The organism is Bradyrhizobium sp. USDA 4353 (genome assembly GCF_054063215.1).
In genome coordinates, this window is the sequence record NZ_JBSSGB010000001.1 from 5,029,021 (window position 1) to 5,086,691 (window position 57,671).

At 65.6% G+C, this 57,671-nt stretch carries 47 protein-coding genes and 1 pseudogene (2 of these 48 only partly in view); 37 read left to right on the forward strand and 11 right to left on the reverse strand.

Annotated features, from left to right (window positions below):
- From ACVILH_RS22700 to ACVILH_RS22715, 4 genes are all read right to left on the reverse strand, one after another.
- Positions 1 to 1,021 carry the 5' portion of an NAD-dependent succinate-semialdehyde dehydrogenase gene (locus tag ACVILH_RS22700; RefSeq protein WP_456714867.1) on the reverse strand. It extends 443 nt beyond the left edge of the window, so only the first 1,021 of its 1,464 coding nucleotides appear in the window; its start codon is at positions 1,019 to 1,021; the stop codon falls past the left edge of the window.
- Positions 1,022 to 1,036: 15 nt separating this feature from the next.
- Positions 1,037 to 2,080, reverse strand: a complete 1,044-nt coding sequence (locus tag ACVILH_RS22705) for a tartrate dehydrogenase (protein WP_456714868.1) — start codon at positions 2,078 to 2,080, stop codon at positions 1,037 to 1,039.
- 74 nt (positions 2,081 to 2,154) lie between these two features.
- On the reverse strand, positions 2,155 to 2,511 hold the full coding sequence (locus ACVILH_RS22710) for a cupin domain-containing protein (protein WP_456714869.1): 357 nt from the start codon (positions 2,509 to 2,511) through the stop codon (positions 2,155 to 2,157).
- 30 nt (positions 2,512 to 2,541) lie between these two features.
- A complete protein-coding gene (locus ACVILH_RS22715) occupies positions 2,542 to 3,477 on the reverse strand; it encodes a 2-hydroxyacid dehydrogenase (protein ID WP_456714870.1) in 936 nt (311 codons plus the stop codon).
- Between the two features lie 376 nt (positions 3,478 to 3,853).
- Between ACVILH_RS22715 and ACVILH_RS22720 the strand changes: the two genes are divergently transcribed.
- The 4 genes from ACVILH_RS22720 to ACVILH_RS22735 are packed head-to-tail and all read left to right on the forward strand — an operon-like array spanning position 3,854 to position 8,669.
- Positions 3,854 to 4,723, forward strand: coding sequence for a GNAT family N-acetyltransferase (locus ACVILH_RS22720; protein ID WP_456714871.1), 870 nt, complete (start codon positions 3,854 to 3,856; stop codon positions 4,721 to 4,723).
- A 10-nt stretch (positions 4,724 to 4,733) separates the two neighbouring features.
- Positions 4,734 to 5,885, forward strand: coding sequence for an alanine racemase (locus ACVILH_RS22725; RefSeq protein ID WP_456714872.1), 1,152 nt, complete (start codon positions 4,734 to 4,736; stop codon positions 5,883 to 5,885).
- 52 nt (positions 5,886 to 5,937) lie between these two features.
- Positions 5,938 to 7,215, forward strand: coding sequence for an NAD(P)/FAD-dependent oxidoreductase (locus ACVILH_RS22730; protein ID WP_456714873.1), 1,278 nt, complete (start codon positions 5,938 to 5,940; stop codon positions 7,213 to 7,215).
- Entirely contained in the window at positions 7,212 to 8,669 is a 1,458-nt protein-coding gene (locus tag ACVILH_RS22735; protein WP_456714874.1) for an aldehyde dehydrogenase family protein, read from the forward strand. Before ACVILH_RS22730 ends, ACVILH_RS22735 begins: the two co-directional genes overlap by 4 nt.
- 52 nt (positions 8,670 to 8,721) lie before the next feature.
- On the opposite strand, the gene ACVILH_RS22740 is transcribed toward ACVILH_RS22735, so the two are convergent.
- Positions 8,722 to 9,831, reverse strand: a complete 1,110-nt coding sequence (locus ACVILH_RS22740; RefSeq protein WP_456714875.1) for a phosphatase PAP2 family protein — start codon at positions 9,829 to 9,831, stop codon at positions 8,722 to 8,724.
- Positions 9,832 to 10,487: 656 nt separating this feature from the next.
- Between ACVILH_RS22740 and ACVILH_RS22745 the strand changes: the two genes are divergently transcribed.
- Together ACVILH_RS22745 and ACVILH_RS22750 are read left to right on the forward strand one after the other, a co-directional pair.
- Positions 10,488 to 12,719: a spermidine synthase gene (locus ACVILH_RS22745; RefSeq protein ID WP_456714876.1), complete on the forward strand. Its 2,232-nt coding sequence runs from the start codon at positions 10,488 to 10,490 to the stop codon at positions 12,717 to 12,719.
- 556 nt (positions 12,720 to 13,275) lie between these two features.
- Positions 13,276 to 15,078 carry a hypothetical protein gene (locus tag ACVILH_RS22750; protein WP_456714877.1) on the forward strand — a complete coding sequence of 601 codons (1,803 nt, stop codon included), beginning with the start codon at positions 13,276 to 13,278 and terminating at the stop codon, positions 15,076 to 15,078.
- A 54-nt stretch (positions 15,079 to 15,132) separates the two neighbouring features.
- On the opposite strand, the gene ACVILH_RS22755 is transcribed toward ACVILH_RS22750, so the two are convergent.
- The 3 genes and pseudogenes from ACVILH_RS22755 to ACVILH_RS22765 form a co-directional block, all read right to left on the reverse strand.
- Entirely contained in the window at positions 15,133 to 16,170 is a 1,038-nt protein-coding gene (locus ACVILH_RS22755) for an ABC transporter permease (protein ID WP_456714878.1), read from the reverse strand.
- Between the two features lie 10 nt (positions 16,171 to 16,180).
- Entirely contained in the window at positions 16,181 to 17,686 is a 1,506-nt protein-coding gene (locus ACVILH_RS22760; RefSeq protein WP_456714879.1) for a sugar ABC transporter ATP-binding protein, read from the reverse strand.
- 10 nt (positions 17,687 to 17,696) lie between these two features.
- Positions 17,697 to 18,732: pseudogene (locus tag ACVILH_RS22765) on the reverse strand (sugar ABC transporter substrate-binding protein).
- 217 nt (positions 18,733 to 18,949) lie between these two features.
- On the opposite strand from ACVILH_RS22765, the gene ACVILH_RS22770 reads away from it, so the two are divergent.
- The 10 genes from ACVILH_RS22770 (at position 18,950) to ACVILH_RS22815 (ending at position 29,724) form a co-directional block, all read left to right on the forward strand.
- The gene (locus ACVILH_RS22770; RefSeq protein WP_456714880.1) at positions 18,950 to 19,795 is read left to right on the forward strand and encodes a metallophosphoesterase family protein; all 846 of its coding nucleotides are present in this window, start codon (positions 18,950 to 18,952) and stop codon (positions 19,793 to 19,795) included.
- 515 nt (positions 19,796 to 20,310) lie between these two features.
- Complete coding sequence (locus ACVILH_RS22775) at positions 20,311 to 20,676, forward strand: DUF2946 family protein (protein WP_456714881.1); 366 nt, start codon at positions 20,311 to 20,313, stop codon at positions 20,674 to 20,676.
- Positions 20,677 to 20,807: 131 nt separating this feature from the next.
- Entirely contained in the window at positions 20,808 to 21,314 is a 507-nt protein-coding gene (locus ACVILH_RS22780) for a copper chaperone PCu(A)C (protein ID WP_456714882.1), read from the forward strand.
- Between the two features lie 106 nt (positions 21,315 to 21,420).
- Positions 21,421 to 21,864, forward strand: coding sequence for a DUF2946 family protein (locus ACVILH_RS22785; RefSeq protein WP_456714883.1), 444 nt, complete (start codon positions 21,421 to 21,423; stop codon positions 21,862 to 21,864).
- 93 nt (positions 21,865 to 21,957) lie between these two features.
- Positions 21,958 to 24,360, forward strand: a complete 2,403-nt coding sequence (locus ACVILH_RS22790) for a TonB-dependent receptor family protein (protein WP_456714884.1) — start codon at positions 21,958 to 21,960, stop codon at positions 24,358 to 24,360.
- An 8-nt stretch (positions 24,361 to 24,368) separates the two neighbouring features.
- The gene (locus tag ACVILH_RS22795) at positions 24,369 to 25,598 is read left to right on the forward strand and encodes a sialidase family protein (protein WP_456714885.1); all 1,230 of its coding nucleotides are present in this window, start codon (positions 24,369 to 24,371) and stop codon (positions 25,596 to 25,598) included.
- Entirely contained in the window at positions 25,595 to 26,095 is a 501-nt protein-coding gene (locus tag ACVILH_RS22800) for a TlpA family protein disulfide reductase (RefSeq protein WP_456714886.1), read from the forward strand. Before ACVILH_RS22795 ends, ACVILH_RS22800 begins: the two co-directional genes overlap by 4 nt.
- Before the next feature lie 210 nt (positions 26,096 to 26,305).
- Positions 26,306 to 27,637: a proline--tRNA ligase gene (proS, locus tag ACVILH_RS22805; RefSeq protein WP_456714887.1), complete on the forward strand. Its 1,332-nt coding sequence runs from the start codon at positions 26,306 to 26,308 to the stop codon at positions 27,635 to 27,637.
- A gap of 97 nt (positions 27,638 to 27,734) precedes the next feature.
- Entirely contained in the window at positions 27,735 to 29,015 is a 1,281-nt protein-coding gene (locus ACVILH_RS22810; RefSeq protein WP_456714888.1) for a lipoprotein-releasing ABC transporter permease subunit, read from the forward strand.
- Positions 29,016 to 29,022: 7 nt separating this feature from the next.
- Positions 29,023 to 29,724 (forward strand): ABC transporter ATP-binding protein, encoded by a 702-nt coding sequence (locus ACVILH_RS22815; protein WP_006611121.1) that lies wholly within the window; start codon positions 29,023 to 29,025, stop codon positions 29,722 to 29,724.
- 12 nt (positions 29,725 to 29,736) lie between these two features.
- Here the strand turns inward: ACVILH_RS22815 and ACVILH_RS22820 are convergent, their stop codons facing one another.
- Complete coding sequence (locus ACVILH_RS22820; protein WP_456714889.1) at positions 29,737 to 30,816, reverse strand: alcohol dehydrogenase catalytic domain-containing protein; 1,080 nt, start codon at positions 30,814 to 30,816, stop codon at positions 29,737 to 29,739.
- A 126-nt stretch (positions 30,817 to 30,942) separates the two neighbouring features.
- On the opposite strand from ACVILH_RS22820, the gene ACVILH_RS22825 reads away from it, so the two are divergent.
- Positions 30,943 to 31,713 (forward strand): helix-turn-helix transcriptional regulator, encoded by a 771-nt coding sequence (locus ACVILH_RS22825; RefSeq protein WP_456714890.1) that lies wholly within the window; start codon positions 30,943 to 30,945, stop codon positions 31,711 to 31,713.
- Between the two features lie 277 nt (positions 31,714 to 31,990).
- On the opposite strand, the gene ACVILH_RS22830 is transcribed toward ACVILH_RS22825, so the two are convergent.
- On the reverse strand, positions 31,991 to 32,128 hold the full coding sequence (locus tag ACVILH_RS22830) for a hypothetical protein (RefSeq protein ID WP_456714891.1): 138 nt from the start codon (positions 32,126 to 32,128) through the stop codon (positions 31,991 to 31,993).
- A gap of 58 nt (positions 32,129 to 32,186) precedes the next feature.
- On the opposite strand from ACVILH_RS22830, the gene ACVILH_RS22835 reads away from it, so the two are divergent.
- Positions 32,187 to 32,960 carry an outer membrane protein gene (locus tag ACVILH_RS22835; RefSeq protein ID WP_456714892.1) on the forward strand — a complete coding sequence of 258 codons (774 nt, stop codon included), beginning with the start codon at positions 32,187 to 32,189 and terminating at the stop codon, positions 32,958 to 32,960.
- Positions 32,961 to 33,066: 106 nt separating this feature from the next.
- On the opposite strand, the gene ACVILH_RS22840 is transcribed toward ACVILH_RS22835, so the two are convergent.
- Positions 33,067 to 33,402 carry a DUF3551 domain-containing protein gene (locus tag ACVILH_RS22840; protein ID WP_257165062.1) on the reverse strand — a complete coding sequence of 112 codons (336 nt, stop codon included), beginning with the start codon at positions 33,400 to 33,402 and terminating at the stop codon, positions 33,067 to 33,069.
- A gap of 268 nt (positions 33,403 to 33,670) precedes the next feature.
- Between ACVILH_RS22840 and ACVILH_RS22845 the strand changes: the two genes are divergently transcribed.
- The 19 genes from ACVILH_RS22845 to ACVILH_RS22935 all read left to right on the forward strand — a co-directional run.
- The gene (locus ACVILH_RS22845; protein ID WP_456714893.1) at positions 33,671 to 34,384 is read left to right on the forward strand and encodes an outer membrane protein; all 714 of its coding nucleotides are present in this window, start codon (positions 33,671 to 33,673) and stop codon (positions 34,382 to 34,384) included.
- A 461-nt stretch (positions 34,385 to 34,845) separates the two neighbouring features.
- On the forward strand, positions 34,846 to 38,376 hold the full coding sequence (gene dnaE / locus ACVILH_RS22850; protein ID WP_456714894.1) for a DNA polymerase III subunit alpha: 3,531 nt from the start codon (positions 34,846 to 34,848) through the stop codon (positions 38,374 to 38,376).
- 175 nt (positions 38,377 to 38,551) lie between these two features.
- On the forward strand, positions 38,552 to 40,924 hold the full coding sequence (locus tag ACVILH_RS22855; protein ID WP_456714895.1) for a caspase family protein: 2,373 nt from the start codon (positions 38,552 to 38,554) through the stop codon (positions 40,922 to 40,924).
- Positions 40,925 to 41,053: 129 nt separating this feature from the next.
- A complete protein-coding gene (locus ACVILH_RS22860) occupies positions 41,054 to 42,400 on the forward strand; it encodes a S1C family serine protease (protein WP_456714896.1) in 1,347 nt (448 codons plus the stop codon).
- Positions 42,397 to 43,359, forward strand: a complete 963-nt coding sequence (locus tag ACVILH_RS22865) for an FHA domain-containing protein (protein WP_456714897.1) — start codon at positions 42,397 to 42,399, stop codon at positions 43,357 to 43,359. Before ACVILH_RS22860 ends, ACVILH_RS22865 begins: the two co-directional genes overlap by 4 nt.
- A gap of 87 nt (positions 43,360 to 43,446) precedes the next feature.
- Positions 43,447 to 43,968 carry a DUF2846 domain-containing protein gene (locus ACVILH_RS22870; protein WP_456714898.1) on the forward strand — a complete coding sequence of 174 codons (522 nt, stop codon included), beginning with the start codon at positions 43,447 to 43,449 and terminating at the stop codon, positions 43,966 to 43,968.
- 154 nt (positions 43,969 to 44,122) lie between these two features.
- Positions 44,123 to 45,112 (forward strand): 30S ribosomal protein S2, encoded by a 990-nt coding sequence (locus ACVILH_RS22875; RefSeq protein ID WP_456714899.1) that lies wholly within the window; start codon positions 44,123 to 44,125, stop codon positions 45,110 to 45,112.
- Positions 45,113 to 45,241: 129 nt separating this feature from the next.
- The gene (tsf, locus tag ACVILH_RS22880; protein WP_456714900.1) at positions 45,242 to 46,195 is read left to right on the forward strand and encodes a translation elongation factor Ts; all 954 of its coding nucleotides are present in this window, start codon (positions 45,242 to 45,244) and stop codon (positions 46,193 to 46,195) included.
- Positions 46,196 to 46,214: 19 nt separating this feature from the next.
- Positions 46,215 to 46,931: a UMP kinase gene (gene pyrH, locus ACVILH_RS22885; RefSeq protein WP_456714901.1), complete on the forward strand. Its 717-nt coding sequence runs from the start codon at positions 46,215 to 46,217 to the stop codon at positions 46,929 to 46,931.
- A 162-nt stretch (positions 46,932 to 47,093) separates the two neighbouring features.
- Entirely contained in the window at positions 47,094 to 47,657 is a 564-nt protein-coding gene (frr, locus tag ACVILH_RS22890; protein ID WP_011927017.1) for a ribosome recycling factor, read from the forward strand.
- A 12-nt stretch (positions 47,658 to 47,669) separates the two neighbouring features.
- Entirely contained in the window at positions 47,670 to 48,428 is a 759-nt protein-coding gene (locus ACVILH_RS22895) for an isoprenyl transferase (protein ID WP_456714902.1), read from the forward strand.
- Positions 48,425 to 49,327: a phosphatidate cytidylyltransferase gene (locus ACVILH_RS22900; protein WP_456714903.1), complete on the forward strand. Its 903-nt coding sequence runs from the start codon at positions 48,425 to 48,427 to the stop codon at positions 49,325 to 49,327. The genes ACVILH_RS22895 and ACVILH_RS22900 overlap by 4 nt, the downstream gene beginning before the upstream one ends.
- A 37-nt stretch (positions 49,328 to 49,364) precedes the next feature.
- On the forward strand, positions 49,365 to 50,588 hold the full coding sequence (gene dxr, locus ACVILH_RS22905) for a 1-deoxy-D-xylulose-5-phosphate reductoisomerase (protein WP_456714904.1): 1,224 nt from the start codon (positions 49,365 to 49,367) through the stop codon (positions 50,586 to 50,588).
- Between the two features lie 39 nt (positions 50,589 to 50,627).
- Positions 50,628 to 51,779 carry an RIP metalloprotease RseP gene (rseP, locus tag ACVILH_RS22910; RefSeq protein WP_456714905.1) on the forward strand — a complete coding sequence of 384 codons (1,152 nt, stop codon included), beginning with the start codon at positions 50,628 to 50,630 and terminating at the stop codon, positions 51,777 to 51,779.
- 172 nt (positions 51,780 to 51,951) lie between these two features.
- Complete coding sequence (gene bamA, locus ACVILH_RS22915; protein ID WP_456714906.1) at positions 51,952 to 54,510, forward strand: outer membrane protein assembly factor BamA; 2,559 nt, start codon at positions 51,952 to 51,954, stop codon at positions 54,508 to 54,510.
- A 112-nt stretch (positions 54,511 to 54,622) separates the two neighbouring features.
- On the forward strand, positions 54,623 to 55,690 hold the full coding sequence (lpxD, locus tag ACVILH_RS22920; RefSeq protein ID WP_456714907.1) for a UDP-3-O-(3-hydroxymyristoyl)glucosamine N-acyltransferase: 1,068 nt from the start codon (positions 54,623 to 54,625) through the stop codon (positions 55,688 to 55,690).
- Positions 55,690 to 56,148 (forward strand): 3-hydroxyacyl-ACP dehydratase FabZ, encoded by a 459-nt coding sequence (fabZ, locus tag ACVILH_RS22925; protein WP_456714908.1) that lies wholly within the window; start codon positions 55,690 to 55,692, stop codon positions 56,146 to 56,148. Before lpxD ends, fabZ begins: the two co-directional genes overlap by 1 nt.
- Before the next feature lie 37 nt (positions 56,149 to 56,185).
- The gene (gene lpxA, locus ACVILH_RS22930; RefSeq protein ID WP_456714909.1) at positions 56,186 to 57,001 is read left to right on the forward strand and encodes an acyl-ACP--UDP-N-acetylglucosamine O-acyltransferase; all 816 of its coding nucleotides are present in this window, start codon (positions 56,186 to 56,188) and stop codon (positions 56,999 to 57,001) included.
- Between the two features lie 5 nt (positions 57,002 to 57,006).
- On the forward strand, positions 57,007 to 57,671 hold the 5' portion of the coding sequence (locus tag ACVILH_RS22935) for an LpxI family protein (protein WP_456714910.1). The gene runs 193 nt beyond the window's last position; 665 of the gene's 858 nt are visible here — the first part of the coding sequence; the start codon lies at positions 57,007 to 57,009; the stop codon falls past the right edge of the window.

Here is a 57,671-nt window from a genome sequence, read left to right on the forward strand (position 1 = left end):
CGATCTTCGCGATGGCTGCGGGATTGATCATCGGGCCGATGGTCACGCCGTCCTCGGTGCCGGGGCCGACCTTCATGGCCTTCACACGGCTCGCGAGCCGTTCGGCGAAGGCGTCGTACACGCCTGCCTGGACCAGGATGCGATTGGCGCACACGCAGGTCTGGCCGCCGTTGCGGAATTTCGAGGCGACGACCCCTTCCACGGCAAGGTCGAGGTCGGCATCGTCGAACACGATGAAGGGCGCGTTGCCGCCGAGCTCGAGGCTCAGCCGCTTGATGCTGTCGGCCGCGCCGCGCATCAGGAGCGCGCCGATCCGTGTCGATCCGGTGAAGGAGATCTTGCGCACCGTCTCGCTCGCCAGGAGCGCCTTGCCGATGTCGGTCGGCATGCCCGTCACGATGTTGATGACGCCGGCCGGAATGCCGGCACGTTCGGCCAACACGCCCAGCGCGAGAGCCGAGTAGGGCGTGAACTCCGACGGCTTGATCACCACGGTGCAGCCTGCCGCGAGCGCAGGCGCGACCTTGCGGGTGATCATCGCGTTCGGAAAATTCCACGGCGTGATGATGCCGCAGACTCCGACAGCCTCCTTCAGAACGATGATGCGGCGGTCAGGCGTGGGCGAGGGGATCGTCGTGCCGCCGATGCGTCGCGCCTCCTCGGCGAACCATTTCACGAAGCTCGCGCCGTAACGGATCTCGGCCCGTGATTCCGCCAGCGGCTTTCCCTGCTCGGCGGTGAGGATGCGCGCGAGGTCGTCCTCGTGCTCAAGCATCAGCGCGTGCCACGCCTCGAGGAGGGCGGCGCGCTCGGCGTGCGTCTTCTGTTTCCAGGGCGCGAAGGCGCGGCGAGCGGCATCGATGGCGGCGCGCGTCTCGGCCTCGCCCATGTCCGGCACGGTCCCGACCGCGGCCTGCGTGGCAGGATCCAGCACCTCCAAGGTCGCCCCCGAGGCCGCGTCCTGCCAGCGGCCGTCGATCAGGCCCTGGAAGCGCAGCAGGCCGGTGTCGTTCAATTGCATGGTCCCATGTCCTTGCTAGCCGAGAGCCGTCAGAACGGCGTTGGCGATGGCATCTGTCTTGTCCTTGCCGGGCTCTGCGCCAATGCCGCGGGCCGTGGTGGCCTCGATCGCCCGCATGACGTCGGCAGCGGCCTCTCGCTCGCCGAGGTGCTCCAGCATCATCGCCCCGGACCAGATGGTGGCGATCGGATTGGCGATGCCAAGATGCGCGATGTCAGGCGCCGAGCCGTGCACCGGCTCGAACATCGAAGGCGCGGTGCGCTCGGGATTGATGTTGGCGGCGGCCGCAAAGCCGAGCCCGCCCTGGATGGCGGCGCCGAGATCGGTGAGGATATCTCCAAAGAGATTGGAGGCCACGACCACGTCGAGCGTATCAGGCGCAATCACCATGCGCGCCGCCATCGCGTCGATGTGGTAGGGCGTGACCTCGACGTCCGGGTACTCCGCTGCGATCGCGCGTGTGACCTCGTCCCAGAACACCATCGAATGCTTCTGGGCGTTGGACTTGGTGACCGAGGCGAGCCGTCCGCCTCTCGCCCTGGCCTGCTCGAAGCCGAAGCGCAGGATGCGCTCGACGCCGCGCCGGGTGAAGATCCCGGTCTCCACCGCCACCTCGTCGGCCGTGCCGACATGCACCCGGCCTCCGGCGCCGGCATATTCGCCTTCCGTGTTCTCGCGGATGCAAAGGATGTCGAAGCTCGTAGCGTGCAGCGGGCCCTTCACGCCCGGCAGCAGCCGGTGCGGGCGGATGTTGGCATATTGGGTGAAGGCCTTGCGGATCGGCAGCAGCAGCCCGTGCAGGGACACGGCGTCGGGCACCTCGGCGGGCCATCCCACCGCGCCAAGCAGGATGGCGTCGAAGCGGCGCAGTGTCTCGATGCCATCAAGAGGCATCATCGCGCCTGTCTCCCGATAGAAGGCGCACGACCAGGGGAAGCGCGTGGCCGTGAGCGCAAAGCCGCGCAGCGACGCCGCGCGCTGAAGCACGCTCCAGGCTGCGTCGATGACGGCCGGGCCGATGCCGTCGCCGGGGACGAGGGCGATGGTGTAGGACTTCATGGGCGTCTCAGGGACCTATAGTTGGAGGCGTGCTCGGGACGACGGAGCGGATGACGCCGCTCGCGGGCGAACCGTCACTCGTAGACGCAGACATAGATCTTGCGGACGGTCTCGATCGTGCGCCAGATGCCGACGAAGCCCGGCTTCATCACGAAGCTGTCGCCGGCCCGGAAGGTGAAGGTGTCGCCGCCGGTCTCCTGGATCTCGATCAGCCCCGACAGGATGTGACAGAACTCGAACGTGGTCCCCTTGATCGAGTGGGTTTCGCCGGGCGTAGCTTCCCAGATCCCGGTCTTGATCATCTCGCCGCGCGAGTCATCCTGGGCCCAGGTCTTGAACTTGGGCGAGCCGGAGATCAGTCGCTCGGGCAGCGGGAGCGCGTCTTTGGGCGTGAACGTCGGATTGGGATCGATCGGGATGAGAAGCGACATGCGTGACTCCGCGTGCGATGGATGAGGGCTTCAGTAGCCGCGCGCGCGATCGACCAGGCCGATCATCGGCTGGCCGGCGCGATGGCGGCGGATGTTGTCGATCACGGCGCGGGCCGCCGTATGAGGCTGGGTGACGCTCGCGACATGCGGCGTGATCGTCACCTTGGGATGGCGCCAGAGCGGGTGATCCGAAGGCAGCGGTTCGGGATCGGTGACGTCGAGCACAGCGGCTGTGAGGTGTCCTGCATCAAGCGCTGCTAGCAGCGCGGACGTGTCGAGCTGCGGACCGCGCCCCACCTGCACCAGGGCCGACCCTCGGGGCAGGCCGGCGAACAGGTCGGCATTGAGAAACCCGCGCGTCTCGTCCGTCAGCGGCAGCAGGCACACGAGGATATCCGTCCGTGCAAGAAAGCCCGGCAATTGTGCCGCGCCGTGAAAGCACTCGACGCCCTCGATCGTCCGTGGCGAGCGGCTCCAGCCGGCCAAGGCAAAGCTGAACGGCTTGAGGCGCTCCATCGCCGCCTGCGCCAGGATGCCGAGGCCCAGGAAGCCGACGCGCCGCTCGCTCGCCTGGCAGGCCGGCAAGGCGCACCAAATCCCTTGGCTCTGCTGCGCGGCATAGGCCGGCCAGTCGCGATGCAGCGCCAGCACCGACAGCGCGACGTATTCCTGCATCATGCTGATGATGCCGTCCTCGACCATGCGCACCACGGAGATGCCGGCCGCAAGACCCGCTCCGTCGAACTGATCGACGCCCGCGCCGATGGAGAACACGACCTCCAATCGCCGGTAGCGGTCGAGATCTGCCGGAATCTTCCACGTGATGATGTAGCGCACGTCGTCGGGATCGACCGTTGCCGCATCGTCCGCGAAGATGATGTCCGGGAGATCGCGTGCGAAGGCTTGGCGGAACACCGCGGCGCGTTCGGCGGTCGAGTTGAACAGGAAGACCGGCCGACCGCTCATGCGCAGAGACTTTCACCGGGCGCGAGGATCATCGTGAGGCACGCGCTGCCGAGCGCACGCGGCACGCCGGCGACGGACGGGCACGTGACCAGTCTCGTCGGGATCTCCTCCATCATCGCGCCTCCGTTTGGGATGGCGCTCAAGGTAGAGAAACGGCCCGGCTATTCGCGCCGTAGACTGAGGACTTTCGGAAGATAATATCGAAAACGGTCCGGTCTGCAGTCGATCCTTCTGCAGGTCCCGGATCACTCTACTCGCCGTGACGCACCGCCAGTTCGATCCTGGATGGGTAGGCCGAACGGATCTCCCATCACCATCAGACCGATGGGACGTCCTCCGAGTTGTTCGAGATCTCATTGAGACGCCTGACAGCAGCATGACAACCGCAGACTTCCGGAAGCGAGCGACCGCGGCAAACGACGTCGCGCTCGTGCCGTTCTCCAACCGCCATCTTCCCGGCGCCCTGAAATTGTCCCAGGACATGCGCTGGCCTTACCGGATCGAGGACTGGGCGTTCGCCCTGCAGCTCGGCGAGGGATTCGTTCTGGAGCGTGACGGCGAGGTCATTGCCACCGCCGCGTGGTTTCCCTATGGCAAGGACTGCGCCACCATGGGCATGATCATCGTCGCAGGCGCAGCCCAGGGGCGCGGTTATGGCGGCATGCTGATGGACAGGATGTTGGCGGCGTCAGGCTCTCGCACCGTCCTCCTGAACTCCACGCCGGAAGGCCAGCTTCTCTATGCCCGGCGCGGCTTCCGGCCGGCGGGCACGGTCCACCAGCATCAGGGCACTCCCGTCGGCCGCTTTGAAACGCGTCCTCCTGATGTCGTGCGCCCGTTGTCGTCGTCCGATCTGGAGGCCGTTGCGCGTCTCGACGCCGAGGCGACAGGCTTCCAGCGGCGTCCGCTGCTCGCGCGGCTCCTGGAGGTCGGTGAGGCACACGTCCTGCTGCGGCAGGGCGACATCGCCGGTTATGCCGTCTCGCGCCTGTTCGGCCGTGGGCACGTGGTCGGCCCCGTCATCGCGCCGACAGACGGTGACGCCCGCCGTCTGATCGAGGCGGCGCTGTCGCGGCTTGAAGGCCGATTTGTGCGGATCGATACGGCGGCTGATAGCGGCCTGTCTTCCTGGCTCGAGTCGATCGGCCTGCCGCAGGTCAGCTATGCGCTCACCATGGTGCGGGGCACGATGCCGCCGAGCGGGCCGTCTCGGGTCTTCGCGCTGTCGAACCAGTCGCTCAATTAGGAGAACCGGCATGCTGCACGCCGCGCCTGCGAGCCTCGAAGGCCTCGCTACTCCGGCCGCCATTCTCGATCGGACCCGGCTGGACCGCAATCTCGCGCGTCTCGCAGCGCGCATGACGGATCTCGGCGTCACGCTGCGTCCGCACATGAAGACCGCCAAGTCGATCGACGTCGCCCGGCGCGCCTTCCCGAACGGGCCGGGACCCGTGACAGTCTCCACCTTGGCGGAGGCGGACTACTTCGCGGGCCACGGCTGCCGCGACATGACTTATGCGGTCGGGATCGCGCCTCACACCGCCAGTCGCGCGATGAGCCTGCGTAAGGCGGGCTTGGATATCAAGGTGCTGCTGGACACGGTGGAGCAGGCGGCCTTCCTGGCTGAGGCGGGACGGGCGGTGGGCGTCACGCCGGCTGCTTTCATCGAGATCGACTGTGATGGCCATCGTGGCGGGCTGCGAGTCGATGACCCCGCGCTGCTCGACGTCGCGGCGGCGCTGGCGGACAGCGGCTCGTCGCTGGCGGGCGTGCTCACTCACGCCGGCGAATCCTACGCGCTCCATGCGCAAGACGCACTCGTCGCCGCAGCCGAGAATGAGCGGACCGTCGCGGTCGAGGCGGCCGAGCGACTGCGCGCAGCCGGACACCGATGCCCGATCGTCAGCGTCGGCTCGACTCCCACGGCGCATTTCGCCGCCGCGCTCCACGGCGTGACCGAAGTGCGGGCGGGCGTCTACATGTTCTTTGATCTGGTGATGCACGGCGTCGGCGTCTGCTCGACCGATGATATAGCCCTCTCCGTTCTGTCCACCGTCATCGGGGCAAAGCCCGAGAAGGGCTGGATCATGATCGACGCCGGCTGGATGGCGCTCTCGCGCGATCGTGGCACGGCAAGCCAGCGCGTGGACCAGGGCTATGGCCTGGTCTGCGATCTCCAGGGCCGGATCTATCCCGACCTGATCGTGGCCCATGCCAGCCAGGAGCATGGGACGCTCGCGATCCGCTCCGGTTCATCCGAGCCGCTGCCGGATCTGCCTGTGGGCAGCAAGGTCCGCATCCTTCCCAACCATGCCTGCGCCACGGCCTCACAGCACGAGCGCTACCATGTCGTCGCCGGCCAGAGCGGCGCGATCGAAGCCCAGTGGCCGCGCATCCGCGGCTGGTAGTTGATTGGCACACAGCAAATCCTCTCTCGTCCTTCTTCGAGCCCGGTGACAGATGAAGCTCACATCCTACTGGCTGGACACCTCCGCACCGTTCGCAGGCGGTGCAAAGGGTCCGATCGAAGGCACATATGATGTGGCGGTGATCGGTGGCGGCCTTACGGGCTCGTCGGCGGCACTGGCGCTCGCGAAAAAGGGCGCCCGCGTCATCATGCTCGAGGTAGAGACGATCGGCCACGCCGCCTCGGGTCGCAACGGTGGCATGTGCAACAACGGCTTCGCCCAGGATTATGGGGTGATGTCCGACAAGCTCGGGCGTGAGACCGCCGACAGGCTCTATCGCGCCTTCGACGCCGGCGTGGACATGGTCGAGCGCCTCGTCGCCGAAGAGGGCATCGACTGCAGCTTCGTCCGTGTCGGCAAGATCAAGCTCGCGGCCAAGCCCGAGCATTACGACAAGCTGGCGCGCGGACAGGAATTGCTCGCCGCTCACGTCGATCCCGACACCCACATGGTGCGCCGCGAGGATCTCGCCTCGGAGATCGAGTCCGATCGCTACTATGGCGGCCTCGTCTATCGCAAAAGCGCGGCGATGCATGTCGGGCGCTTCGTTCGAGGCCTTGCGGAAGCGGCCGCGAAGCGCGGCGTCGCCATTCATGAGCGCACGCCGATGACCGGTCTGACGGCCGCGCCCGGCAGCGGCCACCTCGTTGATACCCCTAAGGGCCGTTTCACGGCCAAGCAGGTTCTCCTTGCCAGTGGGATCTCGCAGGTGGGTCCACTCGGCTGGATCCGTCGCCGCGTCGTGCCGGTCGGCGCCTTCCTGATCGTCACCGAGCCGTTGCCCCCAGATGTTCTCGACAGGTTGCTGCCGCGCCGGCGCAATGCGGTCGACACCAAGAACCTCGTCAACTACTTCCGCACGACGCCCGACAATCGCCTGCTGTTCGGCGGCCGGGCGCGGTTTGCGGTGTCTAATCCTGCCTCTGACGCGAAGAGCGGCGGGATCCTGCGCGCCGCGCTTCACGATGTCTATCCGGAGCTGCATAACGCGCGCATCGACTATTGCTGGGGCGGCATGGTCGACATGACGCGCGACCGCCTGCCGCGCGCCGGCGAACGCAACGGCATCTACTACTCCATCGGCTACAGCGGCCACGGCACGCAGATGTCGACGCTGATGGGGACGATCATGGCCGAGGTCATGGACGGCCGGGCCGCCTTGAATCCCTGGAAAGACTTCGCCTGGCCCGCCATTCCCGGCCATCTCGGCAAGCCATGGTTCTTGCCTCTCGTCGGCGCCTACTACCGCATCAAGGATCGCTTTCAATGAGCAACCCCATCCGGCATCTGACAAGGGCGCGCCATCTTGGCTCGTTCTTCATCGACGGCGACTGGTGCAAGCCGGATGGCATGGAGCATGCTCCCATCGTTAATCCCGCGACGGAAGAGGTGGTGGCCGCCCTGCCGCTGGGCAGCGAGGCGGATGTCGAGGACGCCGTGGGCGCCGCGCGTCGCGCCTTTCCCGGCTGGGCACGCACGCGCCCCGAGGAGCGGGCCGCACTCCTCACGCGTATCCTCGCTTTGATTCTCGAACGACAGGAGCTGTTCGCGCAGGCACTGACGTGCGAGATGGGAGCTGCGATCGGCTATGCGCGTCAAGCGCAGGTCCCGCTGGCCGCCGAGCATGTCCGTGCCGCGCGTGACAATCTCGCGACCTTTCCGTTCATCACCGCACGCGGCAGCACCGCGATCATGCGCGAGGCCATCGGCGTCTGCGCGCTCATCACGCCGTGGAACTGGCCGCTCTATCAGATCACCGCCAAGGTCGCTCCGGCGCTCGCCGCGGGCTGCACGATGGTGTTGAAGCCGAGCGAGTTGTCGCCGCTGAGTGCTGCGTTGTTCGCCGAGGTGATCCAGGATGCCGGCGTGCTGCCCGGCGTCTTCAATCTCGTCCACGGGACAGGTCCGACCGTCGGCGCCGCGCTGGCCGCGCATCCCGAGGTCGACATGATCTCGATCACCGGCTCGACCCGGGCGGGCGTTCTCGTCGCTCAGGCGGCCGCGCCCACCGTGAAGCGCGTGGCTCAGGAGCTTGGCGGCAAATCGCCCAACATCATCTTGCCGGATGCCGATCTGCGCCGGGCCGTTTCGCTCGGCGTCGGCGCGGCCTTCCGCAACCTCGGCCAATCCTGTAGCGCGCCGACGCGCATGCTCGTCTTGCGCTCACAATTGGAGGAGGTCGAGAGGCTGGCAGCGGCCGCCGCGTCCGAGCTGGTGGTCGGCGATCCTCTCGCGGTCAGCACGACCCACGGTCCGATCGCCAACCGGCCGCAGTTCGATCGCGTCCAGACCATGATCGGCGTCGGCCTCGATGAGGGCGCCAAGCTCGTCATCGGCGGGCCGGGGCGGCCGGATGGACTCTCGGTCGGGCTCTTCGCGCGACCGACGGTGTTCTCGAACGTCCGTCGCGACATGCGTATTGCGCAGGAGGAGATCTTCGGCCCGGTGCTGTCGATCATTCCCTACGATACACTGGAGGAGGCGGTGGAGATCGCAAACGACACTGTCTATGGCCTCGGCGCCCATGTCCAAGGCGGGGATCGGCAGACGATGCAGATGGTTGCCGCGCAGATCCGGTCCGGCCAGGTCCATCTCAACTATCCCGATTGGGACCCCAACGCACCATTCGGCGGCTACAAGCGTTCCGGCAATGGCCGGGAATACGGCCCCGAGGGGATCGAAGAATATCTCGAGACCAAAGCCGTGCTCGGCTTCTATCGCTGATGACCGGTGGCAACACATCAGTCGCCATGCAGAAGCAGAGCTGCGGCTGAGATCAGTTGCGGCCCAGCGCATAGCACTCATCGTGCTCTGCGGAGGTCATGGCTGCCGCGACGCCGAAGCGCTGCCGCTCATGGTGTGGGCCCAGCCCCACCGGATCACGCGCAGCCACCCGCGTGGCAACAGCTCGTGCGACCAGGATTGATCCGATGGCGATCGCAGCGCCGGCGATCATGTCGGCCAGAAAGTGCCCGCCGCCGATCGGCGTCGAAAGCAGCATCGTTCCGTTGACCAGGATGTTGAAGGGGCGAAGCCAACGGAAGGACCAGAGTGCCCAACCGTAGAGGATGGCTGCTGCCGCGTGGAAGCTCGGAAAGGTCACGATGCCGACGAGCTGGTTGATATCCAGAAGGCGCAACGTGCCCTCGCGAACCAGAGGCATCTGCCGCGCCGTGTCATAATAGGCTTCCGGAACGAGATTCGCGTAGTCGGACGGCGTCAGTCCCAGCGCGTGATAAACGCCGATCGCCGGAACGACCATGGTCAGGCCGCAAGTCAGGATCGCTGTCAGGCTCATGGCGAGGTTGAATTCGGCGAACCTGCGACAATGGCCCAGCAGCGGAAGGGCGACAACGACCGCCACGGCGGACCATGCAATCGAGCGATAGGCAAGGCTGAGGATGATGATCAGCCACGGGCGCATGTTGACGAAGGCAAGGTAGGCTCGAAAGTCAAAGCCCAGGCCTTGGTCGAAGGCGAGCAGATTTGCGTCCTGAAGCGGCAGGCATGCGGCGGTGACGATATGGGCGAGAGACGCAAGCCCGCTGAGCGCGAGAATGATCTGCGCCAGTCCCGTGAGAAACGAGAACAGCCACGGCTCGGCGCGCGCACCCGAGCGTGCAACCGAGTAGCCAATGTAGCCGTAGAACATCGTGACGGAGAGCACGATGAGATAGCCGAGCGGCCGAGCCCGAAAATCCGTTAGCGCCAGGCACAACGCAAAGCTCGCCCAGAGGCCCGCCAGCACTAGCCAATTCAAGCGAAACACGCTCCAGGCGATCCTGGCTTCGACGCTATCGTACGCATGACTGCGACCGATGCTGGTGAGGATCGACCTGAGACGGTCGGAATGAGGCAATAGCCGGCCGTATGCGGTGTCCGACATTGTCGTCCGCTCTCACATGTCAAAGAGTTTCAAAATATGTCCCGTCGGTGTTCTGTTACGCCGGCTGCGATCGCAAAATCAACCTCAACGAGTAAGATACGCTGATACCGTGGCAGGATGCTTAATCGAATATGACTCGGAGCGATCAGGAGCGTGGTCTCCGTCACGCGCGAAGCTCGAGCCTGCGTTGTTGTCCGATCGCGTCAAGGTTGCATGTTGGAAGGATCGCGTATTCAGCTATCTGAAGGCCTCCGGATCGGCCGAGAGATGCGTTGCCGCGTCGTGCTCTGTCCAATGGCTCACCGGTGCGAAGCAATCCGGAACGTCACAAAAGGGAACCGAAACGTCTGCTTTGGGCCTGTCTCCCGCGCGTATGGAATGGATGCAACTGAAAGTTGTTCTGAACAATGGGCACCGAGCAAGGGGATGCGGAGCTGGACGGCCGGCAGTGCGATCGCAACTGAGGGCGCCTGCCGTCAGTCAAACACGAATGACAAGTCAGGGATTCCTCTGGCGGACACCCCAAGCCGTCGGATGGCTCGCGCGAGGTCCGAAGTCTGACGCGGATGTGGATGATCGATCCATCAATGTTTGATTGAGAGTTTCTGCGTAGGCTGCCGCTCCGGCAACAGGCCGGAGATGGAGATGCACGTCGTATGAATTCCCTCGCGCTGACATCGGCCGCCCTGCGGGCATCCAGCCCGGCGATGCGACTCCGTCTTCTCCACGCGTTGTTCTTCTTGTCGGGAATCCCGGCTCTCATCTATCAGCTCACATGGCAACGCAGCCTGTTTCGCATCTTTGGCGTCAATACGGAGTCGGTGACGATCGTCGTCACGGCCTTCATGCTGGGCTTGGGACTCGGAAGTCTCTTCGGTGGATGGTTGACGCGACGCCGAACGGTCGACGCCTTGCTGGTTCTCGGCCTAATCGAGCTCTCGACAGCCATCTTCGGGGTGGGGTCTCTGTCCCTGTTTGAGGTGGTCGGGCATCTTGTCCTGAACTGGTCTTTGCCTGCCGTTGCAGCCGTCAATCTTCTTCTGGTCCTGATACCAACTCTTCTCATGGGAGCGACCCTCCCGGTCCTGGTTTCGTATCTGGCCAGGACCTCCGGCAATGTCGGCAGCTCAGTCGGCACGCTGTATTACGTCAACACACTCGGCGCGAGCCTCGCGTGCTTGATATGCGCCGCCGTGCTCTTCCCATTTTTTGGGATGCACGCCGCCGTGTGGGTCGCCGCCGCAATCAATGCGGCGGTCGGCGCCGGCGCACTCCTGGCTCGCGGCAATCGTATGTCATCAGTTGTCGAGCCGGTGCCGAGCTCTGCTGACCGGGTCGTCAGCGTCCCCGTGCTGGGGGTGCTCTTGGCCTCGGCGCTGGCGGCGCTTGGCGGCTTTGTCTCGTTATCCTACGAAATCTTCCTGTTCCGGGTCGTTTCCTTTGCGTCGGGTTCGACATCCATTGCGTTCGCCCTCACGCTTTGTGCATTTCTCGCTGGAATCGCGGGAGGTGCCAAGAAAGCTGCTGAGACCTGCGACAAGCGTCCGCCTGTTGAAGTCAGGTCCCGCGCTGTCGTCGACTTGATCTGGGCAAACGTTTTCGGTGCGTTGTTTCTGCCCTTGATCGCTCAAGCCAGCTGGATCGGCGCAGGCGTGACCGGCGTCGCCATCGCGATGGTGTACGTCATCGCCCGGCAATGGGGAGCCTTGCTGCCTTATCTCGCGCATCTCGGTTTTGCGGCCGATGGTGCAGTCGGAATGCGGGCTGCGCTTCTGTATTGCTCAAACATCGTTGGCTGCGCCGCGGGCTCGGTGCTGACCGGTTTCATTCTGACTGATCTTCTGGGACTGACGCAGATCTCCGCACTGCTGTTGTTGCTCGGTTGCCTCTGCACGTTGATATTGGCCGTTGCCGTGAACCTGGCGCCATCAACGCGCCTGAGATACGGGAGTTATGCCATTCTGACGCTGGCGGTCGGCCTTGCTCTTCTTCCGCTTCTTGCGGACCGAGTCCTTGAGAACCTTCAGACCAAGAAGATCTCGGACCACGCGTTTGCCGCGGTCGTTCAAAACCGGAGCGGGATCATTACTGTCGATGCCGACGGAACGGTGTTCGGCACGGGAATGTATGACGGACGCTTCAATACAGATCTCAAGATGGATTGGAATGGAATCGTCAGGCCCTACGCCCTGAGCTTGTTTCATCCGATGCCGCGAGATGTCCTCATGATCGGACTGTCGTCAGGGTCGTGGGCTCAAGTCATCGCCAACAATCCGGCGGTGGAGTCGCTGACCATCGTCGAAATCAACAAGGGCTATGTCGAACTGATTGCTCAGCGGTCCGAGGTCAAGTCACTTCTGAACAATCCGAAGGTCAGGATCATCCAGGACGATGGACGCCGTTGGATGGTCCGCAACCCTGAGCGGCGCTTCGATGCGATCGTCTCAAACACCACGTGGCATTTTCGGGCAAATGCCACAAACCTGCTCTCGACCGAGTTTCTGGGGCTGGCTAAGCAACATCTCAATCCGCAAGGAGTTCTCTTTTTCAATACAACGGATTCGAGGCGCGCGCAGAGGACGGCATGCCTTGTCTTCCCGTACGGCGCGCGCTTTACCAATCATATGGTCGTGTCCCAGGCTCCCATCGCGTTCGATTATGAGCGGTGGCGACATGTCCTGCAGAATTACTCGATCGATGGAGAGCCTCTGTTCAATGTCTCGAAGGCGGAAGAGACATCGAAGCTGGATGATCTGATGGACAATTACGGTCCTGAAAGCTCATCGGTCGAGCATTGTCCGAAATTGCTGCAGCAGACCGCTGGCAAGGCGGCTATGACGGACGACAACATGGGCACCGAATGGCGCTACTATTTTGCCTTGGAGTGACCGTGGCCCAGGACTGCCGAGTGACGCCAGCTTTGTAACGACCGGTCAGCAAAGGCCCTTTCGCGCAGATCGGGACGTCGCGCTTGCTCATTCATACTACGTTAGGCGTTTGTTCGTAGCGTTGCGAGCAGAGTGTGTTTCGGATTGGGATCGGGAGCAGGCCGGTCGATGAGGCTTGGATCGGCCGTTCCGATAAGGGATGGCTTCCTCGTGGTCGGGCGTGAGGGATAGCCGGTTACGAGCACCACAGGCGCTGGCAGGGGATGACTTCAGCTTGCTGGCCATGGGAGTGACGAAGCGAGGTCGCGCGCCCATCCGCCTCAAATGGCCAGCCCGTGTCCGCCGCGCGCACTGCTGCTCGCCGCCTCGGGCCGTCATTGATCGGCGGGAGGGCAGGGCGGTCCTTGCAGGGCTCGAGCGGGGATGGGCAGGTTGAGTGGCGGAGGCGATCGTGGAGCCGTCTTCTTGAAGCAGACACGATCCGGCGGCCGTGTCGTTGATCCTCCGGCTGGGATTGGCCGTGATTCTCGTACGTCTTGATCCTTGAGTGCAGGCCATGTCAGACCTCGTTTCAGCTTCAAGTCTCCTCCCCAGAGAGCGGCGCAAGGAAAGTGCCATCGTGTTGATGGCCGTGCTGGGATTGACGCTGGTGCTGTCGGCCGGGATTCTGTCGATCAAGACCGGCGTGTTCGACGCGATGTCGACCGACGATCTCATGCGGCTGGTCGAAGTTCGCGATTGGATGAACGGCCAGGCCTGGTCTGATCTCCATCAGTACCGGCTGGGCTCGTCCGGCATCCTGATGCATTGGTCGCGGCTCGTCGATCTCCCTGTCGCCGCATGCATATGGCTGCTCAAGCCTCTGATCGGAACGTCCGCCGCCGAGATGGTGACGCTGTATGTCTGGCCGCTGCTGCTGCTCGCCATCGCGGTCGCCGTGGCCGCGGCGATTGCACGGCAGATGACCGATGGCGCTGTCGCGCCGATGATCGCCGCAGCCGTTCTGGCTCTGCTGGCGACCCCGGCCCTGGTTCATTTTCGTCCTGGCGCCATCGACCATCATAACGCGCAGATCGTCCTGGTGCTGGCGATGCTTCTTTTCGCCGTCCAGCTCGAACGCAGCGCGGCCAAAGCGGCTACTGCGGGGATTGCGGCGTCAGTCTCGCTCGCCATCGGCGTCGAGATGTTGCCGGCAATTGCGGCGACGGGAATTGCTGTGGCCGGGCTCTTCATCTGGCGGGGCGCGCCCGTCGCCCGTCAGGTCTCGGCGTTCGCGTTGGCGTTCGCTGCATCGTCGTTGGGTCTTGCCCTCGTTCTGCTTCCTCCGGGAGGGCTGGCCTTGCCGGTGTTGGACGCGCTCGGTGGGCCACTGCTGGTTTTGACCGTCGGCGGGGGTGCCGGCTTGCTGCTGATGGTCGGAATTGATCGCTACTGCTCCGGTCTGTGGCTGCGCATCGCCGTCGCGATCGGAATGGGCGCGGTCCTGGTCGGAGCCTTCGTCTCGTTGTTTCCGGAGGCGTTGGCAGCGCCCTACGCGACGCTCGATCCGCTCGTCACATCATTATGGCTGGAGAGGGTGCAGGAGACGGTCTCGCTCTGGACGATGCTCCGGATCGGGCCGGAGGATGTGCCGGGTTTCTACGCCCTTCCGGCGATTGCGTGGATCGTCGCGGTGGTCGCGCTCGTTCGGTCGAAGCCGAGCGAGCGATTCCGTTGGGTGCTTTCGATCGTGACGCTCGCGTCGTTGATCGCGGTCAGCGCCTGGGAGATGCGTGGCGCGGCGGCGGCGGCGATGGTCGCGGCACCGATCTTTGCTGCGGCCGCGCCCGTCGTCTGGCGGTCGCTCGCCGTCGGAAGCAACCTCGTGCTGCTGTCGTTCGTTGTCTCACCCGCGATGTTCGGCATTCTGGGCAACTCGGCAAAGCCGCTGATCGACCGGCTCGTCGCGCCGTCCCCTGTCGCGTTCACCTCGGAGGCGTCGAGTTGTCGGAGCGTCTCGGACGCTGCTCCCATGAAGCAGCTTCCGAGGGGGCGCGTCATGGCGCTGGTCGATCTCGGTCCGGCCATCCTGGTCGACACCGACCATAGCGTCTTCGCGGGGCCGTATCATCGCAACAACGACGGCAACCTCGCCATGCTCAGGCTGATGCTTGCGTCAGCTCCCACCGCCCGTCAGATGCTTAGGGAGAAACATGTCGACTACGTCGTGATCTGCCGGACAGCGCCAAACCGCGACATCATCGAACGCGCTCCGGAGGGGCTGGAAGCCAAATTGGTTCGGGGGGACGCGCCCGACTTCTTGGAGCCGGTCGCGCTTGGGTCCGGGTCCAAGATCGCGGTGTGGCGCGTGTGCGGGTGACGCTGCATCCGGGCGCATGCGGCCGCTCGCGTCCGGGCCCATCCGCGCTGCGCGTCAGTCCGCCGCCTTCGCGCGCAGCCTCTGTGCGTAGACGTTGATCACCAAAGCGGCGAGCAGGATGAGGCCGCGGATCAGGATCTTCAGGAAGCTGTCGATGTTGACGTGGTCGAGGCCGTTGTTGAGCACGCCGAGCACGAACAGGCCGACGATGGTGTTGCCGATGCCGCCGCGGCCGCCGAACAGGCTGGTGCCGCCGACCACGACGGCGGCGATCGAGTCGAGCAGATAGGTGTCGAACTCGTTCTGCTGCGCGCTGCCGAAATGCGCCACGCCGAGCATGCCGCCGATCCCAGAGCACACGGCCGAGATCACCATCACGCTGCCGAGGATCAGCTTGACGTTCAGGCCGGAATATTCGGCCGCCTCGCGGTTGCCGCCGACCATGTAGACGTAGCGGCCGAACCGCGTGTAGGTCAGCACGAGATGGCCGAGCAGCAGCATCAGCGCGGCAACGATCACGATCCAGGGAATGCCGGCGATCGAGCCGGAGCCGAGCGTCGTGATCACAGGCGGGACCTTGTAGGCGATCTGGCCGCGCACCAGCATCGCCGAGATGCCGGCGGCGATCTGCATCATCGCCAAGGTCATGATGAAGGAGGGGATGCCGATCACGGTCAGGCCGAAGGCGTTGACCACGCCGAGCAGCGCACACAGCGCGAGCGCGAGCAGGATGGCGGCAAAGCCCGGCATCGGGACGTTGGCGATGTTGACGTAGGACTCCTGCAGGGTGAAGTAGGCCACCGCAATGCCCGTGACGTTGGCGATGGCGGCGATCGACAGGTCGATCTCGGCGCAAAGAATGACGAATGTCAGGCCGACAGCGATGATGCCGGTGACCGAGACCTGGGTGAGGATGTTGCCGACATTGTCGATCGTGGCGAAGGACGGCGAGGCGATCGCGAAGAACGCCGTGAGGAAGATCAAGGTCAGGAACGGCGCGATGTTGCGCATCTGCGACCGCAGCAGCGAGGCGATGCCGCCAGCGCGGCGCGCCTGCGCCTCCGGCATCGGAACGGTGTCGCCATGCGCCATGGAAGTCTCCTTACGCCGCCTCGAGCAGACGGTCTTTGCTGATGGTTTCGCCGGCGAATTCGCGCACGACCTCGCCGCGCTTGAGCACGATGACGCGGTCGGCCAGCGACAGCACGGTCTCAGGCTCGGTCGAGAGCACGATCACGGCGATGCCCTGATCACGCAGCTGTCGCACGATCTGGATGACGTCGCTCTTGGCGCCGACATCCATGCCGCGGGTCGGCTCGCACAGCACCAGCAGCCGCGGCGGATGGCTGAGCCATTTCGCCAGTGCCACCTTCTGCTGGTTGCCGCCGGAGAGCAGGCCGAGCTCGATCTCGACATCGGCCGGGCGGATCTGCAATTGCTCGACTTGGCGCTGCGCCAGCGCACGCTCGCGCGCGGGCTTGAGCAGCAGCGCATTGATGCGATCGAGGATGCTGATCGAGACGTTCTTGTAGACCGGCTCCTGCAGGAACAGCATGTCGCGCCGGCTCTCGGGCACGAAAGCGATGCCGGCGCGGCGTGCATCGGCCGTGCTTCTGAAGCGATTGCGCTCTCCGGACACGCGCAGCTCGCCGGCATCCGGCGCGAGCTTGCCGAACAGGATGCGCGCCAGCTCGAGCTGGCCGCAGCCCATGAAGCCGTAGACGCCGAGCACCTCGCCGGCATGGACGGAGAACGAGACCTGCTTGAGATTGCGCGCCAGCGACAGGCCGTCGGCTTCGACCACAATCGGCTTGTCGACGGGAGGCGCGGGCAGGGTGATGTCGTGGGTGTAGCTATCCTCCAGCGCGTCGCGGCCCTTGCCGATCATGGCCTCGATCAGCGCCGCCTTGCTGGTGTCCGCGGCTGATGTCTCCATGATCTTGCGGCCGTTGCGGAACACCGTGACCTCGTCGGAAATCAGCAGGATGTCCTCGATGAAATGCGAGATGAAGATGATCCCGGTGCCTTGCTCACGCAACCTGCGCAATGCGGCGAACAGCCGCTCGACCTCGGGCGGCGACAGCGCCGAGGTTGGCTCGTCCAGGATGATGATGCGCGCGCCGGAGAACAGCACGCGTGCGATCTCGATCAACTGCTGCACGCCGATCGGCAAGTCGCCGAGCCGGCTCATCGGATCGGCGTCGATGCCGAGCCGCTTGAGCTGCTCGGCGGCCTCGCGCGCCATGCGCCGCCATTGTACGAGACCGAGTGCATTGGTCGGCTGGTTGCCGAGAAAGACGTTCTCGGCCACCGTGAGATCAGGGGCGACGCTGAGCTCCTGATGCACCATCGCGATGCCGGCGGCGCGGGCATCCCGCGCGGAGTTGAAATGCACCTCGCTGCCGTCGAGCAGGAAACGGCCGGAGAATCCGGTGTGCACGCCGGCGATGATCTTCATCAGCGTGCTCTTGCCGGCGCCGTTCTCCCCGACGAGACCATGGATCTCGCCGGGGCGAAGCGTGAAATCGACGCCGCGCAAAGCGGTGACGCCGCCGAACGACTTGGTGATGTCCTGCAGTTGCAGAAGAGGTGGGCGGCTGTCCAGCATGGGGACGACTTCAGATCAGGAAGTGATCCTCCATCCATTGCATGCCCGGCGCATTGGCCTTGGTCACGACGGGGCCGTCGGTGATGACCTGCTTCGGGATGCCCTGGCCGCTCTTCTCGCCGGCCGTCACGGCCGCGACGCCAGCCACGATCGCGCCGCCATGGATGCGGCAGGACGGATTGCGCACGGTCGCGAACATGCGGCCATCGGAGACGGCCTGGATCGCCGGCGGCATGGCGTCGACGCCGCCGATCAGGATGTTGGTGCGGTTGCGCGCCTTCATGATGTTGTAGGCCGCGAGCGCCATGTCGTCATTGTGGAAGAACGCTGCGTCGATCTGCGGATACTTCGTGAGATAGGTCTCCCACAGGCGCGCCGCCTTCGAGACGTCCCAGTCGGCCGGCTGCGTGTCGAGCACCTCGATGTTCGGGAACTGCTTGATCACCGAGTTGAAGCCCTTGGCGCGGCCCTGCGCACCGGTGTGGCCGAGCGCGCCCTGGGTCATGATGATCTTGCCCTTGCCGCCCATCGCGGTCGCGAGCGCCTGCGTGACCGAAGCGCCCATGAACTCGTTGTCGGGGGCGAGGAACGAGTGGACGTTGATCTGATCGAGCGGGCGCGATCAGCGTGTCCATGTCGATGACCGGGATGCCGGCGTCGATCATCTTCTGCACCGGCTGCGTCAACGTGCCGATGCCGAACGCCTGGATGGCGACGAAGTCCCACTTCTGCGAGGCCATGTTGTCGATCGCAGCGCGCTGCTTCACCGCATCGAGCTGGCCGTCGAACCAGGTGACCTCGACGTTGAGCAGCTTGCCCCACCATTCGGCGGCCTGCTTGCCCTGGGCGCACCAGGTCGCCTGCAAACCTGCGTTGGAGAAGGCCGCCTTGAGCGGCTTTTCGGAGCGGCCCATCTCGGCGGCGAGCGCCGGATTGATGCCGAAGCCGGCGAGCAGCGCCGCCGCAGAGCCCGCGGCGGTGGCCGCCTGGAGAATATCGCGCCGGTTCTTGATGATCTTGTTGGACGTTTCGTCAGTGCCGGACATGCCGTGCTCCCTGTCCCATTGTTGTCCGGCGGCGTCATTGATCGCGCCGCCAAGAGCTGCACTGTTTCACAACCGAATTGATCTCGCTACAGCCGGATGTTGTGCGCTGCACCGCGCGACTTTTGCGCCGCACGCCCGCTGTCAGAAAACCGTGATGCGCGCATGCTACCGGGCGCGTGACATCTTCTCGCGCCATGCATTTGTCGGAGACACGGTTTTGGCAACGACGCGCATTGCCGTGATCGGCGACATCCATCACGGGCAGGATACGCAGACGAAGCGCGGCTCGATGGCGCTGCCGCTGCTGGAGCGATTTGTCGCAGAGATCAACGGCGGAAGCGTCGATGCGGTGATCGATCTCGGCGACCGGATTTCCGATGAGGATCCCGAGCGCGACCGCCTGCTTCAGAGCGACGTCGCGATGTGTTTCGCAACGCTCACGGCGAAGCACCATCACGTCAGCGGTAATCACGACGTCGCATGTCTCACCCTGGCCGACAATGAAGCGATCTTCGATCTGCCGAGCGGGTCACGCGCGCTGATGACCGGTGATGTCCGATGCGTGTTCTGGCAGCCCGATGTGCGGCTCACTCGGACGCGCGGCCTGCATTTGTCAGACGGCGATCTCGATGGGCTCGAGCAACTGCTCGGACAGGACGAGCGGCCGACCTTGCTCGTCAGCCATGTGCCGCTGTCAGGACATGCGCAGGCCGGCAACTACTATTTCGAAGCCAATCCCGGGCATGCGGCCTATGCCGAGGTCGCCGAGATCAGAAAGGTCATCGCCGAAGCGCCGTGTCCGGTCATCGCGCTGGCGGGTCATGTGCATTGGAATACGCTGACCACCGTCGACGGCACGCCGCACATCACGCTGCAATCGCTGACCGAGACCTTCATCTCCGGCGAGCCGGCCGAGTCGTTCGGGATTTTGGAGATCGAGGACGACGAGCTGCGCTGGGTGGTGCGAGGACGAGAGCCAGTCTCCATCACGCTGCCGTGGCCGCGGGCGAAATCGCGCTGGCGTGCGCCGCTGCCGCCGTTCGCGGCCATGCAGGCCACCTGAAGCGGGCAATTGGCTATGTTCAGTCAGCGTTCATGCAGAGACGGTTACGGTGCTGGGGTGAGGGTGCGCCCGCTCAAAAAAATAGAGCAGGGCAGCGGGCCCTGCTCGGAAATTGTGTCGACCCTTTGATATCCCGCAAGTTCAGATTTGATCTTGTTAAGCGGGGTGACGCTGCTTTTGCGCGCCAGGGCTCCTCCCGAGACTTGGACCACCAGACTTCCGCGAGCGTTAGCCTGAGGCCCAAATTCGTAGACGATCTTTTTGCGTTTGTCATCCTTTTCGGCAACGATTGTTCAAATTTCGCGCAGTTCATGAAATGATCGATAAGTGCTTGCAATTGGCGGGTTTTGTTTTCGCTTTTTCCCGCATAAGGTGCTGAGATACCTCAATTGCGATCCCCTCCGACGTTGTCCTTGATCAACGATCGCCGGCCAAATGTGCTCACTGTGCTCCTGATGACCTCGACTCGGGACGTGGGCTCGGGCACAACAGATCAGTTCATTCGGCGAGCATTCATGCGGCAGCGGCTGCAAGCGTTTCTTCCGGTCATGCTGATCGCACTGATGGTGCAGATCCTGGCGCCGATCGGGCTCGCCTGGGCGGCTGCGGCCGCTGCATCGGATCCGCTGCGCGGGGTCGAGATCTGCCACAGCCTGCCGGGTTCCCAACCCGCGGATGATGAGTCGCGGAGCAAGCCGGGCCGGGAGGCCTGCGCGCTGTGCTGCGCCACGCAGCCGGCTGCCCTTGAGGGTCCGAATCAGACGGCCGTCGACGTTCTGCAACGGGCATCGCTCGACGTGGTCTGGGAGGCGAAAGCGCCGGCTGTCTCGATGGCGCACGCCGGTTCCCACGCGCAGGCCAGGGCTCCGCCTGCGGCGTGAGCGGTCGGCCGCTGCTGCGGCCATTGTCTTCATGACATGCTGAACTCTCCGCCTGGCCTTTGCGGCCAGCGGACCCGCGCCAACGGCTGAAGCCGGCGCATTGTGACGACCATCGAACAAGGATGATAGACATGACGGTCTTCGGACGCTCCCTGCTTGCACTTGCTTTTCTGCTGTCCATGGCCTCCGGCGTTTTCGCCGCTGATATCAAGGCGGGCGACCTCGTGATCGCGCAGCCCTGGAGCCGCGCCACGCCCGGCGGCGCCAAGACCGGCGCGGGCTATCTGACGATCGAGAACAAGGGCGCCGCACCGGATCGCCTCGTGGCCGCGTCCGCGGACGTCGCCGGCAAGGTCGAAGTCCATGAGATGGCCGTGACCAACGGCGTCATGACGATGCGGCCGCTCGACAAGGGCCTGGTCATCGAACCCGGCAAGACCGTCGCGCTCGCGCCCGGCGGCTATCATCTGATGATGATGGACCTGAAGAGCCCGCTGAAGCAGGGCGACAAGCTGCCGCTGACGCTCGAGTTCGAAAAGGCCGGCAAGGTGGCGGTGACGCTCGACGTTCAGGCCGTCGGCGCGAAGGGGCCGGGCGGCGAGGGCGGCAGCATGATGAAGCACGAGCACAAGATGTAGCGCATCGCTCGGAGCAGGTGCATCCGATGGATCTCCGGGTCTTCGCTTCGTGGGTTATCGCAGGCTCGCTTCGCGGCCCGCGATTTTGCCCGCGCGGTCTCGTTCCATGACCGCTCGTCGCGCGATCACAATTGGCGTGCGCAAGGGAGCGGGCCGCGAACGCGGCAGCGCCCGGCGCCGCTGGATTGCGCGCATTCTGCCGCTCGCGCTGCTGGCCCTGATGATACAGGTGCTGGCGCCGGTCGCGGCGTCGGCGATGACGGCTGCGACCATCGCGACCGTCGATCTGCTCGGCGAGGCCGTGATCTGTCACGCCGAAGCGGATGCGCCGCCGTCCGACCACGGCGGCGACCGTAGCGATTGTGGCCTCGACTGCGTCATGTGCTGCGTGCTCCAAGCCGCCAGCGCGCTCGATGCTCCGCCTGTTCCCGCTCACGCGGCACCGCCGCGGGCCTGGGCTCGGATCGCCTGGGCCGGGCGCGAGCTCGGGCTGATCCATCGCGTGGCAGCCTCTCAGGCCCAGCCGCGCGGGCCTCCCTTCCTCTCCTGATGACAGACGTCGTCATCGGCGCGCATCGCTCGCGCCGATGATTTTGTGATCAGCAAGACCGGCCCTGGGAGCCGGCAATGGGGAAGTTCAAACATGTTTCGTCGTCACGCCCTCGGGGGCGCAAGCGTGATCGCCATGCAGCTCATGCTGGTGCAGTCGGTCACGATCGCGCATGCGCAACCCGAGCAGGAATTGCCGTCCGTCACCGTCGATGCGCCGCGCGCGGCGGCCCAGAGACCCACCCGCAAGCCGGCCGCGCCGCAGGCTGCTCGCGCCACGAGCCGTGCGCCGAAGCCTACCGGCGGATCCGTTGCCGCCGCATCCGGCCAGGGCGGCGGCGCGTCCGGCCAGGCCGATGGCGCATCCGTCGCGCGCGATCAGCTCAGCCAGGCGCCGGCCGGCCAGACTGCAACCACCATCGACCGCAGCCGCTACGACGACCGGCCCGCGTTCACGGTGGGCGACATCCTGCGCGAAAGTCCCGGCGTGTCGCTCAAGCAGGGCAACGGCCCGCGCGATCTCGGCATCTCGATCCGCGGCTCCAATGCCCGCAACGGCTTCGGCATCCGCAACATCGCGCTGTTCGAGGACGGCTTTCCGGTGACGCAGCCGGACGGATTGTCGCGCAGCGACCTGATCGATCCGCATGCCTATGGCGCAGTCGACGTGATCCGCGGGCCGTCCTCGGCTCTGTATGGCAACTACGCCACCGGCGGCGCGATCAACTTCCGCACGCGTCCGGGCGGCAGCATCGATGGCGCGGAGATCGGCAGCGAAGGCGGCAGCTTCGGCTATCTCAGCAACTATCTCACCTACGGCAAGAAGGTCGGCAATTTTGAGGGCTCGCTGTTCACCAGCGATGTGCGCGGCGACGGCTATCTCGGCAACAGCTGGTTCAACACCCAGACCGTCAACTTCCTCGGCACGTTGAAGGCGACGCCGGATGATCGCTTCACGGTCAAGATCATCAACAACGACCTGTTCACACGGCTGCCGCTTCGATACACGCTGAGCCAGTACACTCAAAACCCCTATCAGCAGGGCTGCACCACCGGGACGTCGCTGGCGGCCGGCTGCGCGACGGTCGGGCTCAACAAGAACGGCTTCAACACGGCTGGCGGTGTCGACCAGGAGACCGCGCTGCAGGCCGGGCTAGGCCGCAACGACCGCCGCACCATCGTCGGCGGCCGCTGGGAGCATGATTTCGACAACAATACGACCTGGCGCAACCAGTTCGTGTTCGACGATCGCAACATCAGCCAGCCCACGGGATCGACCAGCGCGATCGGCGACTATCCGTCCTACAACTACATGAGCGACATCACCAAGCGCGGCGAGATCTTCGGCCTGGAATCCACGGCGTTCTTTGGCGCCTTCTACAACACGCTGACTGCCTCGGGGGATACGCGCTTCGTCATGCCCGGCGGCAATGCAGCGCTCGGGCGTCTGTCCGGGAACACGTGGAGCGAGACGACCAATTATGGCCTGCGGGCGCGCGAGGAGCTGAAGCTGACGGCCGCACTCACGGCGGTGGCCGGGCTCGGCTGGGAGCGCACGCATCTGCGCGGCGTGAATACGGCCTATAGCTATACGGGACTTGCCGGCACCACGACCACGTCGCTCACCACGGCGGACCGGCAGTTCGACAATCTCGCCCCCGAGCTGGCGCTGCTCTACAAGGTGAACAGCGACTGGCTGCTGCGCGCCCGCGTCGCCACCGGCTATGGCGCGCCGCAGGCCTCCAACCTGTTCGTTCTGCCGACCGGCGCCTTCGGCAACAACACCCAGCTGCAGTCCCAGACCAATCTCGGCTACGACATTGGTGTCGACTGGACGCCGAACCGGGCGGTGACCGTGAGCGCGACCGGCTTCTACGAGTTTTTCCGCAACGAGATCGTCACCCAGGCGGTCACGGGAGGGCCGAACACGTCCTACACCTTCAATGCGCCGCGTTCGGAGCACAAGGGCGTCGAGCTCGCCGCCGACTGGAGGTTCCTGCCGGGCTGGCGGTTCACGGCGGCCTACACCTATCTCGACCAGGTCTACACCGAATACACGGAGAACCTCGTCGGCAGCTCGAAGCTGTTCAGCTTCAACCGCGCCGGCAACAAGATCCCCGGCATCTCGCCGAACGAGCTGACGGCGCGGATCGGCTACGATCACGACAGCGGGAGGTTGGCCGGGCTCGGGGCGTTCGTCGAGGTCCAATGGAAGGATTCCTTCTATATGGACAATGCGAACCTGCAGAAGGCGCCGGGTTACGAGCTGGTCAATCTGAACGTTCACTACAAGACCGAGTTAGCCTCGGAGACGTTCAAGTCGATGAACCTGTTCTTCGAGGTCCGTAACGTCTTCGACCGCACCTACATCGCGTCGGCGAACAATCTGCAGAACACGGTGACGGGGGCCGGCGTGCAGGGCCTGGCGACCACCGGAACGATCTACGCCGGCTCGCCGCGCGCGTTCATGGCGGGCATGAAGGTGGCATTCCGATGAGGATCGACATGACAAGGACGTCGCGGCTTCGAAGAGGACTTGCTGGACTTGCCATCGCGTTGCTCTGTCCACTCGCCGCCCAGGCCCAGATGGCAGCGCATCAGCACGGCTCGGACGCCGCCTGCGAGGGCACCGAGCTCAGATGCGCGACCAAGGTGACGCCGTTCTTCGCGGCCGATGGCAAGCTCTGGCTGGCCTGGATGGCCGGCGGGCGTGTGTCTGTCGCCAGCTCGACGGACAACGGCAAGACGTACTCCGCGCCCGTGCCGGTGACGGAGCAGCCGCTCAATCTGGACTGGGGGCCTGATGCCCGGCCTAAGCTGGTGGTCGACGGCAAGGGCACGGTCGCGGTGGCGTTCTCGATCTTCCGCGATCAGGCCTTCAACGGTCAGGTGCTCACGACGCGCTCCAGCGATGGCGGGCAGAGCTTTGCGGCGGTGCGTCCGATCACCGCCAGCAATGAGAGCCAGCGCTTCGAGGCGATGGCGCTCGACCAGGACGGCACGGTGTTCGTCGCCTGGCTCGACAAGCGCAACCGCGCGCCGGCGAAGGCCGCGGGGCGCAGCTATGAAGGGGCAGGGCTGTTTGTCGCCTCGTCACGCGACGGCGGCGCCACCTACGCCGAGGCGGCTCTCGTCCAGGACAACACCTGCGAATGTTGCCGGCTCGGCCTCGCCTTCGCAGGCCCTGGACGCCCGGTCGTGGTGTTCCGCAACATCTATGAGGGCAGCGTCCGCGACCACGCGGTGGTCACGTTCAGCGATCTCACGACGCCCGGCGAGATCTATCGCGTCAGCACCGACGACTGGCAGATCAAGGCTTGCCCGCATCAGGGGCCGAGCCTCACCGTGGCGCCGACCGGCACCTACCATGTGACCTGGTTCACCGGCGGTAAGGCGCGCAAGGGACTGTTCTATGCGCGGTCGCGCGACAGCGGGCGAACGTTCTCCGAGCCCATGGCGCTCGGCCAGGCCGATCGCAATCCGGCGCGGCCTTTCGTTCTGGCGACGCAGGACGTCACGACCTTGGTTTGGAAGGAGTTCGATGGCGAGCGGACCACCGTCATGGCGATCCAGTCCAAGGATGACGGCGCAACCTGGTCGAAGCCGCGCGCCCTTGCCAGCACCGACAACGCCTCGGACCATCCGTTGCTGGTCGCCAACGGCCGGCAGGTGTTCCTGTCGTGGATGACCAAGTCGGACGGCTATCGGTTGCAGGCGATCGGAGACGAGTCATGAAACGCGAAATCTTGGCTGGCATTGCCCTCTGCGGTCTTCTCGCGCTGACCGCCTCCGGCACGGCGGCGCCTCAGCCCTTGAAGCCGTTCGAGCGCGGCACCTGGCGCGAGCTGCTGCGCGCCCATGCGGGGCGGCCGACCCTGATCCATTTCTGGGGCGTCACCTGCGGTCCCTGCAAGATCGAGCTGCCGCAGCTCGGCAAGTTCATGGCCGATCATCCCGAGATCGATGTGGTCACCGTGAGCGCCGACCTCGTGCCCAACCTGACCAGCGCAACCCAGGCGATGCTGGACAAGGCCGGGCTCGCTGCGGCCGAGAACTTCATCTTCGGCGACGGCTTCGTTGAGCGGCTGCGGTTCGAGATCGATCCGTCCTGGCAGGGCGACATTCCTCGCACGATGCTCGTCACCCCCGACGGCGCGATCGAGACCATCGAGGGCAGCGCCGAGATCAGCGATCTCGATCGTTGGTCGGCCAAGCAGGTGCGTCGGCCATAAGGCCGCGCGCAGGCAGATGGCGCGCCCTGCGCGCTCGGCCTCGAAGACGGCGAGGAGATGGCGGCGGGGCTCAACCTCCGCCTCAGCTCAACCAGTAAAATGGTCGGGAATACGGTGGCTTAGCTGCTTTTTCTCAAACCCAGTCTTGTGTTTTGCCGCCCGATCCGGTTTGACTGCGCCAGCCCGAACCGAATCTTGAAGGCCTAACCCATGCGTCTGTCGCGGTTTTTCCTGCCGATCTTGAAAGAAAACCCGAAGGAAGCCGAGATCGTCTCGCACCGGTTGATGCTGCGCGCCGGCATGCTGCGGCAGGAGGCGGCCGGCATCTATGCCTGGCTGCCCCTGGGCTTCAAGGTCCTGAAGAAGATCGAGCAGATCGTGCGCGAGGAGCAGAACCGCGCCGGCGCGCTCGAATTGCTGATGCCGACCTTGCAGCTCGCGGATCTCTGGCGCGAGAGCGGCCGCTACGACGCCTACGGTCCGGAGATGCTGCGTATCACCGATCGTCACAAGCGCGAGCTGCTTTACGGGCCGACCAACGAGGAAATGATCACGGACATCTTCCGTGCCTATGTGAAGTCCTACCGTAACCTCCCGCTCAATCTCTATCATATCCAATGGAAATTCCGCGACGAGCAGCGTCCGCGCTTCGGCGTGATGCGCGGCCGCGAATTCCTGATGAAGGACGCCTATTCGTTCGATCTCGACGAGGCCGGCGCGCGGCGCGCCTACAACAAGATGTTCGTCGCTTATCTGCGCACGTTCGCGCGGATGGGCCTGAAGGGCATTCCGATGCGCGCCGAGACCGGCCCGATCGGCGGCGATCTCAGTCACGAGTTCATCGTGCTCGCCGAGACCGGCGAATCCGGCGTCTATTGCGATCGCAACGTGCTCGATCTGCCGATCCCGCCGGCGACCGTCGATTATGACGGCGACCTGACGCCGATCATCAAGGAATGGACCTCGCTCTACGCGGCGACCGAAGACGTCCATGACGGCGCCCGCTTCGAGGCCGAGGTGCCGGCGGAGCGGCGCGTCCACACCCGCGGCATCGAGGTCGGCCAGATCTTCTATTTCGGCACCAAGTACTCCGAGCCGATGAAGGCGCTGGTGGCGGGTCCCGACGGCGCCGAGGTGACCATTCACGGCGGCTCCTACGGCGTCGGCGTGTCGCGTCTCGCGGGCGCCATCATCGAGGCCTGCCACGACGATGCCGGCATCAAATGGCCGGAGGAGGTGGCGCCGTTCCGCGCCGTGATCCTGAATCTGAAGCAGGGCGGTTCCGACACCGATGCCGCCTGCGAGCAGCTCTATCGCGATCTCCTGGCCAAGGGCGTCGACGTGCTCTACGACGACACCGAGCAGCGCGCCGGCGGCAAGTTCGCCACCGCCGACCTCATCGGCATTCCCTGGCAGATCATGGTCGGGCCGAAGAGCCTGGCCGAAGGCAAGGTCGAGGTGAAGACGCGCAGCGACGGCGCGCGGCAGATGATGTCGCCGGCCGACGTCGTGGCGCGGCTCGGCGGACCAGTGGCGGGCTGAGCAGGGTTCGTTCGATCATCGGATTATCCACCGGGGCAGCCCGTTCCCTCCAGGCCAATCCGGCCACAATCGGCCCGAATCATGGGATGATCGCGCAATGGATGACGCCATGACCGAACCCGTGCAGACCGCGCCCTTCGCCCCCTTCGAGTGGATGCTCTCGGGGCGTTATCTGCGTGCGCGGCGCCGCGAGGGGTTCATCTCGGTGATCGCGGGCTTTTCGTTCCTCGGCATCATGCTTGGCGTCGCGACCCTGATCATCGTCATGGCGGTCATGAACGGCTTCCGCAAGGAGCTGCTCGACAAGATCCTCGGCCTCAACGGGCACCTGCTGGTGCAGCCCCTGGAATCGCCGCTGACCGACTGGAAGGACGTCTCCGAGCGCATCTCGCAGGTCCAGGGCATCCGCCTGGCGGCCCCTGTGGTCGACGGCCAGGGCCTGGGCTCGTCGCCGTTCAACGCCTCCGGCGTCTTCATCCGCGGCATCCGCTCGCAGGATCTGACCAACCTCACCTCGATCGCCAAGAACATCAAGCAGGGCACGCTCGAGGGGTTTGACGAAGGGCAGGGCGTCGCGATCGGCCGGCGCCTGGCCGATCAGCTCTCCTTGCATGCCGGCGACAGCATCACCCTGGTCGCTCCCAAGGGCGCCGTGACGCCGATGGGGACCACGCCGCGGATCAAGCCCTACAAGGTCGCGGCGGTGTTCGAGATCGGCATGTCCGAATATGATTCCAGCTTCGTGTTCATGCCACTGGCCGAGGCGCAGGCCTATTTCAACCGCAACAACGACGTCACCGCGATCGAGATCTTCACCAGTAACCCGGACAAGGTCGAGCAGTTTCGCAAGACGGTGACCGAGGCGGCCGGCCGTCCGATCTTCCTCGTCGACTGGCGCCAGCGCAACTCGACCTTCTTCAACGCGCTCCAGGTCGAGCGCAACGTGATGTTCCTGATCCTCACGCTGATCGTGCTGGTCGCCGCGCTGAACATCGTCTCGGGCCTGATCATGCTGGTCAAGGACAAGGGCCAGGACATCGCCGTGCTCCGGACGATGGGCGCGTCGCAGGGCGCGATCATGCGGATCTTCCTGATCACCGGCGCTTCCATCGGCGTGGTCGGCACGCTGACCGGGTTCATCGTCGGCCTCTTGATCTGCATGAACATCGAGACCATCCGGCTGTTCCTGTCCTGGCTGACGAACACCGAGCTGTTCGATCCCACGCTCTACTTCCTGTCGAAGCTGCCGGCCGAGATCGACGCCGGCGAGACGACGGCGGTGGTCATCATGGCCCTGACCCTGTCTTTCCTGGCCACGCTCTATCCCTCCTGGCGCGCCGCCCGATTAGACCCGGTCGAAGCGCTTCGCTACGAGTGAGACGCTGATGGAAGAGCAGGGGGCAGAGGATGTACCGGTCGTTTATCTCCACGAGATCAAGCGGCGGTACATGCAGGGCGAGCAGCAGCTGACCATTCTGGACGGCGCCAAGCTCGCGTTGTGGGCGGGCCAATCGGTGGCGCTGGTGGCGCCGTCGGGCTCGGGCAAATCGACATTGCTGCACATTGCGGGTCTGCTGGAGAGCCCCGACGAGGGCGAGGTTTATGTCGGGGGCACGCCGACCTCGCAACTGACCGACATCGAGCGCACCCAGATGCGCCGCACCGATATCGGCTTCGTCTACCAGTCGCACCGCCTGCTGCCGGAGTTCACGGCGCTGGAGAACGTGATGCTGCCGCAGATGATCCGCGGCCTGAAGCGCTCGGAGACGGTGAAGCGGGCGACCGAGATCCTGGCCTATCTCGGCCTTGGCGAGCGTATCAAGCACCGTCCAGCCGAGCTGTCCGGCGGCGAGCAGCAGCGCGTCGCGATCGCGCGCGCGGTCGCCAATGCACCGCGGGCGCTGCTGGCCGACGAGCCGACCGGCAATCTCGATCCCGGCACCGCCGACCACGTGTTCCACGCGTTGATGCAGCTCGTGAAGGCCACGCGGGTCGCGATGCTGATCGCGACCCACAACATGGAGCTGGCCGGCCGCATGGACAGGCGGGTCTCCATCGTCGGCGGCAAGGTGGTCGAGCTGGATTGAGCTCGGCTGCGCTCAGGGCCTGATCACCGTCATCTTGAACGGCTGATTGTTCGCGGCGGCATGGGTGACGGCATCGTTGGCGTGGTCGAGGTCGAAACAGGTCGGCTCGAACTGCGCCAGGTCGAGCAATCCGCCCCTGATCAGTCCGACCATCGTCACCGTCGCGGTCGGCGGACACATCCAGACGCCGTGAATAGTGATGCAGTTGCGCATGATCCAGGGATAGGGCAGCTCGAGCCCTGGGCCGCCGAGCATGCCGACGCCGCCCATCAGCACCACGCGCCCATAGGGACGTACGGTCATCACCGCGGACCTGACGACATCGGTCGTCACGGAAGGCGGCATGATGTCGAGCACGCAGTCGATCGGGCCGGGCGCGGCGCGCTTCATGCGTTCGCTGTCGTCGCTTTCGTTGCCCGAGAGCCTGACCGGATGGACGCGGGGACCGAACCTGCGCTTGAGCTCGGCCAGCATGGCCTCGTTGCGGCCGGGCGCCACGACCGCTGCCGCACCCATCGCGAGCGCCACAGCGACGGCGGCGCTGCCGAACCGGCCGGTGGCGCCGCTGACCAGCACGGTCTCGCCCGGCTGCAGCTGGGCGGCCAGAAAGCCGCCATAGGGCACGAGCAGGGTGCCGAGCGCGCACCAGTGCGCGGCGTCCTCGGGATTGATCTCGCCGATCGGCTTGGCGTTCTCCGTCGGCAGGCGCATCCGCTGCGCGAACGAGCCGTGCCGGAAATATTGCTGCAGCTTCAGCCCACCCGGTCCGCGCGCGCTCAGGCCCTGCAGCGTGATGTCGGGGGCGAGCGCATTGTCCCGTGAGCGCACGGTCGGATCGCAGAACACCCAGTCGCCGACCGCGAGATGCGTCGCATCGGGGCCGACAGCGCTCACCCTGCCGATGCCGCTCGTTCCCGGAATGACCGGAAGCTCCAGCAGGTACTTCCGCTCGCCGCTGAACACCTCATTCGCGTAGGACAGCACGCCGGCCGCGACGATGTCGACGATGACCTCGCCGGTGCCGAGCACGGGATCCTCGACCTGCTCGACCTCCAGGGGCGATCCGAAACGTTTCAGCACGGCAGCCTTCATGGTCGTTCTCCTTCGACGGGTAGCCTTCGTTCAAGTTGCCGGGCTATGCTGCGCGCAGGAAGGCCTGGTATTATCCTGGGATTGGCGAGGCCCAGCCTTAAACCTCGCGCTCGACAGGACTGCATCATGAGCGATCCACGACATGAAGCGCTCGGAAACTTCCTGCGCTCACGGCGCGAGAAGCTGACGCCGCAAGCGGTCGGGCTTGCGCCCGGGCGGCGGCGTCGCACGGCGGGGCTGCGCCGCGAGGAGGTAGCCGAGCTCGCCGGCATCGGCGTCGACTGGTACATCCGGCTCGAGCAGGGCCGCGCGGTGAAGCCGTCCTCATCGACGGTCGACGCGCTGGCGCGCGCGCTGCGCCTCAGCCGAACGGAGCACGCGCATCTCAAGGCGCTGGTGCGCGGCCCCGCGCGCAAGCCGTTCGTGCGCGAGACGGTGCCGGCCGGACTATGCGAGCTCGTCAAGAGCCTGAACCAGCCGGCTTACATCTCAGGACGACGATGGGACGTGCTGGCCTGGAATGATCAGGCTGACGAGATCTTCGGCTTCTCGCAGCTCGCCGAGAAGGATCGCAACACGCTGCTGCTCATGCTGTGCACGCCCGGCGTCCGCCGGCTGTTCGGCGCGCAGTGGAAGGAGCTGGCCCGGCGCATGGTCGCGCAGTTTCGCGCGACCTATGATCTCTGGGCCGGAGATCCCGCTTTCATGGATCTGCTTGCCCGGCTGCGCCGGGGCAGCCGCGAGTTCGACGCGCTGTGGGCCGCTCACGATATCACGCCGCTCTCTGCGGGCGAGAAGCTGCTCGATCACCCGAAGAAGGGCCGCGTGAGACTGCGATACGCGACCTTCCAGGCCAATGATGATCCGGCGCTGAAGCTTGCGATCTACTACGCGTGAGCGCTCGCATCTTCCGTGTGCAGGCGGGTGATCGCGGACATTGTCCACGCATCGCGGGTTGAATTGAACGCGCACCATACATTCGTCGGCTTTGCGTATGATGATGCCAAGCATTCGCAACATCAGTCGCGTTGCCCCGAAGAATTCACGACTGAGACGCGCAGAGGTCCGTTCCGTGACGAGCGTCGTCTCCGTCACGATGTCGGCGTCGCTTTCCTATTGTGGCGAGCGATGGACATCGGTCACGACTCCTCCACACATCCTATTAGTTGTTTGTTCATTTGCCGGCCAAAGCCTTTGAAAACAGGCGTTTGCGGCCAATCCCCAAAAAGTCGAAAAGAACAGTTCTAATCTGGCACATCAGCGAGATCGACGGAGTCGATGCGACATGCATCGGCGCTTCGTCGCGCTGCATGCGTTTTTTAACGAAACCAGAGGGTTTGGGGACCTTGGGACAGAAGCTACGGAGTTCGATGATGAGAACGCTTTTCGGCGCAACGGTGGGGCTCGGCGCAATGGCCGTGGCGACGTCTGCTTTCGCGGCTGATCTTCCGGTGAAGAAGGGTCCCTACACCAAGGCTCCGCCCGCGGTCATGGCGACGGTGTACGATTGGGGCGGGTTCTACGTCGGTTTCAACGCCGGCGGCGGCTCGAGCCGGGACTGCTGGAACCTGGTCTCGAACGCCGGTGTGGCGGTCAACCCCGCTCTGAACCGCGAGGGTTGTTCGGGCGGCGGCGGCGCCGCGGTCGGTGGTCAGATCGGCTATCGCTATCAGATGGCGAACTGGGTGTTCGGTGTCGAAGCGCAGGGCGACTGGGCCAACTTCAAGGGCACAAATCGCAACCTGATCCTGCCCAATGTCAGCGACCGGTCGCGCACCAACGGCTTCGGCCTGTTCACCGGCCAGGTCGGCTACGCCTTCGACAACATCCTGGGCTATGTGAAGGGCGGCGCTGCCGTCGTCGGTGATCGCTACGACACCTTCACCACCGGCACCAATGTGATGCTCGACCGCGCCAACACCACGCGCTGGGGCGCCACGATCGGCGCCGGCATCGAATATGGCTTCGCGCCGAATTGGACGGTCGGCGTCGAATACGACCACATCTTCCTCGGCAACAAGAACCTGAACTTCGTCGCCGCTGCGGGGCAGCCCGCGATGACCCATCGCATCAAACAGGACGTCGACATCGGGCTCGTGCGGCTGAACTACAAGTTCGGCCCGGGCTTCGGCATGATGCACTGAGACATGATGCACTGATAAACGCCGATCGCCGAGACCAAGGGTCTCGGCGATCGTTCAAGGGGCGCATCCGAGATGATGATCGGCCATCAGCCGATCATGCGACCGCTCAGTCTTCCTCGAAGACGAACGGGTTGGGGAATGGCGCGTAGGGATTCGGCGCCGGTGGGCGCGGCTTGATGCGCTGACGGTGCGGATAGGGGTACGGCGTCGCGCGCGGATCGTTGCTGACGCCGGCGAAATAGGGATTGGCGATGCAGGTCAGCAGGCGTCCCGACGCCGTCGCCTGACACTGCGCATAGCTGTCGAAGGTGCAGTTGCTCAATCCGGGGTGCTGATCACCCTGCAGACAGAACGCATGCCTGACGCCGACGGCGTGCGCCGGGGCATGGGCTGCGACCACGAGGCCGGCTGCAGCCAGGGCCGCAAAGAACACGTCACGCATCAACGATCTCTCCCTTCCTTCGATGAGGACAGAATTCGCGCGCAGCATGGCGAAGCGATGCGCGAATGTGTGTGTCGTGTGTAGTCGCTCGGCCCTCGATTGCAAATCGGAAAGTTCCATCAACACACTGTGATTGCAGATTAATTTCCAGACATGTCTCACGCGCGTTCAGACGTCATCTGTGACCTCGAGGCTACAGCAATTGTGGCTGATATCGTTAAGAGGTGCGGCTGGCCTGGGGGCCAAATGAGACGAGACTGGACCTGTGATGAAGAAACTTGTGTTGATGACGACGGCGATCGTGGTGCTGGCCTCGCCGGCGCTTGCCGCGGATCTCGCTGCGCGTCCCTACACGAAGGCGCCAGCGCCGATGATGGCTGCGATCTATGACTGGAGCGGCTTCTACATCGGTGTGAACGGCGGCGGCGGCTGGACCCACAACACCTGGGATCTCGTGGGCGGCGGCCGTGAAGGCTCGCATGATTCGTCGGGCGGCACGGTCGGTGGCCAGGTCGGCTATCGCTGGCAGATGGGTCAGTTCGTGTTCGGCGTGGAAGCGCAGGGCAACTGGGCTGATTTCTCCGGCGACAATGTGAGCGCGCTGTTCGGCACGCGTAACCGCACCAAGACCGACGCGTTCGGTCTGTTCACCGGCCAGGTCGGCTACGCCTGGAACAACGTGCTGCTCTACGCCAAGGGCGGTGCGGCGATCACCAGCAACACCTACTCGATCAGCAACGCGGCCACCGGTGCGTTCCTCGCCTCCAACGACAACACCCGCTGGGGCGGCGTGGTCGGTGCCGGCCTCGAATACGGCTTTGCTCCGAACTGGTCGATGGGCGTCGAGTACAACCATCTGTTCATGGACCGTCAGACCGTCAGCTTCGGTGCGCTCGGCTCCGACAGCATCAAGCAGGACGCCGACATCTTCACTGCCCGCCTGAACTATCGCTTCGGCGGCCCGGTGGCGACTCGCTACTGAGTCTCGCCTGAACGATCGAAAAGCCCCGGCGCGAGCGCGCCGGGGCTTTTTTCATGCGCCAACCCCAGGGATTAACCACGTGCCGCAGCGGCGCGGCCTGATGCTGGGCGGACGGCTTGACCTGAGAACGAAAAAGGAACATTGTTCTCTCTATGTTCTAGCTCAGGGAGGTCCCCATGCTGAAGGTTTTCGTCGAAGAAGCCGCCGCACTGGCGTCGATCACGCTGTTCGTCGGGATGATCGCGCTATGGGCGCAAATCATTCCGCAGCTTTGATTTTTTGGCCGACCTGCGACTGGGGAAAAGCGGGACAGCGGCCGGAGCGACCGGACTCCGCGGCGGCTGATCCGATATCATGAGCGGGCGAGTCGGTCGGGCTTTCGGGGAACGGCGGTAATCATGTCCCCCTGGCGGCCGGGTGACTCTGCTGTCGGATTCCCTTCAGGAAGTTGCAAGGCGAGCATGTCCAGCGCCGGATTCGTCCATCTCCACGTCCATTCCGCCTATTCGCTGCTGAAGGGCTCGATCAAGATCGCCAAGCTCGGCGAGCTCGCCAAGGCCGACCGCCAGCCGGCGCTGGCGCTGACCGACACCGACAACATGTTCGGTGCGCTCGAATTCTCCGACAAGATGGCGGGCTATGGCATCCAGCCGATCGCCGGTTGCGAGCTCGCGATCGATTTCGGCGACATGGACCCCAACGCCCGCAATGCGGGCGCGGTCGCGCAGCCCTCGCGAATCGTCCTGCTGGCGGCGAAGGAGGAGGGCTACCGGCATCTGATGCGGCTGAACTCGCGGGCGTTCCTTGAGACGCCCACGCATCAGGCGCCGCACATCAAGTTCGACTGGCTCACGGAAGGCGTCGATGGCCTGATCGCGCTGACCGGCGGACCTGACGGGCCGATCTCGCTCGCGCTCCAGCACGACATGGCCGCGCTCGCCGCGCAGCGCTGCGAGCGGCTGGCGAGCCAGTTCGGTGACCGCCTCTACATCGAGCTGCAGCGCCACGGCACGGACCGCGAGCGCCGCGTCGAGGGCGGGCTGATCGATCTCGCCTATGACAAGGGGCTGCCGCTGGTCGCGACCAACGAGCCGTATTTCGCGAGCACGGACGACTACGAAGCGCATGATGCGCTGCTGTGCATCGCCGGCGGCCATCTCATCGCCGACACCGAGCGCGTGCAGCTGACGCCCGAGCACCGCTTCAAGACGCGCGCGGAAATGGCGGTGCTGTTCGCCGACATTCCGGAGGCGCTGGCCTCGACGGTGGAGATCGCCGAGCGCTGCTCGTACCGGCCGCGCACGCGCAAGCCGATCCTGCCGTTCTTCACGGTCGGCGCCAACTCCGGCGACGCCGTGGACGCCGCCAGCGCCGAGGCGGCCGAGCTGAAGCGGCAGGCGGAGGAGGGCCTGGAGCGCCGCTTGAAGGTGCACGGCATGGCGCCGGGCATGACTGAGGAGGACTATCAGAAGCGTCTCGCCTTCGAGCTCGACGTCATCATGCGCATGAAGTACGCGGGCTACTTCCTGATCGTGTCGGACTTCATCAAATGGGCCAAGGCGCACGGCATTCCCGTAGGCCCAGGCCGTGGCTCGGGCGCAGGCTCGCTGGTCGCCTGGGTGCTGACCATTACCGACCTCGACCCGATGCGCTTCGCGCTGCTGTTCGAGCGCTTCCTCAATCCCGAGCGCGTGTCGATGCCGGACTTCGACATCGACTTCTGCCAGGACCGCCGTGGCGAGGTGATCTCCTACGTGCAGCAGCGCTACGGCCGCGACCAGGTGGCGCAGATCATCACCTTCGGTACCTTGCAGGCGCGCGGCGTGCTGCGCGACGTCGGCCGCGTGCTGCAGATGCCCTATGGCCAGGTCGACAAGCTGACCAAGCTGGTGCCGCAGAATCCGGCCGCGCCGGTGACGTTGGCCGCGGCCATCGAAGGCGAGCCGAAGCTGCAGGCGTTTCGCGACGAGGATCCGGTGGTGGCGCGCGCCTTCGATATCGCGATGCGCCTCGAAGGCCTGACGCGACACGCCTCGACCCACGCCGCAGGCATCGTCATCGGCGACCGGCCGCTCAGCGAGCTGGTGCCGATGTATCGCGATCCGAAATCGGACATGCCGGTCACCCAGTTCAACATGAAATGGGTCGAGCCGGCCGGACTCGTGAAGTTCGACTTCCTCGGCCTGAAGACGCTGACCGTGCTCGACGTCGCGGTGAAGCTGCTGAAGCAGCGCGACATCCATGTCGACCTCGCGACCTTGCCGATCGACGATGCGCCGAGCTACCAGATGCTGGCGCGCGGCGATGTGGTCGGCGTGTTCCAGGTTGAAAGCCAGGGCATGCGGCGGGCGCTGATCGACATGCGGCCCGACCGCTTCGAGGACATCATCGCGCTTGTGGCGCTGTATCGCCCGGGTCCGATGGCCAATATCCCGACCTACTGCGCCCGCAAGCATGGCGAGGAGGAGCCGGAATATCTGCATCCGATTCTGGAGCCGATCCTGAAAGAGACCTTCGGCGTCATCATCTACCAGGAGCAGGTGATGCAGGTGGCGCAGCAGATGTCGGGCTATTCGCTCGGCGAAGCCGATCTTCTGCGCCGCGCCATGGGCAAGAAGATCCGCGCCGAGATGGACAAGCAGCGCGTCCGCTTCGTCGAGGGCGCAGTCAAGAACGGCGTGCCGAAGGACCAGGCCGATACGATCTTCGATCTGCTCGCGAAGTTCGCCGACTACGGCTTCAACAAGTCGCACGCCGCCGCCTACGCGCTGGTGTCCTACCACACCGCCTATATGAAGGCGCATTATCCGGTGGAGTTCATCGCGGCGTCGATGACGCTCGATCTGAACAATACGGACAAGCTGTCGGAATTCCGCGCCGAGGCGCAGCGCCTGGGGATCAAGGTCGAGCCGCCCTCGATCAACCGTTCGGGGCCGACCTTCGAGGTCAGCGGCAACACCATCTTCTACGCGCTTGCCGCGCTGAAGGGCGTCGGCCCGCAGGCGATCGAGATGATCGTCGAGGCCCGCAACAAAGGCGGCCCGTTCACGTCGCTCGCGGACTTCGCTTCACGCGTCAACCCGCGCGCGATCAACAAGCGCATCATCGAGACCTTGGCTGCAGCCGGCGCCTTCGATTGTCTCGACAAGAACCGCGCCCGCGTGTTCGCCGGCGCCGACGCCATCGTCGCCGCCTGTCAGCGCGCCAACGAGGCCGCCACGTCCGGGCAGAACGACATGTTCGGCAACGCCGCGGACGCGCCGGCGATCATCCTGCCGAACATCGAGAACTGGCTGCCGGCCGAGCGCCTGCGCCGCGAATATGACGCGATTGGCTTCTTCCTGTCGGGCCATCCGCTCGACGACTATGCCGCGGCGCTGAAGCGGCTGCGGGTGCAGAGCTGGGCGGAATTCTCCCGCGCGGTGAAGACCGGCGCGACCGCGGGCAAGGTCGCGGCTACCGTGGTGTCGCGCATGGAGCGGCGCACCAAGACCGGCAACAAGATGGGCATCATGGGCCTGTCCGATCCGACCGGCCATTTCGAAGCTGTGCTGTTCTCGGAGGGGCTTGCGCAATATCGCGACGTGCTCGAGCCGGGCGCCGCCGTGCTGCTGCAGCTCGGCGCCGAGCTGCAGGGCGAGGACGTCCGCGCCCGCGTGCTGCATGCCGAGCCGCTCGATGATGCCGCCGCCAAGACCCAGCGCGGCCTGCGCATCTTCCTGCGCGACACCAAGCCGCTCGATTCCATCGTCAGGCGGCTGCAGGGCGACGCCGCAGCGGCCAACGGCAATGGCAATGGGGCGGTGGCCAAGAGCGCCGCGCCACCGCTGGCGCCCCGCGCCGCGGCGGGCGAGGGCGAGGTGTCCCTGGTGATGATGCTGGACCTGGAGACCGAGGTGGAGATGAAGCTGCCCGGCCGCTTCAAGGTTTCGCCACAAATCGCAGGTGCGATCAAGGCGGTGACCGGCGTGGTCGACGTGCAGCAACTGTAACCGTCGGCGTTCGTGTTGGGTTGGATGGCCTCGGCTTGGCTGTCCTGCGGACCGAACGGCGGCAAAGGAACAAAAAGCTGCGTCGGGCATGGATGGACACGCCTCCGTTCAACCGCGGTTCAGCCTCTCGCGCGCTGTATCCGGGGCAGGGTGCCTCGAAAGGGCTCGAACCATCATGCGCCATACTAAGATCATCTGCTCCATCTCGCTCTGCCTGCTCGTGCTGGCAGCATTGCTGTCCCCCGCTGCAGCGCAACAGCCGGCCGCCGAAAAGCGCATCGCGCTGGTGATCGGCAACAGCGCCTATGCCAAGGGCGCCCTGGCGACGACGGCTAACGACGCCGGCCTGATCGCTCAGACCCTGCAGGCGGCGGGCTTCGACGTGGTCGGCGCCCGCGATCTCGATGCCGACACGCTGCGCAAGAGCTTTCGCGATTTCATTCACAAGGCCCAATCGTCCGAGGGCAACACGGTCGCGATGGTCTATCTCGCCGGCTACGGCGTGCAGCTCGCCGGCGAGAACTATTTCCTTCCGGTCGACGCCAACATCGCCAGCGATGTCGACATTCCGACCGAAGGTCTGCGGCTCAGCGACTACATCCGTCAGCTCGCCGCGTCACAGCTCAAGGCCGGGATCGTCGTGCTCGACGCCGCGCGCCAGCAGCCGTTCATCACGGGCGGTTCGACGATCGCAGGCGGTCTGGCGCTGGTCGAGCCCGACAACAACATGCTGATCGCCTTCAACGCCGCGCCGGGCACGATTGCTCCGAGCGAGACCGGCAATTATGGCGTCTATGCCCGCTCGCTGGCGGAGATGATCCGCTCCGGCGGGCTGTCGCTGCCGGAGGTGTTCGACCGGCTGCGGCTGCGCGTCAATGAGGAGACCAAGGGCGCCCAGGTGCCTTGGAATACGCAAAAGGTTCAGGCGGCCTTCACCTTCTTCGAACGCGCGCCGGATGCGCCGGCGCCGCAGGCCTCGCCGGAGCAGACCGCGGCGCTGCGCGCGCGGCCGATCCGCGAGCTGCCGGTGCAGGAGGCCTATACGGCTGCGCTCGAGCGCGACACCTTGCAGGGCTATGAGGATTTCATCGCCGCTTATCCGGGCGATCCGCTCGCCCGGCGCGTCCGGGCGATCGTCGCGGCCCGCCGCGAGGCGCTGACGTGGCGGCGCACCTATCGCACCGACAGCCCGGATGCCTATTGGTCCTATCTGAAGCGCTACCCGTACGGCGCCCATGCCGCGGATGCGCGGCGGCGGCTGGCGATTCTGTCGGCGCCACCAGAGCCGCCGCCGACCTTCGCCATGATCGAGTATGACGTGCCGCCGCCGCCGCCGGACGAGGTCGTCTATGTCGAGCGTCCGGTGCTGATGTTCTCCGATCCCGAGTTCGGCTTCGTCCCGCCGCCCCCGCCGCCGGTCTATGTGCTGCCGCCGCCGCCGCCGGAGTTCGTCGAGCTGCCGCCGCCCTATGCGCCGGTCGGCCTGTTCATCCTGCCGCGGCCGGTGTTCGTGCCGATCCCGGTCTATGTCCAGCCGCCGGCCTTCGTGGCGCCGCCGCCCAACAACATCATCTTCCAGAACATCCACAACACGACCGTGATCAACACGGTCATCAACCGGCCGGTGGTGGCCACGCCGGCCCCGGCAGGGCCTGGTCCTGGTCCCGGACCCGTCGCCGGTGGGCCCACGCCGCCCGCCGGACCGGCGGTGACACCTGCGCTGCCGCCTGCGGTCGTTCAGCGCGCGACCCTGATTCAGCAGGGCAAGGCGCCGATGCCGGGCGCGCAAGGCTTGCTCGGCGGGCGTGGGCCTGCCGCGGGCGTGACCCCGGCGACGCTTCCCGCGCAGCCGGGTCGGCCGGGGCAGGGTGGGCCGATGCCGGCAGGACCGATGCCGGGAGGACCTGGCAACGCGCTTCCCGTCCCGGGTCAGGGCGCTCCGCCAGTCCCGTCATCCACGAATGCTCCCAATTCGCGCCTGCCGGCGCAAGCCTTGACGAAGCCCGGGCCTGGTCGGCCGGGAACGAGCCCGGCGACCACACCCCCGTCATCAGATCCAGCCACGGGTGTTCACGCCAGCCGGACGCCTCCAGGCCTGCCGGCAGCCCCGACGACGAGGCCGGCAGAGAGAGCGGAACGCCCGACGGCTGCGCTTCCTCGCGGCCCGGAGGTCCGGCCCAGGATCGAGCCGGCTGCGCCACCCACGGCGCGGCCTGGTCCGCCGCCGCAGATGGCGCGGCCGAGCCCGCCACCGCAGATGGCGCGGCCGAGCCCGCCGCCGCAGATGGCGCGGCCGAGCCCGCCACCCCAGATGGCGCGGCCGAGCCCGCCACCCCAGATGGCGCGGCCAGCCCCGCCACCGCAGATGGCGCGGCCAAGCCCGCCACCGCAGATGGCACGGCCCGCTCCGCCACCGCAGATGGCAAGGCCGAGCCCGCCTCCGATGGCCATGGCACGGCCGCCGGGGCCGCCGCCGATGGCGAGGCCGGCTGGCCCTCCGCCGCAGGCGCCGGGCAAGAAGTGTCCCCCGAACGTGCCGCATTGTTGAGCGACCCCGCGCCGCTGCGGCGGTGCGGGCGTTGCAACGCAGGCCCGTTTTCGATATTGGCCGGTCCGCCGGACTGATCGATCGTAAGCGCAGGACGTCGGCAGCCGACGACCTGTTGCGGGGGCATCATTGATTTCAGCGTTTGTGAGGATGGTGCGCGCGCTGCTGTGGCAAAGCGCAATCCTGGTCGCCCTTTGCAGTTCGGGACTGGCGGTCTTGCCGTCACCGGCCCTTGCCCAGGCGCTGCCCGGCGCCGAAGCGGTCTATGCCTCGGCGCCGCCGCGCCTCTTGCAGATCCGCACCTTGCTGGCCGATGCCGGCCGCCAGACCTCGACCGGCTCCGGCTTCCTGGTCTCCGACGACGGGCTTGCGATCACCAACTATCACGTCGTCTCGGATGCGGCGCTCGAGCCGAAGACCTATCGGCTCGAATACACCGGCGCCGACGGCAGCCAGGGCGCGGTGACGCTGCTTGCGGTCGACCTGCCGAATGACCTCGCGCTGGTGCGCGTCGACAAGGAGAACGCGCCGTTCTTCACCTTCGACAAGGCTGCGCTCGACGGCAGCCTGCCCAAGGGCGAGCGGCTCTATTCGCTCGGCAATCCGCTCGACCTCGGCTTCACCATCATCGAGGGCACCTATAACGGGCTGGTCGAGCACAGCTACAATGATCACATCCACTTCACCGGCGCGCTCAATCCCGGCATGAGCGGCGGTCCCGCGGTCAACGCGCAGGGGCAGGTGGTCGGGATCAACGTCGCCACGCGGCGCGGTGGTCAGCTGATCAGCTTCCTGGTGCCGGCGCGTTTCGCCGCAGCCCTGCTGGCGCGCGGCAAGGATGCCAAGCCCGCCGCCAGCGACCTGCGCAAGGACGTGATCGCACAGCTCGCGAGCTGGCGCGGCGCGCTCTACAAATCTCTCGGCGACGAGGGTTTTCGCGACCGCGTGTTCGGCTCCTATCAGGCGCCGGAAACGCGGGCAGGGTGGTTCGAATGCTGGGCCAGCACCAATGCCGGCGCCTCGCCGAAGCCGCGCGCCAGCATCAATTCGACGAGCTGCAAGGCCGAGGCGAGCGTCTACGTCGCCTCCGATCTCAACACCGGCACGGTCGAGGTCAATCACTCCTACGCCAAGTCGACCGACCTCAATCAATTCCAGTTCGCGACCGTGCTGACCCAGCTGGCGCAGCCGCGCCTCACCTTGGGCGGCTCGTTCCGCAAATGGTACACGCCGCAGCACTGCCATGAGGATTTCGTTGGCCTCGCGCCGGCGGCGGATCATCCGCCGTTGCGGGTGATGTGGTGCGCGCAAGGCTATCGCGAGTTCGACGGACTCTATGACGTCGTGCTGGTTGCGGTGACGCAGGACCGCGCCGACGAAGCGCTGGTGTCGCGGCTCAATCTCCAGGCGATCGCCTATGACGATGCGTTGCGGCTCGGCAAGAGCTTCCTCGAACGGCTGCAGGTGGCGCGATGATCTGGATCGAGATCCTGTCCAAGCATCGCGACGTCGCCGGCCGCTTCCGGGTCGATGCCGCCGAGATCCATGTCGGCCGCGGCTACGACAATCACGTCATCCTCGACGATCCCTTCGTCGCGGCGCGTCACGTCCGCATTTTCCGTGACGGCGAGGGCCGACTCGTTGCCGAGGATCTCGGCAGCGCCAACGGCCTCTATCTCGACCGCAGCAAGAGCCGCATGCCGCAGCTCGTCCTTGACGGCAGCAAGCCGATCCGGATCGGCCAGACGCTGCTGCGGGTTCGCGACGCCGCCCATGCGGTCGAGCCGGAGCGGCTTGTCGGCTCGGAGCGCAGCGTGCTGCCGATCGTCGCCGCGATGGCGCTCGGGGCCGTTCTGCTGGCGCTCAACGGGCTCCTGGTCTGGTTCGCCCAGACCTCCGAGCCGCATCTGTCCGACTATCTCGTGCCCATGCTGACGCTGATCGGCGTCGTCCTTGCCTGGGTCGGCGTATGGGCGCTGCTCGCGCGGCTGTTCTCAGGGCGGTCGCACTTCCTGCGTCACCTCCTGATCGCCGAAGCCGGCCTGGTCGCATTCTGGCTGTACAGCGAGTTTGCGCAGGTGGCGTCCTTCGCCCTGACATGGACCACCATCTTCACCTACGGCTACGTCGTCTCGTGGATCGTGCTTGCAACCGTCTGCTTCCTGCACCTGCGCGAGGTCGGGCGCACCCATCTGGTCGCAAAGGGCATCGTGGTCGCCGTCCTGCTCGTCGTCGCTGTCGCGGTCCAGTCCCTGCAGCGCTCGGAGGCATTCGCCAATTCGGGCCGCCCGAATGTCAGCCACGTGCTGATGCCGCCCTCCTTGCGGCTGGTCCCGCTGCGGGAGCAGCAGGCCTTCTTCGACGATCTCGGGCGCATGAAGGCGAAGCTCGACGCCGACCGGGCGGAGCTGAAGCCTGCCAGTGTGGACCGCTGAGCACAGTTCCACTGTCTTTGTTCCCGGCCTTGAAAGTTCCCGAGTTCCCGTCATAGCCTTGGCCCGGGGATTTACGGGGACTTCAAAATGAAACGACGCGCATTTGTGGGGTTGGGCTTCGCACTGCTGGTAGCAGGGTGTGTCACCGGCAGGGAAGGAACGGAATACGCTGTGGTCTCGCAGAAGATCGGTGCGCCGCGGCCCGGCCATTCCCGGATCATCATCATGAGCCTGAAGGATTCCTGGCTCGAACGGACCAATTGTGACGCCAAGGTCGACGGCATTGCCTTGAACCGGCTGCTGCCCGGCACCTACGCCTATGTCGATCGTCCGGCAGGCCCGCACCACCTCACCGCGACCCAGATCCTGTTTCCCGGCGAGACGGTGCTCGATTTCAATACCGATGCTGGGAAGACCTATTTCTTCTCGATCAAGCCCAGCGAGCGTTCCCGGGCGATGCAGGGCGGCGCGATCATGTTCGGGCTGGTCGGAGCGGGCGTGATGGCCGCGGCCTCGGCCGGGGCCGACAATAAGGGACCCGTCGACCTCGTCCCCCTCCCGGAAGGCCAGGCCCGGACCGCCATGGCGGAGCTTCTGCAGGCGGAATAGGTCCATTTTCCTTGCGTTGCGCCAAAATCCGGCTATATAGCGCGCCATCTCACACGGAAACTTGGCTCTCCTAGAGGGCGTCCGGTGGCAAGCCGGGCCGAACGGCCCGTTTTTGCTCACGCGTTTCCGGAGGAATCAACCGGAGAATATCCAAATGGCGCTGCCTGAATTCACCATGCGCCAGCTGCTCGAAGCTGGCGTGCACTTTGGTCACCAGTCTCACCGCTGGAATCCGAAAATGGCCGATTTCATTTTCGGAAGCCGCAACAACATCCACATCATCGACCTCGCCCAGACCGTGCCGCTGCTGCACACGGCGCTGCAGGCTGTCAGCGACACCGTCGCCAAGGGCGGCCGCATTCTGTTCGTCGGTACCAAGCGCCAGGCGCAGGACAACGTCGCCGACGCGGCCAAGCGCTGCGCGCAGTACTTCGTCAATTCGCGCTGGCTCGGCGGCACGCTGACCAACTGGAAGACGATCTCGGCCTCGATCAAGCGCCTGCGTCACCTCGACGAGGTGCTGTCCTCGGGCGAGGCCAACTCCTACACCAAGAAGGAGCGCCTGACCCTGCAGCGCGAGCGCGACAAGCTCGATCGCTCGCTCGGCGGCATCAAGGACATGGGCGGCCTGCCCGACATGATCTTCGTGATCGACACCAACAAGGAAGACATCGCGATCCAGGAGGCCCAGCGCCTCAACATCCCGGTCGCCGCGATCGTCGACACCAATTGCGATCCGAAGGGCATCACCTATGTGGTCCCCGGCAATGACGACGCCGGCCGCGCCATCTCGCTGTATTGCGACCTGATCGCGCGCGCAGCCATCGACGGCATCTCGCGCGCCCAGGGCGAGCTCGGCATCGATGTCGGCGCCTCCGCCGCGCCGCTGGAGGAGGATCTCCCGGCTGCTTCGGCCTCGACCTTCCAGGGTCTGCCGGGCCCGCGCGGCACGGCCGACGATCTCAAGAAGCTCACCGGCGTGTCCGGCGCCATCGAGAAGAAGCTCAACGACCTCGGCATCTTCCACTTCTGGCAGCTCGCCGAGCTCAACCACGATACGGCGCACCAGATCGGCGAAGAAGTCGGTCTGCCGAGCCGGGCCGATGCCTGGGTCGCACAGGCCAAGTCGCTGGCCGACGCCTAAGACGACACGACACGAATCTGGCCGGCGTCGCACGCCGGCCATCGCGACTGAGATAGGGTTTTCCTGGCAGCGGACGGCGATGAGCCATCCGCTGCGTCGCGCTTTGGATAGGCAAGAGGACGTTCAACAATGGCGAATATCACCGCAGCGATGGTGAAGGACCTGCGCGAGTCGACCGGCGCGGGCATGATGGATTGCAAGGCCGCGCTCACCGAGACCGGCGGCGACATGCAGGCGGCGCAGGATTGGCTGCGCAAGAAGGGCCTGTCGAAGGCCGCCAAGAAGGCCGGCCGCGTCGCCGCCGAGGGCCTGATCGGTGCGCTCACCTCCGGCAAGAAGGGCGTGGTCGTCGAGGTCAATTCCGAGACCGATTTCGTTGCGCGCAACGAGCACTTCCAGGGCCTGGTCAAGATGATCGCCCAGGTCGCGCTCGACGTCGGCGCCGACCTCGAGAAGATCAAGGCGGCCAAGGTCGGCAGCATCACGGTCGAGGCCGCGATCGCCGATTCGATCGCGACCATCGGTGAGAACCAGACGCTCCGTCGCGCCGCCGCGCTCGAGGTGAGCGAAGGCGTCGTGTCGAGCTACGTCCATGGCGCCGTGATCGAAGGCGCCGGCAAGCTCGGCGTCATCGTCGCGCTGGAGTCGCCGGGCAAGACCGACGAGCTCGCAGCTCTCGGCCGTCAGCTCGCGATGCATGTCGCCGCCGCCAATCCGCAGGCGATCGACGCCGCCGGTCTCGATCCGGAGATCGTCAAGCGCGAGAAGGACGTGCTCGCCGACAAGTATCGTCAGCAGGGCAAGCCGGAGAACGTGATCGAGAAGATCGTCGAGTCCGGCCTGAAGACCTACTACAAGGAAGTGACGCTGCTCGAGCAGGCCTTCATCCACGACAGCGGAAAGTCCGTTGCTCAGGCGCTGAAGGAAGCCGAGGGCAAGGTCGGCGGTCCGATCAAGGTCGCCGGTTTCGTCCGCTATGCCCTTGGTGAGGGCATCGAGAAGGAAGAGACCGACTTCGCCGCCGAAGTCGCCGCCGCCAGCGGTCAGAACAAGCCTCCGGCTGCGGGTGAGACCGTCGCCTGAACAAAAGAGCGATGGGTACATGGCTGATCCGCTCTATCGTCGCGTCATGATCAAGCTGTCCGGCGAGTATCTCGCCGGCAGCCATTCCTTCGGCATCGATCAAGCGACGGTCGACCGCATCGCCGATGATTTGATTGCAGCTCAAAAGCTTGGCGTCGAGGTTGCCGTCGTTGTCGGCGGCGGCAACATGGTGCGCGGCGTCGAGGTGTCGTCGCAGGGCGTGTCGCGTTCGACCGGCGACACCATGGGGATGCTGGCCACGGTCATGAACAGCCTGGCGCTGGAGGCGGCCTTGCAGCGCAAGGGAGCGCCGGCGGTGGCGCTGTCGGCCTTCGTCATGCCCCAGGTCTGCGAATTGTTCACCCGCGCTGCAGCGCACAAGGCGCTCGCGGAAGGGCGCATCGTCGTGCTCGGCGGCGGCACCGGCAATCCCTATTTCACGACCGACACCACCGCAGTGTTGCGCGCCGCCGAGATCGGCGCCCAGGCGGTGCTGAAGGCCACCAATGTCGACGGCGTCTACAGCGCCGATCCGAAGAAGGATCCGGCCGCGAAGCGATTCGACCGGTTGACCCACTCCCAGGCGATCGAGGGCGGCTACAAGGTCATGGACGCGACGGCGTTCGCGCTTGCCCGGGAAACATCGCTGCCTATCATTGTATTCTCCATTGCCGAGCCCGGCGCCATCGGCGCGATGTTGCGGGGCGAAGGGCGCGGCACCGTCGTCGCCGGGTAAGCGCGACACCGTCCGCTGCCCGGTGTTGGACCGATCCGGCGGCTGCGGTAGAAGCGTAACCGAAACAGGAATTCGTCCGGGAGTCGGATAAGCCGGCCGCAGGCCCTCCAATGGCCGGCAGGAACGGCCAGAGAGCCCCGGGTTGCAGGAAAGGAAAGCGTGATGAGCACGGGCAATTTCGACCTCAACGAGCTGAAGCGCCGCATGCAGGGCGCGACCCAGGCGCTGAAGCACGAGCTCGGCGGCCTGCGCACCGGCCGCGCCTCGGCGTCGATGGTTGAGCCGGTCCAGGTCGAGGCCTATGGCTCGCACATGCCGCTCAACCAGCTCGCGACCGTGTCGGTGCCCGAGCCGCGTCTGCTGTCGGTGCAGGTGTGGGACCGCTCCATGGTGAAGGCGGTGGAGAAGGCGATCGTCGATTCCAATCTCGGCCTGTCGCCGGCGACCGAAGGCCAGGTGATCCGGCTGCGCATTCCCGAGCTCAACCAGGAGCGCCGCAAGGAGCTGGTCAAGGTCGCGCACAAATATGCCGAGCAGGCCCGTGTGGCCGTCCGCCACGTGCGCCGCGACGGCCTCGATACGTTGAAGAAGCTCGAGAAGAATCACGAGATGTCCGAGGACGATCAGGAGCGCTTGGCCGGTGACGTGCAGAAGGCGACCGACAGCGTGATCTCGGAGATCGATCAGCTGCTGGCGGCGAAGGAAAAGGAAATCCTCACCGTCTGAAGGATGCGCTTGATGTCCAAAGCCGCGGCCCCGGTGACGGAGGCGCCGGACCGGTCCGACGGACCGGCGCATGTTGCCATCATCATGGATGGCAACGGCCGCTGGGCTGCGGCGCGTGGTCTGCCGCGCGCGGAGGGGCATCGCCGTGGCGTCGATGCGCTGCGCCGCGTGGTGCGCGCCTGTGACGAGCTCGGCATCCGCTATCTCACGATCTTCTCGTTCTCATCGGAGAACTGGTCGCGGCCGGCGAGCGAGATCGGTGATCTCTTCGGCCTGTTGCGCCGCTTCATCCGCAACGACCTCGCCACCCTGCATCGCGACGGCGTGCGCGTCCGGGTCATCGGCGAGCGGGACGGGCTCGAGCCCGACATCTGCGCGCTGCTCAGCGAAGCCGAGGAGCTGACGCGGGCGAATACCAAGCTGACGCTCGTGGTCGCCTTCAACTACGGCTCGCGCCAGGAGATCGCGCGCGCGGCGCAGCGCCTGGCGCGCGAGGTCGCCGAGGGACGGCGCGACCCCGCCTCGATCGATGCCGACGCGATCGGGGCTTATCTCGATGCGCCCGACATTCCCGATCCCGATCTGATCATCCGCACCAGCGGTGAGCAGCGGCTGTCCAACTTCCTGATGTGGCAGGCGGCCTATAGCGAGCTGGTGTTCGTGCCGCAGCATTGGCCCGACTTCGACAAGGCGGCGCTCGAAGGCGCGATCGCCGAGTTCGGCCGGCGTGAACGCCGCTTCGGCGGCCTCGTGGCGAAAACCGCCTCGTGACCCATCCCGAGACCGCAGCCGCCGGAGACGCCGCCAAAGCCGCGCAGCGCAACGAGGCCGCGCAGCCCATTGACGCCGTGTCGCCGAAGAAGGGCGCGAGCAATCTCCTGCTGCGGATCGCGGCCGCGCTGGTGCTGGTGCCGCTGGCGCTCGGCGCCGCCTATGCCGGCGGGGCGTTCTGGACCGCTTTGGTGACGCTCGTCGCCGTCGGGCTCTATCTGGAATGGCTGATGGTGGTGGGCGAGGTCCGCGCCATCGGCGTCAGCGTCATCGGCGCGATGGCTATTGCGGCAGCCGGCGTCTGCCTCGCCTTCGGCCTCGTCGATGTCGCGGTGGTGGTGCTCGGCCTCGGGCTTGCGCTCGTCGCCGCGCTGGCCGCGGGACACCGCAGCTGGGCGGCGTCCGGCTTCATCTACGCCGCGGCGGCGGAGCTCGCCTCGGTGCTCGTACGCCTCGATGCGGCGCTCGGCTGGTACGCGCTGGTGCTGGTCTTCCTGGTGGTGTGGTCGAGCGATATCGGCGGCTATGTCGCCGGGCGCAGCATCGGTGGCGTGAGGCTGGCGCCGCGGATCAGCCCCAACAAGACCTGGGCCGGCGCGATCGGCGGCTTCGTCGCGAGCCTCGTCGCGGCCGGTCTGTGGTCGCTGACCGGCGCCAGCGGGCTGCTGGCGATGGTCGTGCTCGCGGCGGTGCTGTCGGTGGTGTCGCAGCTCGGCGATCTCGCGGAGTCCGCGGTCAAGCGGCACTTCGGCGTCAAGGATTCAAGTCACATCATTCCGGGTCATGGCGGCCTACTGGACCGCCTGGACGGCTATGTGGCCGCGATCGTGTTCGCGGCTGTGGTGGGTTTGTTGCGCGGCGGCCTGGACGGCGTCGGTCGCGGTCTTCTGGTTTGGTGACCGGCGCGGCGCGTCGGTCGAGATGTTTGGTGAGAACATGAGCGCAGTGCCATTGCGGAACAACAAGGCCGAAACGACTGACATGCGCAGCATCACCGTGCTCGGCGCCACCGGCTCGATCGGCGATTCGACCATGGACCTGCTGCGCGGCGCGCCGGAGCGCTACCGGGTCGAGGCGCTGACCGGCAACAGCAACATCCAGGGCCTGGTGAAGCTCGCCCGGGAGTTCAACCCGCGCTTCGTCGCGGTCGCCGATCCCGCGGGACTCGCCGAGCTGCGCGATGCGCTTGCCGGGACGGGAATCGAATGCGGAGCAGGGGAGAGCGCCATCATCGAGGCCGCTGCGCGTCCCGCCGACTGGGTGATGGCCGCGGTCTCCGGCGCCGCTGGCCTGAAGCCGGCGCTGGCCGCCGTCGATCGCGGCGCCACCGTGGCGCTCGCCAACAAGGAATGCCTGGTCTGTGCCGGTGATTTCTTCATGGAGCGCGCCGCACAGGCCGGCGCCTGCATCCTGCCGGCCGATTCGGAGCACAATGCGCTGTTCCAGGCGCTGTCGTCCGGGAATCGCGAGGAGCTGGTGCGGGTGATCATCACCGCCTCCGGCGGTCCGTTCCGCACCTGGGCGCCTGCCGACATCGAGCAGGCGACCCTGGCGCAGGCGCTCAAGCATCCGAACTGGAGCATGGGGCAGAAGATCACAATCGATTCGGCCTCGATGATGAACAAGGGCCTCGAGGTGATCGAGGCTTCCTACCTGTTCGCGCTGTCGCCGGACGAGATCGACGTGCTGGTCCACCCGCAGTCGATCGTTCACGGCATGGTTGAATTCTCCGACCGCTCGGTGGTCGCCCAGCTCGGCGCGCCGGACATGCGGATCCCGATCGCGCATTGCCTCGGCTGGCCCGAGCGCATCAAGGGACCGTCGGCGCGGCTCGATCTGGCCAAGATCGGCACGCTGACGTTCGAGGCGCCCGATTTCGAGCGGTTCCCGGGGTTGCGGCTGGCCTATGATTCGCTGCGCACGGGGCGGGGAGCGACGACGGTTTACAACGCGGCGAACGAGATCGCGGTCGCCGCCTTCATCGCCGGGCAGATTCGATTCGGCGCGATCGCCCGGCTGGTCGAGGCGACCCTCGAGCATTGGACCCGGTCGGGTAATTTGGCACCGCTCAGCTCGGCGGATGATGCGATCGCCATTGACCATGACGCGCGAAAAAGAGCTGCGGCCCTCTTGCCTGAAATCGCCGCAAAAGCATCTTAGAGGGTTGGACGGGCCGACGGCCCGCGGGAAGGTAGTCGGATGACCGAATTTTTCCACCACGTTTTCAATATGTTGAGCAGCGGCCTGCTCGGCACCATCATCCCCTTCCTGTTCGTGCTGACGATCGTGGTGTTCTTCCACGAGCTCGGCCACTTCCTGGTCGCACGCTGGTGCGGCGTGAAGGTCTTAACGTTTTCGCTCGGATTTGGTCCGGAACTGATCGGTTTCAACGACCGGCACAACACGCGCTGGAAGATCTCGGCGATTCCGCTCGGCGGCTACGTGAAGTTCTTCGGCGACGAATCCGAGGCGTCGACGCCGTCGACCGAGGCGCTCGCCAAGATGACGGCCGAGGAGCGCGCCGACAGCTTCCACCATAAGACGGTCGGCCAGCGCGCGGCCATCGTGGCGGCCGGTCCGATCGCCAATTTCATCCTCGCCGTGATCATCTTCGCCGGCATGGCGCTTTATTTCGGCAAGCCGAACACCACGCCGCGGGTCGATGCGGTGCAGCCGGACAGCGTTGCGGCCGCCGCCGGGTTCAAGACCGGTGACGTGATCGCTGCCATCGACGGCCGGTCGATCGAGACGTTCGGCGACATGCAGCGCATCGTGTCGGTCAACGCCGGCACCGAGCTGACCTTCCTGATCAAGCGCGACGGCTCCGAGATCACCCTGAAAGCCACGCCGGCGCTCCAGGAGCGCAAGGACACGTTCGGCAACACTCACCGAATCGGCGTCCTCGGCATCCAGTACAACGCCAAGCCGGACGAATCGCGGGCCATCCCGGTTGGGTTCCTCGAATCGATCAAGTTCGGCTTCGAGCAGGTCTGGTTCATCATCACCACGACCTTCAAGTTCATCGGGTCGCTGTTCGCCGGGAGCGGCAATGCCGGCGATCTCGGCGGTCCGATCCGGATTGCCCAGCTTTCGGGCCAGGCGGCGAGCCTCGGGTTCCAGGTGCTGGTCAACTGGTGCGCGATGATCTCGGTCTCGATCGGGCTGCTCAACCTGTTCCCGGTGCCGCTGCTCGATGGCGGACACCTGCTGTTTTACGGGTTCGAGGCCGTCCGCGGCCGTCCGTTGTCCGAGCGCGCCCAGGAGATGGGGTTCCGAATCGGGCTGGGGCTGGTCCTGATGCTCATGGTCTTCGCGACCTATAACGACATCCTGCACCTCGCCGGGTCCTGAGCGCGGCTTTATTGCGACGTGGCGGATAGGCAACGTTTTGAAACGAATTTGAAAATCCGGAGAAATCCAACGTTTGCCCCCACGGGCAAATTGGCTACAAGCGAACGACAAATGGGAATCTGTCGGTTCGGTAGGGGTACCGGACCGGCCTCGGAATAAGGGCGCGTAGCGCATGAAGTTCGGATTGCGGGTGCGGGGGGGCTTGGCGGCCGCCTTTATCATGTTCGCCGGAACGGCAGCTTTGCCGGTGGCGAGCGTGGTTATGTCGTCGCCGGCCGCGGCTCAGACGGTCAACTCGATCGAGGTGGTCGGCAACCGCCGTGTCGAGCTGGAGACGATCCGCTCATACTTCAAGCCGGGTCCCGGCGGCACGCTCGACGCGGGTCGCGTCGATGACGGCCTCAAGGCCCTGATCGAGACCGGCCTGTTCTCGGACGTGAAGATCAACCGCCAGGGTGGCCGGCTGATCGTGACCGTCGTTGAGAACCCGGTGATCGGCCGCGTCGCCTTCGAGGGCAACAAGAAGGTCAAGGACGAGCAGCTGCAGGGCGAGGTGCAGTCGAAGCCGCGCGGCACCCTGTCGCGGCCGATGGTGCAGTCGGACGCGCAGCGCATCGCCGAGATCTATCGCCGCTCGGGCCGCTATGACGTGCGCGTCACGCCCGAGATGATCGAGCAGCCGAACAACCGCGTCGACCTGATCTTCACGATCGAGGAAGGCGCCAAGACCGGCGTGAAGTCGATCGAGTTCGTCGGCAACAATGCCTTCTCGTCCTATCGCCTGAAGGACGTGATCAAGACCCGCGAGACCAACCTGCTGAGCTTCCTGGGCTCCGGCGACGTCTACGATCCGGACCGGGTCGAGGCCGACCGCGATCTCATTCGCCGCTTCTACCTGAAGAACGGCTATGCCGACGTCCAGGTCGTGGCCGCGCTCAGCGAGTACGATCCCGAGCGCAAGGGCTTCATGGTGACCTTCAAGATCGAAGAGGGTCAGCAGTACCGGGTCGGTTCGGTCGACTTCCAGTCCACGATTTCGACGCTCGACGCCAACTCGCTGCGCGGCTACTCGCGCGTGTCGGTCGGCTCGCTCTACAACGTCGAGAACATCGAGAAGTCGGTCGAGGAGATGCAGATCGAAGCATCCCGGCGCGGCTATGCCTTCGCCGTGGTCCGTCCGCGTGGCGACCGCAATTTCGAGGCTCACACCGTCTCGGTCGTGTTCGCGGTCGACGAAGGTCCTCGCACCTACATCGAGCGCATCAACATCCGCGGCAACACCCGCACCCGCGACTACGTCATTCGCCGCGAGTTCGACATCTCCGAGGGCGACGCCTACAACCGCGCTCTGGTCGACCGTGCCGAGCGCCGGCTGAAGAACCTCGACTTCTTCAAGGACGTGAAGATCACGACCGAGCCGGGCTCGTCGAGCGACCGCGTGATCCTCGTGGTCTCCCTCGAGGAAAAGTCGACCGGCGACTTCTCGATCTCGGGCGGCTATTCGACGACCGACGGTGCGCTGGCTGAAGTCTCGATCTCCGAGCGTAACTTCCTCGGCCGCGGCCTGTTCGCCAAGGCGTCGGTGACCTACGGCCAGTTCGCCCGCGGCTACTCGCTGTCCTTCGTCGAGCCGTATCTGCTCGACTACCGGGTCGCGCTGGGTCTCGACCTCTATCAGCGGCAGCAGCTCGCCAATAACTTCATCTCCTACGGCACCAAGACGCTCGGCTTCAGCCCGCGCCTCGGCTTCCAGCTGCGTGAAGACCTGTCGCTGCAGCTGCGCTACTCGATCTACCGCCAGGAGATCACCCTGCCGCAGACGCTGTCGAACTGTAACAATGGCGGTGGCGGCAGCCCTCTGCCCTTCAACCCGACCCCGGCGTTCATCAATGCCAATCCCGGCAACCCGCAGGCAGCGGCAATCGGTGCCGCGACCGGTGGCCTCGGGTGCTTCTCTGACGGTGAGGCCTCGCTGCCGGTCCGTCAGGAGCTGGCGAAGGGCGCGACGCTGACTTCGGCGCTCGGCTACACGCTGAACTACAACACGCTCGACAACAACAAGAACCCGACTGACGGCCTGCTGGTCGACTTCAAGCAGGACTTCGCGGGTGTCGGCGGCGACGTGTCGTACCTGAAGACCGCGTTCGATGCGAAGTACTTCACCCCGCTGGTGTCGGACATCGTCAGCATCGTCCACCTCCAGGGCGGCATCCTGAACAAGATCGGCAACACGCAGCTGCGCATGCTCGATCACTTCCAGATGGGTCCGAACCTGGTTCGTGGTTTCGCTCCGAACGGCATTGGTCCGCGTGACATCAATCCGTTCGGCACGCAGGATGCGCTGGGCGGCACCAAGTACTGGGGCGCTTCGCTCGAGCTGCAGATGCCGTTCTGGTTCCTGCCCAAGGAAACTGGCCTGAAGGGCGCGGTCTACGCCGATGCTGGTGGCCTGTCGGGCTATCAGGGGCCGACGAACTGGGCTCTGACGGGCGAGGTCAACCAGCCCGGCTGTATCAGGGCGACGCGTGCCACGGCGACGACCCCGGCCAATGCCGGTACCTGCCTCGGCCTGCAGTTCGACGACAGCTCCAAGGTCCGCAGCTCGGTCGGTGTGGGTCTGGTGTGGGCGTCGCCGTTCGGTCCGCTGCGCTTCGACTACGCGATCCCGCTCACCAAGGGTCAGTTCGACCGGACCCAGGAATTCCGGTTCGGCGGCGGTACCTCGTTCTGAGCCTGAGCCCCGAAAATCCGGGTTGGCATCGACCAACCCGGCCGGTGTAAGAGATGAGAGCTCGGTTCCGGGAGACTGGAGCCGGGCTCTGATGTTTTGAGAGTGTAACGGGATGGCCCAGCCGACCTTCTTCCAATCTCCACCGCCGACGACCCTGGCCGCGATCGCAGCGAAGGCAAATGCGGTGCTCGTCGACGCCGGCCAGGGTGACAAGGTGATCAGGGGGCTGGCCTCGCTGGATGAGGCAGGGCCGATGCATCTGGCGTTCTTCGACAACCTCAAATACGCCGACCAACTCGCACGAACCAAGGCCGGCGCCTGCCTCGTCAGCCCGCGTTTCGAGGCGCGGGTGCCCGCGCATGTCGCGGTTGTCAGGGCCAACCAGCCGTTCCGTGCCTTCGTGCAGCTCGCGCGTGAGTTTCATGCCGATGCGCTGCGCCCGCAGCCCTGGTTCGGCGACGACGGCATCTCGCCGCAGGCGATCATCGATCCCAGCGCGCGGCTCGAGGATGGCGTGATCGTCGAGCCACTGGCGGTGATCGGCGCCCATGTCGAGATCGGCGCAGGCACTATCGTCGGCGCCGGCGCCGTGATCGGCGCCCACGTCAAGATCGGCCGCGACTGCAATGTCGGCGCCCGGACCGTCATCCAATGCGCGCTGATCGGCAATGACGTGCTGATCCATCCGGGCTGCAGCATCGGCCAGGACGGCTATGGCTTCATCTTCTTCGGGGCGAACGGGCACACCAAGGTGCCGCAGACCGGGCGGGTGATCATCCAGAATCACGTCGAGGTCGGCGCCGGCACCACCATCGATCGCGGCAGCCTGCGCGACACGGTGATCGGGGAGGGCACCAAAATCGACAACCAGGTGCAGATCGGCCACAATGTCACAATCGGGCGACATTGCTTGCTGGCGGCCCAGATCGGGCTGGCAGGCAGCCTGACGATCGGCGACAACGTCGCCCTTGGGGCGAAGGTCGGCATCAACAATCACCTGACGATCGGCGATGGTGCCCAGGTGACCGCGATGAGCGGCGTCAAGGACGACATCCCGCCGAACGGCCGGTGGGGCGGCTTCTTCGCCAAGCCGACCAAGCAGTGGTTCCGCGAGATCGTCGCCGTGGAACGGCTGGTGCGTGATCAGACCGCGACGAAAAAGGACGAAGGACAGGAGTGATGGAGGAGTCACCCATCAGGTTTGCGGACATCGATATCAACGAGATTCTGAAGACGCTGCCGCACCGTAACCCGTTTCTCCTGATCGACCGCGTGAAGAACATCCGCGCCGACTACAGCGGCATCGGCGTCAAGAACGTCTCGTTCAACGAGCCGTGCTTCCAGGGCCATTTCCCGGAGCGGCCGGTCTATCCGGGCGTGCTGATGATCGAAGGCATGGCGCAGACCGCCGGCGTCATCGGCATCAAGTCGGTCGAGGGCACGGAAAAGCCGCGTGCGGTGTATTTCCTCACCATCGACAAGTGCAAGTTCCGTAAGCCGGTGCTGCCGGGCCAGACCATCGAGTACCACATGCGCTCGATCGGACGGCGCAAGACGATGTGGTGGTTTCACGGCGACGCCAAGGTCGGCGGCGTTGTGGTCGCAGAGGCCGATGTCGGCGCGATGCTGACCGACTGACGGTGCGGGTTGCAGGTAGAGAGTTGATTGCGTCGAGATGAGCAAGATTGATCCCACCGCGCGCGTCGAGGACGGCGCCGTCATCGGCGAGGGCACGGTCATCGGACCGTACTGCATCGTCGGCCCGAACGTCGTGATCGGGGCGAACTGCAAGCTGATCAGCCACGTCCAGATCATGGGCCACACCACGATCGGCGACGACAACGTCATCTCGCCATTCGTGGTGCTCGGCAACGCGCCGCAGGATCTCAGCTATCGCGGCGAGCCGCACAGACTCGAGATCGGCTCCGGCAACACCTTCCGCGAAGGCGTGACGATGAATATCGGCACCACCAAGGGCGGTGGCCTGACGAGAATCGGCAATGCCGGATTCTTCATGAACAACGCGCATGTCGCCCATGACTGCGTGGTTGGCAACAACGTCATCTTCGCGACGTCGGCGACGCTCGGCGGCCATGTCGAGGTCGGTGATGCCGTCTATATCGGCGGCCTCTCCGCCGTGCATCAGTTCACCCGCATCGGCCACGGCGTGATGGTCGGCGGCGTCTGCGGCGTGCGCGGCGACATCATCCCCTATGGTCTCGTCAACGGCCAGTATGCCGCGCTCGAAGGCCTCAACGTCATCGGCATGAAGCGCCGCAAGTTCACGCGCGAGCGGCTCGCCATTGTGCGCGCCTTCTATCAGAAGCTGTTCCACGGCCCCGGCGTGTTCGCCGACCGCCTCGCGGCGGTGCAGCCGATGGCCGGCGACGATCCGGCGATTGCCGAGATCCTCGCCTTCATCGGCGGAGGCCGCCACCGCGCGCTGTGTCTGCCTGACGTCGGCAGATCCGCGCCTGCTGCCGAGCTCTGACGGTCATGTGCGGGCAGGCCAGCGACACCCCACCGCCGGTCGGCTTGATCGCAGCCGGTGGCGTGCTGCCCTTCGCGGTCGCCGACGCCATCGTCGCGCGCGGCCAGACGCCGGTGCTGTTCGCCCTCAAAGGCATCTGCGATCCAAAGCCGCTGGCGCGCTTCCGCCATCACTGGATCGGCCTCGGCCAGCTCGGCAATGCCTTGAAGCTGCTGAAGGCCGAGGGCGTCCGCGACCTGATGTTCATCGGCAATCTCGTGCGCCCCGCGGTGTCCGAGATCCGCTTCGACTGGGGCACCTTGCGCGAGCTGCCCTACATCTGGTCGGCCTTCCGCGGCGGCGACGATCATCTGCTATCAGGCGTCGGCCGCATCTTCGAGCGGCATGGCTTCCACATGATCGGCGTGAAGGACGTCGCGCCCAATCTGCTCGTGCCCGAGGGGCACCTGACGCGCAGCCGGCCGAATGATTTGGTCACCGGCGACATCTCCAAGGGACTGGCGGTGCTGCGCGCGATGGCGCCTTTCGATGTGGGGCAGGCTGTGGTCGTGATCGACGGCCACGTCGTGGCGCTGGAGGATATCGAGGGCACCGACGGGCTGCTGGCCCGCGTGGCGCGGCTGCGCACTGATCGCCGCATCCGCTCTGCCGTAGGCCGCGGCGTGCTGGT

What these genes read in the sequence shown, in the direction of transcription:
- dxr (WP_456714904.1), top strand. Translation starts at nt 49,365, where the DNA reads ATGAGCGCAGTGCCATTGCGGAACAACAAGGCCGAAACGACTGACATG.
- ACVILH_RS22710 (WP_456714869.1), bottom strand. Translation starts at nt 2,511, where the DNA reads ATGTCGCTTCTCATCCCGATCGATCCCAATCCGACGTTCACGCCCAAA.
- ACVILH_RS22830 (WP_456714891.1), bottom strand. Translation starts at nt 32,128, where the DNA reads ATGCAGCGCGACGAAGCGCCGATGCATGTCGCATCGACTCCGTCGATC.
- ACVILH_RS22750 (WP_456714877.1), top strand. Translation starts at nt 13,276, where the DNA reads ATGTCAGACCTCGTTTCAGCTTCAAGTCTCCTCCCCAGAGAGCGGCGC.
- ACVILH_RS22785 (WP_456714883.1), top strand. Translation starts at nt 21,421, where the DNA reads ATGACCGCTCGTCGCGCGATCACAATTGGCGTGCGCAAGGGAGCGGGC.
- fabZ (WP_456714908.1), top strand. Translation starts at nt 55,690, where the DNA reads ATGGAGGAGTCACCCATCAGGTTTGCGGACATCGATATCAACGAGATT.
- ACVILH_RS22840 (WP_257165062.1), bottom strand. Translation starts at nt 33,402, where the DNA reads ATGCGTGACGTGTTCTTTGCGGCCCTGGCTGCAGCCGGCCTCGTGGTC.
- pyrH (WP_456714901.1), top strand. Translation starts at nt 46,215, where the DNA reads ATGGCTGATCCGCTCTATCGTCGCGTCATGATCAAGCTGTCCGGCGAG.
- ACVILH_RS22740 (WP_456714875.1), bottom strand. Translation starts at nt 9,831, where the DNA reads ATGTCGGACACCGCATACGGCCGGCTATTGCCTCATTCCGACCGTCTC.
- ACVILH_RS22895 (WP_456714902.1), top strand. Translation starts at nt 47,670, where the DNA reads ATGTCCAAAGCCGCGGCCCCGGTGACGGAGGCGCCGGACCGGTCCGAC.
- ACVILH_RS22730 (WP_456714873.1), top strand. Translation starts at nt 5,938, where the DNA reads ATGAAGCTCACATCCTACTGGCTGGACACCTCCGCACCGTTCGCAGGC.
- ACVILH_RS22780 (WP_456714882.1), top strand. Translation starts at nt 20,808, where the DNA reads ATGACGGTCTTCGGACGCTCCCTGCTTGCACTTGCTTTTCTGCTGTCC.
- ACVILH_RS22725 (WP_456714872.1), top strand. Translation starts at nt 4,734, where the DNA reads ATGCTGCACGCCGCGCCTGCGAGCCTCGAAGGCCTCGCTACTCCGGCC.
- ACVILH_RS22745 (WP_456714876.1), top strand. Translation starts at nt 10,488, where the DNA reads ATGAATTCCCTCGCGCTGACATCGGCCGCCCTGCGGGCATCCAGCCCG.
- ACVILH_RS22810 (WP_456714888.1), top strand. Translation starts at nt 27,735, where the DNA reads ATGGATGACGCCATGACCGAACCCGTGCAGACCGCGCCCTTCGCCCCC.
- ACVILH_RS22825 (WP_456714890.1), top strand. Translation starts at nt 30,943, where the DNA reads ATGAGCGATCCACGACATGAAGCGCTCGGAAACTTCCTGCGCTCACGG.
- ACVILH_RS22775 (WP_456714881.1), top strand. Translation starts at nt 20,311, where the DNA reads ATGCGGCAGCGGCTGCAAGCGTTTCTTCCGGTCATGCTGATCGCACTG.
- ACVILH_RS22735 (WP_456714874.1), top strand. Translation starts at nt 7,212, where the DNA reads ATGAGCAACCCCATCCGGCATCTGACAAGGGCGCGCCATCTTGGCTCG.
- ACVILH_RS22760 (WP_456714879.1), bottom strand. Translation starts at nt 17,686, where the DNA reads ATGCTGGACAGCCGCCCACCTCTTCTGCAACTGCAGGACATCACCAAG.
- lpxA (WP_456714909.1), top strand. Translation starts at nt 56,186, where the DNA reads ATGAGCAAGATTGATCCCACCGCGCGCGTCGAGGACGGCGCCGTCATC.
- ACVILH_RS22720 (WP_456714871.1), top strand. Translation starts at nt 3,854, where the DNA reads ATGACAACCGCAGACTTCCGGAAGCGAGCGACCGCGGCAAACGACGTC.
- dnaE (WP_456714894.1), top strand. Translation starts at nt 34,846, where the DNA reads ATGTCCAGCGCCGGATTCGTCCATCTCCACGTCCATTCCGCCTATTCG.
- ACVILH_RS22800 (WP_456714886.1), top strand. Translation starts at nt 25,595, where the DNA reads ATGAAACGCGAAATCTTGGCTGGCATTGCCCTCTGCGGTCTTCTCGCG.
- frr (WP_011927017.1), top strand. Translation starts at nt 47,094, where the DNA reads ATGAGCACGGGCAATTTCGACCTCAACGAGCTGAAGCGCCGCATGCAG.
- tsf (WP_456714900.1), top strand. Translation starts at nt 45,242, where the DNA reads ATGGCGAATATCACCGCAGCGATGGTGAAGGACCTGCGCGAGTCGACC.
- ACVILH_RS22855 (WP_456714895.1), top strand. Translation starts at nt 38,552, where the DNA reads ATGCGCCATACTAAGATCATCTGCTCCATCTCGCTCTGCCTGCTCGTG.
- ACVILH_RS22845 (WP_456714893.1), top strand. Translation starts at nt 33,671, where the DNA reads ATGAAGAAACTTGTGTTGATGACGACGGCGATCGTGGTGCTGGCCTCG.
- ACVILH_RS22755 (WP_456714878.1), bottom strand. Translation starts at nt 16,170, where the DNA reads ATGGCGCATGGCGACACCGTTCCGATGCCGGAGGCGCAGGCGCGCCGC.
- ACVILH_RS22790 (WP_456714884.1), top strand. Translation starts at nt 21,958, where the DNA reads ATGTTTCGTCGTCACGCCCTCGGGGGCGCAAGCGTGATCGCCATGCAG.
- lpxD (WP_456714907.1), top strand. Translation starts at nt 54,623, where the DNA reads ATGGCCCAGCCGACCTTCTTCCAATCTCCACCGCCGACGACCCTGGCC.
- rseP (WP_456714905.1), top strand. Translation starts at nt 50,628, where the DNA reads ATGACCGAATTTTTCCACCACGTTTTCAATATGTTGAGCAGCGGCCTG.
- ACVILH_RS22875 (WP_456714899.1), top strand. Translation starts at nt 44,123, where the DNA reads ATGGCGCTGCCTGAATTCACCATGCGCCAGCTGCTCGAAGCTGGCGTG.
- bamA (WP_456714906.1), top strand. Translation starts at nt 51,952, where the DNA reads ATGAAGTTCGGATTGCGGGTGCGGGGGGGCTTGGCGGCCGCCTTTATC.
- proS (WP_456714887.1), top strand. Translation starts at nt 26,306, where the DNA reads ATGCGTCTGTCGCGGTTTTTCCTGCCGATCTTGAAAGAAAACCCGAAG.
- ACVILH_RS22870 (WP_456714898.1), top strand. Translation starts at nt 43,447, where the DNA reads ATGAAACGACGCGCATTTGTGGGGTTGGGCTTCGCACTGCTGGTAGCA.
- ACVILH_RS22865 (WP_456714897.1), top strand. Translation starts at nt 42,397, where the DNA reads ATGATCTGGATCGAGATCCTGTCCAAGCATCGCGACGTCGCCGGCCGC.
- ACVILH_RS22820 (WP_456714889.1), bottom strand. Translation starts at nt 30,816, where the DNA reads ATGAAGGCTGCCGTGCTGAAACGTTTCGGATCGCCCCTGGAGGTCGAG.
- ACVILH_RS22715 (WP_456714870.1), bottom strand. Translation starts at nt 3,477, where the DNA reads ATGAGCGGTCGGCCGGTCTTCCTGTTCAACTCGACCGCCGAACGCGCC.
- ACVILH_RS22705 (WP_456714868.1), bottom strand. Translation starts at nt 2,080, where the DNA reads ATGAAGTCCTACACCATCGCCCTCGTCCCCGGCGACGGCATCGGCCCG.
- ACVILH_RS22795 (WP_456714885.1), top strand. Translation starts at nt 24,369, where the DNA reads ATGACAAGGACGTCGCGGCTTCGAAGAGGACTTGCTGGACTTGCCATC.
- ACVILH_RS22815 (WP_006611121.1), top strand. Translation starts at nt 29,023, where the DNA reads ATGGAAGAGCAGGGGGCAGAGGATGTACCGGTCGTTTATCTCCACGAG.
- ACVILH_RS22835 (WP_456714892.1), top strand. Translation starts at nt 32,187, where the DNA reads ATGATGAGAACGCTTTTCGGCGCAACGGTGGGGCTCGGCGCAATGGCC.